Annotated in this window: 39 protein-coding genes, 1 tRNA gene and 2 pseudogenes (1 of these 42 cut by a window edge); 27 read left to right on the top strand and 15 right to left on the bottom strand. The window is 37.2% G+C overall.

Going from position 1 to position 43,260, the window contains the following annotated elements; translation table 11 throughout:
• The first annotated feature begins 152 nt into the window (after nucleotides 1-152).
• Nucleotides 153-638, top strand: coding sequence for a hypothetical protein (locus tag A3H37_08565; GenBank protein OGL48061.1), 486 nt, complete (start codon nucleotides 153-155; stop codon nucleotides 636-638).
• A 95-nt stretch (nucleotides 639-733) separates the two neighbouring features.
• The gene (locus A3H37_08560; GenBank protein ID OGL48060.1) at nucleotides 734-958 is read left to right on the top strand and encodes a hypothetical protein; all 225 of its coding nucleotides are present in this window, start codon (nucleotides 734-736) and stop codon (nucleotides 956-958) included.
• Nucleotides 959-1,036: 78 nt separating this feature from the next.
• On the opposite strand, the gene A3H37_08555 is transcribed toward A3H37_08560, so the two are convergent.
• The 4 genes from A3H37_08555 to A3H37_08540 form a co-directional block, all read right to left on the bottom strand.
• Entirely contained in the window at nucleotides 1,037-1,816 is a 780-nt protein-coding gene (locus A3H37_08555) for a cobalt ABC transporter permease (GenBank protein ID OGL48059.1), read from the bottom strand.
• The gene (locus A3H37_08550; GenBank protein ID OGL48058.1) at nucleotides 1,813-3,504 is read right to left on the bottom strand and encodes a cobalt ABC transporter ATP-binding protein; all 1,692 of its coding nucleotides are present in this window, start codon (nucleotides 3,502-3,504) and stop codon (nucleotides 1,813-1,815) included. The genes A3H37_08555 and A3H37_08550 overlap by 4 nt, the downstream gene beginning before the upstream one ends.
• On the bottom strand, nucleotides 3,504-4,295 hold the full coding sequence (locus A3H37_08545) for a hypothetical protein (GenBank protein OGL48057.1): 792 nt from the start codon (nucleotides 4,293-4,295) through the stop codon (nucleotides 3,504-3,506). Before A3H37_08545 ends, A3H37_08550 begins: the two co-directional genes overlap by 1 nt.
• Nucleotides 4,296-4,718: 423 nt before the next feature.
• Nucleotides 4,719-5,603: a 4-hydroxy-3-methylbut-2-enyl diphosphate reductase gene (locus A3H37_08540; protein OGL48056.1), complete on the bottom strand. Its 885-nt coding sequence runs from the start codon at nucleotides 5,601-5,603 to the stop codon at nucleotides 4,719-4,721.
• A gap of 168 nt (nucleotides 5,604-5,771) precedes the next feature.
• On the opposite strand from A3H37_08540, the gene A3H37_08535 reads away from it, so the two are divergent.
• Both A3H37_08535 and A3H37_08530 read left to right on the top strand, forming a co-directional pair.
• Nucleotides 5,772-6,872 (top strand): redox-regulated ATPase YchF, encoded by a 1,101-nt coding sequence (locus A3H37_08535; GenBank protein OGL48055.1) that lies wholly within the window; start codon nucleotides 5,772-5,774, stop codon nucleotides 6,870-6,872.
• Nucleotides 6,873-7,175: 303 nt separating this feature from the next.
• On the top strand, nucleotides 7,176-8,585 hold the full coding sequence (locus A3H37_08530; protein OGL48054.1) for a dihydrolipoyl dehydrogenase: 1,410 nt from the start codon (nucleotides 7,176-7,178) through the stop codon (nucleotides 8,583-8,585).
• Nucleotides 8,586-8,925: 340 nt separating this feature from the next.
• Here the strand turns inward: A3H37_08530 and A3H37_08525 are convergent, their stop codons facing one another.
• The 3 genes from A3H37_08525 to A3H37_08515 all read right to left on the bottom strand — a co-directional run bounded on the left by A3H37_08525 (nucleotide 8,926) and on the right by A3H37_08515 (nucleotide 13,305).
• Entirely contained in the window at nucleotides 8,926-10,548 is a 1,623-nt protein-coding gene (locus A3H37_08525; GenBank protein OGL48053.1) for a hypothetical protein, read from the bottom strand.
• On the bottom strand, nucleotides 10,545-11,948 hold the full coding sequence (locus tag A3H37_08520; GenBank protein OGL48073.1) for a magnesium chelatase: 1,404 nt from the start codon (nucleotides 11,946-11,948) through the stop codon (nucleotides 10,545-10,547). The genes A3H37_08525 and A3H37_08520 overlap by 4 nt, the downstream gene beginning before the upstream one ends.
• A 181-nt stretch (nucleotides 11,949-12,129) precedes the next feature.
• Nucleotides 12,130-13,305, bottom strand: coding sequence for a hypothetical protein (locus A3H37_08515; protein ID OGL48052.1), 1,176 nt, complete (start codon nucleotides 13,303-13,305; stop codon nucleotides 12,130-12,132).
• A gap of 300 nt (nucleotides 13,306-13,605) precedes the next feature.
• Between A3H37_08515 and A3H37_08510 the strand changes: the two genes are divergently transcribed.
• Nucleotides 13,606-14,598: a 3-oxoacyl-ACP synthase gene (locus A3H37_08510; protein OGL48051.1), complete on the top strand. Its 993-nt coding sequence runs from the start codon at nucleotides 13,606-13,608 to the stop codon at nucleotides 14,596-14,598.
• Between the two features lie 51 nt (nucleotides 14,599-14,649).
• On the opposite strand, the pseudogene A3H37_08505 reads toward A3H37_08510, so the two are convergent.
• Together A3H37_08505 and A3H37_08500 are read right to left on the bottom strand one after the other, a co-directional pair.
• Nucleotides 14,650-15,057: pseudogene (locus tag A3H37_08505) on the bottom strand (hypothetical protein).
• The gene (locus tag A3H37_08500; protein ID OGL48050.1) at nucleotides 15,048-15,419 is read right to left on the bottom strand and encodes a hypothetical protein; all 372 of its coding nucleotides are present in this window, start codon (nucleotides 15,417-15,419) and stop codon (nucleotides 15,048-15,050) included. Before A3H37_08500 ends, A3H37_08505 begins: the two are co-directional and overlap by 10 nt.
• 536 nt (nucleotides 15,420-15,955) lie before the next feature.
• On the opposite strand from A3H37_08500, the gene A3H37_08495 reads away from it, so the two are divergent.
• Entirely contained in the window at nucleotides 15,956-16,789 is an 834-nt protein-coding gene (locus A3H37_08495; protein OGL48049.1) for a TIGR00268 family protein, read from the top strand.
• Nucleotides 16,790-16,907: 118 nt separating this feature from the next.
• Here the strand turns inward: A3H37_08495 and A3H37_08490 are convergent, their stop codons facing one another.
• Genes A3H37_08490 through A3H37_08480 form a run of 3 tightly spaced genes read right to left on the bottom strand, consistent with a single transcriptional unit; the run spans nucleotide 16,908 to nucleotide 19,420 of the window.
• The gene (locus A3H37_08490) at nucleotides 16,908-17,714 is read right to left on the bottom strand and encodes a 3-methyl-2-oxobutanoate hydroxymethyltransferase (protein OGL48048.1); all 807 of its coding nucleotides are present in this window, start codon (nucleotides 17,712-17,714) and stop codon (nucleotides 16,908-16,910) included.
• Nucleotides 17,715-17,722: 8 nt separating this feature from the next.
• Nucleotides 17,723-18,241, bottom strand: a complete 519-nt coding sequence (locus A3H37_08485; protein ID OGL48047.1) for a 2-amino-4-hydroxy-6-hydroxymethyldihydropteridine diphosphokinase — start codon at nucleotides 18,239-18,241, stop codon at nucleotides 17,723-17,725.
• Nucleotides 18,242-19,420 carry an LL-diaminopimelate aminotransferase gene (locus tag A3H37_08480; GenBank protein ID OGL48046.1) on the bottom strand — a complete coding sequence of 393 codons (1,179 nt, stop codon included), beginning with the start codon at nucleotides 19,418-19,420 and terminating at the stop codon, nucleotides 18,242-18,244.
• 418 nt (nucleotides 19,421-19,838) lie between these two features.
• Between A3H37_08480 and A3H37_08475 the strand changes: the two genes are divergently transcribed.
• The 10 genes and pseudogenes from A3H37_08475 to A3H37_08430 all read left to right on the top strand — a co-directional run bounded on the left by A3H37_08475 (nucleotide 19,839) and on the right by A3H37_08430 (nucleotide 30,407).
• The gene (locus tag A3H37_08475) at nucleotides 19,839-21,260 is read left to right on the top strand and encodes a glutamate--tRNA ligase (GenBank protein ID OGL48045.1); all 1,422 of its coding nucleotides are present in this window, start codon (nucleotides 19,839-19,841) and stop codon (nucleotides 21,258-21,260) included.
• Between the two features lie 72 nt (nucleotides 21,261-21,332).
• Nucleotides 21,333-22,058, top strand: coding sequence for a hypothetical protein (locus A3H37_08470; protein ID OGL48044.1), 726 nt, complete (start codon nucleotides 21,333-21,335; stop codon nucleotides 22,056-22,058).
• 141 nt (nucleotides 22,059-22,199) lie between these two features.
• A complete protein-coding gene (locus A3H37_08465; GenBank protein OGL48043.1) occupies nucleotides 22,200-22,922 on the top strand; it encodes a hypothetical protein in 723 nt (240 codons plus the stop codon).
• Nucleotides 22,903-23,583 (top strand): outer membrane lipoprotein carrier protein LolA, encoded by a 681-nt coding sequence (locus A3H37_08460; GenBank protein OGL48042.1) that lies wholly within the window; start codon nucleotides 22,903-22,905, stop codon nucleotides 23,581-23,583. The genes A3H37_08465 and A3H37_08460 overlap by 20 nt, the downstream gene beginning before the upstream one ends.
• Nucleotides 23,584-23,639: 56 nt before the next feature.
• Nucleotides 23,640-25,307 (top strand): RIP metalloprotease RseP, encoded by a 1,668-nt coding sequence (locus A3H37_08455; protein OGL48041.1) that lies wholly within the window; start codon nucleotides 23,640-23,642, stop codon nucleotides 25,305-25,307.
• Between the two features lie 264 nt (nucleotides 25,308-25,571).
• On the top strand, nucleotides 25,572-26,669 hold the full coding sequence (locus A3H37_08450; protein ID OGL48040.1) for a 4-hydroxy-3-methylbut-2-en-1-yl diphosphate synthase: 1,098 nt from the start codon (nucleotides 25,572-25,574) through the stop codon (nucleotides 26,667-26,669).
• A 494-nt stretch (nucleotides 26,670-27,163) separates the two neighbouring features.
• Complete coding sequence (locus tag A3H37_08445; GenBank protein ID OGL48039.1) at nucleotides 27,164-27,937, top strand: hypothetical protein; 774 nt, start codon at nucleotides 27,164-27,166, stop codon at nucleotides 27,935-27,937.
• The gene (locus tag A3H37_08440; protein OGL48038.1) at nucleotides 27,938-28,702 is read left to right on the top strand and encodes a hypothetical protein; all 765 of its coding nucleotides are present in this window, start codon (nucleotides 27,938-27,940) and stop codon (nucleotides 28,700-28,702) included.
• A 696-nt stretch (nucleotides 28,703-29,398) separates the two neighbouring features.
• Nucleotides 29,399-30,013 (top strand): hypothetical protein, encoded by a 615-nt coding sequence (locus A3H37_08435; protein ID OGL48037.1) that lies wholly within the window; start codon nucleotides 29,399-29,401, stop codon nucleotides 30,011-30,013.
• Nucleotides 30,003-30,407, top strand: a pseudogene (locus A3H37_08430) (hypothetical protein). Before A3H37_08435 ends, A3H37_08430 begins: the two are co-directional and overlap by 11 nt.
• 208 nt (nucleotides 30,408-30,615) lie before the next feature.
• Here A3H37_08430 and A3H37_08425 read toward each other — a convergent pair.
• Nucleotides 30,616-30,689 (bottom strand) — tRNA-Met (locus tag A3H37_08425).
• A gap of 185 nt (nucleotides 30,690-30,874) precedes the next feature.
• Between A3H37_08425 and A3H37_08420 the strand changes: the two genes are divergently transcribed.
• The 10 genes from A3H37_08420 to A3H37_08375 all read left to right on the top strand — a co-directional run bounded on the left by A3H37_08420 (nucleotide 30,875) and on the right by A3H37_08375 (nucleotide 41,027).
• Nucleotides 30,875-31,882: a hypothetical protein gene (locus A3H37_08420; protein OGL48036.1), complete on the top strand. Its 1,008-nt coding sequence runs from the start codon at nucleotides 30,875-30,877 to the stop codon at nucleotides 31,880-31,882.
• 26 nt (nucleotides 31,883-31,908) lie between these two features.
• On the top strand, nucleotides 31,909-32,676 hold the full coding sequence (locus tag A3H37_08415; protein ID OGL48035.1) for a pantothenate kinase: 768 nt from the start codon (nucleotides 31,909-31,911) through the stop codon (nucleotides 32,674-32,676).
• An 80-nt stretch (nucleotides 32,677-32,756) separates the two neighbouring features.
• The gene (locus A3H37_08410) at nucleotides 32,757-35,081 is read left to right on the top strand and encodes an outer membrane protein assembly factor BamA (GenBank protein OGL48034.1); all 2,325 of its coding nucleotides are present in this window, start codon (nucleotides 32,757-32,759) and stop codon (nucleotides 35,079-35,081) included.
• Nucleotides 35,082-35,181: 100 nt separating this feature from the next.
• Nucleotides 35,182-35,697 (top strand): hypothetical protein, encoded by a 516-nt coding sequence (locus A3H37_08405; GenBank protein OGL48033.1) that lies wholly within the window; start codon nucleotides 35,182-35,184, stop codon nucleotides 35,695-35,697.
• 32 nt (nucleotides 35,698-35,729) lie between these two features.
• Nucleotides 35,730-36,776, top strand: coding sequence for a UDP-3-O-(3-hydroxymyristoyl)glucosamine N-acyltransferase (locus tag A3H37_08400; GenBank protein OGL48072.1), 1,047 nt, complete (start codon nucleotides 35,730-35,732; stop codon nucleotides 36,774-36,776).
• Nucleotides 36,777-36,795: 19 nt separating this feature from the next.
• Nucleotides 36,796-37,254 (top strand): 3-hydroxyacyl-[acyl-carrier-protein] dehydratase FabZ, encoded by a 459-nt coding sequence (locus A3H37_08395; GenBank protein OGL48032.1) that lies wholly within the window; start codon nucleotides 36,796-36,798, stop codon nucleotides 37,252-37,254.
• Nucleotides 37,251-38,021 carry an acyl-[acyl-carrier-protein]--UDP-N-acetylglucosamine O-acyltransferase gene (locus A3H37_08390; GenBank protein OGL48031.1) on the top strand — a complete coding sequence of 257 codons (771 nt, stop codon included), beginning with the start codon at nucleotides 37,251-37,253 and terminating at the stop codon, nucleotides 38,019-38,021. Before A3H37_08395 ends, A3H37_08390 begins: the two co-directional genes overlap by 4 nt.
• Nucleotides 38,022-38,112: 91 nt before the next feature.
• Complete coding sequence (locus tag A3H37_08385) at nucleotides 38,113-39,042, top strand: oxidoreductase (protein OGL48071.1); 930 nt, start codon at nucleotides 38,113-38,115, stop codon at nucleotides 39,040-39,042.
• Nucleotides 39,043-39,222: 180 nt separating this feature from the next.
• Entirely contained in the window at nucleotides 39,223-40,371 is a 1,149-nt protein-coding gene (locus A3H37_08380; protein ID OGL48030.1) for a lipid-A-disaccharide synthase, read from the top strand.
• Nucleotides 40,368-41,027 (top strand): hypothetical protein, encoded by a 660-nt coding sequence (locus A3H37_08375; protein OGL48029.1) that lies wholly within the window; start codon nucleotides 40,368-40,370, stop codon nucleotides 41,025-41,027. The genes A3H37_08380 and A3H37_08375 overlap by 4 nt, the downstream gene beginning before the upstream one ends.
• An 84-nt stretch (nucleotides 41,028-41,111) precedes the next feature.
• Here A3H37_08375 and A3H37_08370 read toward each other — a convergent pair whose 3' ends face one another.
• Nucleotides 41,112-41,843, bottom strand: a complete 732-nt coding sequence (locus tag A3H37_08370; GenBank protein ID OGL48028.1) for a hypothetical protein — start codon at nucleotides 41,841-41,843, stop codon at nucleotides 41,112-41,114.
• Between the two features lie 217 nt (nucleotides 41,844-42,060).
• Here A3H37_08370 and A3H37_08365 point away from each other — a divergent pair, with 217 nt between their 5' ends.
• On the top strand, nucleotides 42,061-42,864 hold the full coding sequence (locus A3H37_08365) for a hypothetical protein (GenBank protein ID OGL48070.1): 804 nt from the start codon (nucleotides 42,061-42,063) through the stop codon (nucleotides 42,862-42,864).
• Between the two features lie 49 nt (nucleotides 42,865-42,913).
• On the opposite strand, the gene A3H37_08360 is transcribed toward A3H37_08365, so the two are convergent.
• Nucleotides 42,914-43,260, bottom strand: partial view of a hypothetical protein gene (locus A3H37_08360; protein OGL48027.1) — the 3' portion only. It continues 16 nt past the right edge of the window; the window shows 347 of its 363 coding nt (coding positions 17-363); its start codon lies off the right edge, out of view — the gene reads right to left on this strand; it ends in the stop codon at nucleotides 42,914-42,916.

Here is a 43,260-nt window from a genome sequence, read left to right as displayed (position 1 = left end):
TCCTGTCTTGTTTTTGTTTATGAAAGGATACACCACCTCTATTTACTTTTTACACTCTTTTTGAGTATAGCTCAAATTTGAGTTGTTTATATATGTAAGATATATAAAATATGTTTTAAGGAATCTGATTTTTTCTAAACAGGTGTTTTGAAATGACTGTTTTGCAAAATAAAATGCTTCATATAATCCTGCTTACAGCTGTTACCTTTCTCATTTATGCAAATTCCTTACAGAATGATTTCACAAACTGGGATGACCAGGAATTAATAATAAATAATGCCAGAATAAAGAGCCTGAGCGCTAAGAATATTTTTGATATATTCACTTCACCAACCGGAGCGGATTATCTTCCTTTTAAAGAAATTTCCTATGCGATAGATTACAGAATATGGAAACTGAATCCATTTGGCTATCGTCTGGCAAATATGGTTCTTTATGCGGGAAACGTAATTCTTGTGTATCTGATAATTAATTTTCTCTTCAAGGATTCAGTTGCTGCCCTTATCGCCTCAATCTGTTTTTCTGCCCATCCTGTTCATATTGAGTCGGTTGCGTGGCTATCTGCAAGGAAGGATGTTTTATCAGGGGTTTTCTTCGTCGCTTTGCTCCTCGCAATGAGATTCTCAGTCAACCTGTAAAGACCTGTTCCTGCATTTTAATTGCTTTATTCCTATCAATCCTAACAATGGAAAGGAATCTTGTCTGGAGGGATAGTTATTCCCTATGGAGCGACGTGATTAGGAAAAATTCAAAAATAGCTTCTGCCCATAATAATCTCGGAAATATTTTCATGAAAGAGGGAAGGTATGAAGACGCATTAAAGATATATAAAAAAGCTATTTCCATGAATCCGAAGTCTTCGGATGCCTGGTATTTTGCAGGTGTTGCCTATGAGGCGCTGATGTTACAGGAAGAGATTGCTGTAAAAGGGGGAAGGGGGTATCAGAAAAAAGAATAGAGTATAGAGACAGGGCTTTGGAGTCATTTTTAATGGCGCATAAACTCAATCCAAATAATTTAAATGCAAAAGAAAAAGTCACAATTTCAAACCGTCAATCTTTCCGTATCCCTTGACCTTCAGATAAATAGCTGCAACCAGAACCAAAATTAAAAAAACAGATATAAGATAATCTGCAGTCCTGAACTCCGTCATCATATAAAAAGTTCTTTTTCCTTTGTATCCAAATCCCTTTGATTCAAGCGCCTGTGCAAGCAGGTTTGTGTTTCTGATTGTTGAAAGAAATATCGGAACAAGCAGGGGGATATATTTTTTAATTCTTTCAAAAATATTTCCTTCATCAAGATCCAGTCCTCTTGAACGCTGTGCCTGTATTACTGTAGCGCCTGTGCCTGCAAGCATAGGGACAAGACGGAGCGCAGTCGAGAAGGCAAAACTCATCCTATATGGGATTCCTATTTTAATTAGCCCAAGGGCTATATCTTCATTTTTAGTTGTTAAAAGAAAAATTATCCCCGCAATTATCATGAGCGATATTTCGATTGCTGATGAGATTCCGTAGAGAAGGGATTCAGAAGAAACTTTCCAGAAGAGATTGGTTTTCCCTTTTGCTGTAAATGACCAGATGGGGATAGTCAGGAGGCTGATAATTAAGATTAATTTCCAGACTGTTCTGAGATTAAGAAGTGTTTTTGAGATGATTCCGTGAAGAAGGACTAAAAGGAGAACTGAAAAGGAATATAATGGGTGCTGATAGAGCAATCCTATTACAAATGTTACAAGAAGTAGAAAAATCTTTGTTCTGGGGTCAAGGCTGTGAATTAAAGATTTTCTGTCCAGATAGAGATAGAGGTTCATTGCTTCACCATTATATCTTTAAATTCATCAATCGAGAGCAGTGTGTAGCCAAGACTGTTTCCAAGCGAAGTAAGGCTGGGAAGTTTTATGTGCGCTTTTGCAAGCTCATCTTCTTTTTGAAAAACCTCCCTTGTTGTTCCATCAAGAAGTATTTTTCCTCTGTCCATTACAATAACCCTGTGGGAATATGAGGCAACAATATGTATTGAATGGGTTATTATTATGATTGTGTGCCCTATTGAGTTCAGGCCTTTCAAAAGATTCATCATGCTTAATAGCTCTTTGTAGTCAAGGCCGGTAGTTGGTTCATCAAGGATAATTATTTCAGGTTTTGATGAAAGAACTGATGCTACTGCAAGCTTCTGTCTGTCTCCCTTTGTAAGAGAGAAGGGGTCTTCGCTGACAAACTTTGAGAGGCCTACGGATTCAAGAGAGTCTTTAACCCTTTTATCAATTTCACTCTCAGTTAAACCAAGAAGCTTTGGGGTAAAGGAAACTTCTTCATAAACAGTTTGAGCAAATATCTGGTGGTCAGGATTTTGAAAAACAAATCCGACAAGCTGGCTCAGTTCCTTTAAACTTGCACCTTTTGTGCTTTTGCCTTTTATACAGATGTCACCTTTTGATGGGAGAAGCAAGCCGTTAAAATGTTTTGCAAGGGTTGTTTTCCCCCCGCCGTTGTGGCCAATTATGCTTACAAACTCACCGGCTCTTATGGAAAGGTTTATTCCTCTGAGCACTTCCTCATCATTGAGATATTTATGGTGCAGTGAGTCGGTTTTTATAACTACATCACCGTAGGAAGCGGATTGTTTTTTATCCTTCTCAATAAGCTCTTTGTATTTTGTTTCAGAAAGTTTAAAATTCCTTTTCTTTATTGATTCGATGGCATGATTTTTATTTATTGGAAACTCGTCTATCCCAAGTTCCTGAAACAATTCCACAAGCTGAGGAGGCATGATACCTATGTTTTTCAAAAAGGGAATATTCTTGAAAATATTTTCAGGGGAATTATGAGCTAATATCTTTCCGTTATTCATCAGTATTATGAAATCAGCATAAAGCACTTCTTCTGTTTCGTGTTCAACAATTATCATTGTCCTGTTGCTGTCTTTTTTGAGGTCGCGGCAGATTTTAAAAACATTCTCTTTTCCTTCAGGGTCAAGGTCTGTTGTTGGTTCGTCAAGACATAGTACTTCAGGCTCAATCGAGAGCACTGAAGCAATTGCAAGGCGCTGTTTCTCACCTCCGGAAAGAGTGGAGGGCTGGCGGTGGTTAAAGGCTGAAAGTCCAACGAGGTTCAGGGAATTATCAATCCGTCTTCTTATATCTTCCCTGCTGAAACCTAAATTTTCAGGACCAAAAGCGACTTCAAGTTCTACATTTGTTGAAAAAAGCTGGGATTCAAAATCCTGAAATACCTGCCCAATTACAGGGGTAAGTTCATTGACCTGATGTTCACTGACATTTTTACCTGACAACAGAACATTGCCCTGAAATTCACCTTTTATCAATTTTGGGACAAGTCCGTTCAGAGCAAGGCACAGAGTTGATTTGCCGGCGCGGCTTGGACCCATGATGACATATAGTTTTCCTTTTTCTACATCAAGGCTGATGTTATCAAGAGCTTTTTTATCACTATTTTTATATTTGAAGGATATGTTCTGAAGAGAGATGATGTTCTGCATCAAGCCAGGAAACACCCAATCAAGAGGACCAGAAGACAGGGAGTGACTGCAAGCACTACCATGCTTCCAACAGTTCCTGCAGTTGTAGAAAAAAGAGAGGAGCCATAAACACCTGTAGAAATTGAAATACCTGCAACCAGCCCGCCAACGCCGCCAACCCATATCAAAAGCTTTCCAAGAAAAGGGATTGGAGATGATGGCAGGTCATTCTTTTCCATTATATCTGTCCAGAGGAGGTCCCATTTCATTACCCTTGGATAAAGAAGAACAAGAATAAAAGGACCTATAAGGACATTCATTACGAAATTGTTTACAAATATTATTGAGCCAAGCCAGGAAAAGGGAAGAAGCCCTACAACTTCAAGGCCCCATGCGATTATTTCAGCACAGACACAGCTTGCTAAAAAGCCTACAGATGCAAATTTAATGAACTCTTTTGGTTTGAGTCTTTTGTTTTTAGAGTTGTTTGTAATGTTGTCAATTGAGGGCTTATATACTTTGTAGGCAACAAGGCTGAAGAAAAAGTTCCCCACAAACCCAAAGATACTTCCAATGCCGAGTGTTCCGAAAAAATCACCAATCAGATTTCCAAATGCTGAACCCCAGGCGCCTGCAGGTCCAAAGAGAATCCCGAAGACAACAGGAATCACAGCAGCAGGCCTGAGCTCTGTTGAGCCGGGAATTATAGGGATTCCTTTCAGAGGAATCAAAATTGCCGCAAAGACTCCTGCGGTCAGAGCTGTCAAGACAACCATTTTTGTATATTTCCACATTGTTACAACTTCACGCATATGTAGTTCTCATAAATAGTCCTCAAAATAGTTTTTATCAGAATATTGAACTAAAAACAACTTGAAAAATATAATTAATACTGCAATATGTTTAAAAGGTATTTTCTTGTGTCTGGTTATACAAAATATTAGCGGGACAAGAATGTCCCGCCTATCTTATAGACGGGGTTTTCTAACCCCGTATTTCTGAGTTAATAGACCGAAATTTAAATTTTTAAAAATATCATTTTATGCCAGAAAAGCTTATCTTAGTACTCCATACAACATACCAGACAATGAAGGTCGAGAAAGTCTTGAAGGCTAATAAGATTCCCCACACCCTTATTTCCAAACCACCAAAAGTCAATCCGGGGTGCGGTATTGCTATACGGTTTTCCATGGAAGATGAAGAAAAAGTTATAAAAATTCTCCGTGACGAAAACATTAACTATGAGGGAATTTACTTTGAGAAGAATGAAACAGCAGGCGACGCGCCATAATCTCTTCAACCCTTTTCTGAACTTCCTCAATTATCCAGTCAGGAGTTGAGGCTCCTGCTGTGATTCCAATATTTTTCTTTCCTTTGAACCATGAATCTTTTAATTCTTCCTTTGTTTCTATGTGGTGGGTTTGGGTATTCTCTTTGCAGATTCCAGCAAGCCTTTTTGTGTTGGCGCTTTCCTTTCCGCCAATCACAATCATCAGCTCAACATTCTTGCTGAGTTCATAAGCGGCATTCTGGCGTAAAATGCTTGCCTTGCAGATGGTGTTGAAGACTCTCAGTTCTTCAACCTGCTTTAAAACCCTGTTTACGATTTTATAAAAATTATTTTCACTCTGAGTTGTCTGGACAACAATCCCTACTTTCCTTTTAAACTTTGTTTTATCAACTTCATCAGGTGATGAAATGACAACAACATTATCATTTATGCTTTCCTTTATTGCCTTAACCTCTGCGTGGTCATGGTCTCCGATTAATACGAGCTGATAGCCATCTTTGACAAGTTGCTTGGAAAGTTTGTGGAGGTTTTTTACTTTGTAACATGTAGAATCAATAATCTGTATTCCCATTTCAATTGCTTTTTTTATTTTTGGCTCAGGAAGACCATGGGAGCGGACAATCAGGATTCCGTCTTTGTCAATCTTGTTTATGTCCTCAACAGTTATCAAACCCTGCTTGCTGAGTTTTTCTATGACCTGAGGGTTGTGAATCAGGGGACCTATTACAAATATTTTCTTTTTGTTTCCGCGAAGGGCTTCATTGGTTTTCTCTATTGCCAGCTTAACCCCTTCGCAAAACCCATAATATTTCGCTTTTATGACAGGCATAAATATTTTAATTGTTAAAAGATTTGATTGTTTAGATTTTTATGTTAGCTATATGAAATTATAATAGTAGACTATTATTCTTATATCAAGAAAATTCTATTTTCTTTTAAGATTGACAAAAGTTGAAATATCTATACAAAGCAGAGCATTTTCAAAAAGGAGAATTTTGTGATAATTGGAATTGTGGGACTTCCAAATTGTGGGAAGACTGCTCTGTTTAATGCCATAACACGAGGGGATGCAGAGGTTGCCTCTTATGCCCAGACAATGGCTGAGCCCAATGTTGGTGTTGCCTTTGTGCCTGATAAGAGGATTGACAGGTTATGCGAGGTTTTCAAACCGCAGAAGACAACCTACGCCTCTGTGAAATATATTGATATGCCCGGACTTCAAAAGGGAAGCCTTTCAGAAGGGACAAAAATAACAGAATTCCTTGCAAGGGCAAGGGAGGTTGATGCGCTTGTTCATGTTGTCAGGGTATTTGAGGATGCTTCTGTGCAGAATCCTGCTGGTTCTATTGACCCGTTAAGAGACGCCAAGGACCTTGAACTGGAATTTATTTTAAGCGACCTCTCAATAATTGAAAAACGGCTTGAAAGGATAGAGGCTGACCTTAAAAAAGGAATAGAAAGGCAGAAAAGGGAGATTGAAAAACAATTGTTGAGCGGTTTTAAAGAGATTCTTGAAAAAGAAACCCCGATGAGAAATATTAATGTAAAGCCTGAGGATGAAAAGTTAATCCGCGGATACCAGTTCCTGACATTAAAGCCAATGGTGGTTGTTCTGAATATCCACGAAAATCATATTAATTCTGATGAGACTGAAAAATTGTCAGCTCATATAAGAAAGAATTTTTCAGGAGAAATGGACAGGACTGTTGCTGTATGCGCAAAGACAGAGATGGAGATTAGCCAGCTTCCGGTTGAGGAGTCACAAATGTTTATGGACGAGCTTGGAATCAAAGAATCTGCAATGAGCAAACTGATTAATGCCTGTTATGACATTCTTGGGCTTATTTCTTTTCTTACTGTTGGCGAGGATGAAGTTAGGGCGTGGACAATAAAGAAAGGGTCTAATGCCTGCAATGCAGGCGGTGTGATACACTCGGATATAGAGCGTGGATTTATAAAGGCTGAAGTAATTTCATATGAGGATTTTATGGAAGCCGGTTCAATATCAAATGCCAGAAGCAAAGGCACCTTCAGGCTTGAGAGCAGGAATTATGTTGTCAGTGATGGGGATATAATAAATTTTAAGTTTAATGTGTAGTATCTTCCACATATTCACCCAGTTGAAATTCACAAAGAGAGCTCTAAGATAGATTTGTGGCCACGATGAATATTGGATTGGATAGGTTTTTATATCATTGACCCGAAAGTAATTTTTCAAATTTCCCCCCTAACCCCCTTTTCCCTGCCTGACGGTAGGCAAGTAAAAAAGGGGGGGATGGGGGGATTATATTTTCATATTCCTTTGTGAGCTATTAGCTCATGAAGATTCCCGCAGATTGACAAAAGAATTTGAAAGGGATAAGAAGGAAAATAATTATTTAATTTATATAGGAGAGTCTGAATGGCTGATAAGAGTTGTGATATTGCTGTCATAGGCGGCGGACCCGGTGGATATGTTTCTGCAATCAGGGCGGCACAGCTTGGGGCAAAGGTTTGCCTGATTGAAGAGGATGAGATAGGCGGCACATGTCTTAACAGGGGTTGCATTCCAACCAAAGCTCTTTTAAAGGGAGTGGAATTTGCAGACCTTGCAAAGAAGGCAAAAAATTATGGTGTTGATTTTGAAGGGATGAAAATTGATTTTCCAAGATTGATGGCAAAAAAGGATACTGTGGTAAAAACCCTTGTAACAGGTGTTTCAGGGCTTCTTAAAAGCAACTCTGTTGAAGTCGTAAAGGGAAGAGGAAAGTTTTTGTCAAACACACAGATTGAAGTCTTAAAGCCTGAAGGCAAGATAGTTATTGAGGCAAAAAAAATAATTATTGCAACCGGTTCTTCGTCTTCAACCATTCCATTGCCGGGCATTGACAGCAATGGGGTTATTGACAGTGATGCGGCTTTGGAACTTACTGAAATTCCAAAAAGCCTTGTAATTGTTGGCGGTGGAGTAATAGGAGTAGAGTTTGCAACTATTTTTTCAAAGCTTGGGACATCAGTTACAGTAATAGAACTTATGCCTCAGATAATTCCGACAGAAGATGCTGATGTTGCAACGGCTCTTGAGAGTTCCCTGAAAAGAGGCGGAGTAAAGTTTTTTACTAATGCGGGGCTTTTGCGGATTGAAGAAACTCCTCAGGGGTGCGATTCGGTTTTTTCTGTTAAGGGCGGAGAGGAGCAGAAGATATCATCAGAAAAGGTGCTGGTTGCAGTCGGAAGGGTGCCATATACGTCGGGGCTTGATCTGGAGAAAATAGGTGTAAAGACAGAAAAAGGAAAGGTGATAGTCAACGCCAGAATGGAAACAAGTGTTGAAAATATCTATGCAATTGGCGATGTTCTCGGGAAAATAATGCTTGCACATGTTGCTATGGAGGAGGGGATTATAGCAAGCGAGAATGCGATGGGGAAATCTGCTGAGATGAATTACGGCTTTGTCCCAAGATGTATCTACACGAGCCCTGAAATAGCAGCAGTTGGAATTACAGAGAAAGAGGCAAGAGACAAGGGAGTACAGATAAAAACAGGAAAGTTCTCTTTTACCGCAAGCGGAAAGGCTGCGACAATTGGAGAAAGAGAAGGCTTTGTAAAGGTAATTTCAGATGACAGGAATGAGAAAATACTGGGAATTCAGATTGTCGGAGTTTGCGCCACTGATATGATTGCTGAAGGAGTGCTTGCAATAAAGAAAAAGATGACAGTAAAGGAACTTGCTTCAACTATCCACGCCCATCCAACACTGTCAGAGGCTGTTATGGAGGCTGCCCTTGATAATTTAGGAGGTGCGATTCATATCCCTAAGAAAGTTCGTTAGAACTTTACTGTTAAGGGTCTCTTGCCAAAAAGTGTCTGTAAAAATTATTTTTCAAAAACCCCTAAAATTTTATTTGACAAAATAAATCTGCTTCATAATATTCATAGTTAAAAATTAATAATATATTTAATATTTATTTTGAGGAGGTCTTATTATGAATTATTACTGCCTCGATTGCTCTAAAGAATTTTTTCTTGAGAATGCTGATGAGATAGTTGCATGTCCTTTTTGCAACAGCGAAGATGTAGAAGAACTTGAGGATGAGGAGTTTGATGAAGAGGATGTAGATGAGGATATTGATGAAGATGATTTTTTAACCTGAGCCGAGAATTGTCTCTGTTTATGAAACCCTTTTCCTCTTTTTCTCAACGTAATCAACGAGGATATATTTACCAAGGTCAAAGGGATGGACAAAGAAGGCGCGTCCTTTATTGATTTTGGTTATTTCATTAACAAATGAGCGCAGGGTAGGGTTTGAGTCCAACATGAAGGTGTTGATTGTTATACCCTGCCTTGTGCATCTGTAAACTTCCTTTAAAGTTTCCTTGGAGGCTCTCGGGCTTATGCCACCAAATCCCATTGGCCATTCAAACTGAAGGACTCCTTTATAGTAATATGCTGTGGGCTGTCCGTCAGTAATTGCTATTATCTGTTTGTTTTTGGTCCTGTGCCTTGAAATCAGCCTTTCAGCAAGCCGCAATCCATCCTGAAGGTTTGTGAAGGCATTTCCCATATCCCTTGTTCCGTCCATTGGAATTAACTGAGGAAGCTCTACTGTATTAATTCTTCTTGCCCTTGATGAAAAGCCTACGATGTAGAAATTATCTCTTGGGAATTTTGTCCTGATAAGATGGTCTAAGGCTATGGCAACTTTTTTTGCCCCTGTGAACCTGTTGCCCCAAGCCATTGAGAGGCTCATGTCTATGAGCATTACTGTTGTTGACTGGGACGAGAAATCAATATCAAATATTTCAAAGTCTTCTGACTTAATCCTTAAAGGAGTACCTTTGTATTCTCTCTTGATGGAATTCATTAAGGTTTGGGAGAGGTCAATGTTAAAAGGGTCTCCAAACTGGTATTTTTTTGACTGGTCTAATCTGATGTTTCCAGCACCCCCGAATCTGGTCTCGTGGGTTCCGAAGCAATCCTTTTTCATTGATGAGTAAATGCTCTGGAGTGCATTCTGACCGATTCTTTTAATCCCCTTTGGAGTGAGACTCATTTTGTTGCCGCTAACTTCTATGAAACCGGAATTCTTGAGCTTGTCAATTACTCCCTGCAGATGTTCAAAGAACTGGAAAATCTCTTCATTGAGAAAGAACTTGAGGTCCTCAAGGTTTATGGTAATGAAGTTACCCTCTTTGAAATCCTTAATAAGGTTATCTAACCTTTTAAACTCCTCCATCATTTCCACAGCATCCTGAAACTGGAGGGGTGTTTCTCCGTGGAATTTTTTGTTGTACTTGTCAAAAAATTCTTCAAGCTGTCTAACCTTTTCAAGGTCTCTTAAAAGTTTTTCAAACTCCTTTTTTGCATTTTTATCCTGAAAGTCGTAAAACCTGAGGGATTCAATTGCCTTGCTCAGTTTTTTGGGGAGGTTATCAAGGAGGAATTTCCTTTCTGCTATTTCTTTCTTGTTGTCACTGAACTTTTTATCAAGCGTTGAGACTTCTTTGTTAATAATTTCTTTAAGTTTTTTCTTTATATCATCAAAGGCGTAGTCAAGGTTAAATGTTTTAAAGTATTCCTCCTTGAGACTTTCAAGGTAATCAAGGTATTGGTCAAGGGTCATTAAATTCATATTCGGGTTTGAAGAGAGATACTGCATCATAAGCCACTGAAGGGCTGCATACATGTTTCCTTCCTGAAGAAGATATTCTGAGAACTCATCAAAGAGTTTTTCTTCCTCAAGTTTTAATTTAGACTCAGTACCGTCCCATTCCGAATAATGATATATTTTCATCTGTAAACTATCTTTCCGTTAACTTCTGCCTTGTTTAATTTATTATAGAGATGAAGCCCTTCAAAGATAAATTCGACTGCAGAGGCTATTGCCGGTGTGCTTTTTGAATTTCCAAGCTTTTCCACACCTTCTTTCAAGCCTTCTATTTTTGCCAGTCCTTCAAGATATTCTGTTGAGGGCATCTGGTCAGAAACCTCCACAACCCATCCACCCTTGAAGCTATCCACGACTTTCTGGAGCTGGTTTGGTGAAAAATACTGGTCAAAGACTTTTTTTACAGACTTCTGCATTATACCCTTTATCACATCATCTTCCTTTTTATCCTCACCAAGATACTCAATCTCAATTTTGCCTGATGTTGACGGAAGGATTGAATGCATATCGCTCATTCGCGGAACAATTTCATTTTCCTTAAGGATGATGGCTCTTTTTTCAGCATTGCTTATAATGCTTTCAAGATTAGCGATTGACATTCTCACGCTGACGCCTGATTTCTGATTTATGTCGTGGCTTTCCCTTGCAGCCAATGTAATTTCAGCGATGATTTCTTTGATAAAATGGGGAACATAAAGTTTAAAATCATCATTGCTGAAATTGATGCGTTCCTGTTCCATTATTGAAATCTCAGTTTTTCTGTCTTTAGGATAATGTGTTCTTATCTGAGACTCAAACCTGTCTTTAAGGGGTGTTATGATTCTTCCCCTGCTTGTATAATCCTCAGGGTTTGCGCTTGCAACAATACACATGTCAAGAGGAAGCTGTACCTTGTAGCCCTTAATCTGCACATCTCTCTCTTCCATTATATTAAAAAGCCCGACCTGAACCTTCTCAGGTAAATCCGGAAGTTCATTTATTGAAAAGATTCCCCTGTTTGTTCTTGGAATCAGTCCAAAATGGATTGTAAGCTCATCTGAGAGGTATCTTCCCTCTGCAACCCTTATAGGGTCAACTTCACCGATTAGGTCTGCAATTGACACGTCAGGTGTTGCCAGTTTCTCACCATACCGTATGTTTCTTGGAATCCAGGTAATTTCAACCTCATCTCCTGATTTCTTGATTTTTTCATTGCAGGATTTACAGATTGGATTGTAGGGATTATCGCTTATTTCACATCCTGAGATTGCAGGGACAAAAGGGTCAAGGAGGTTAAGAAGGTTCCTTATTATGCGGGTTTTTGCCTGCCCTCTCTCTCCGAGAAATATCATATTATGCCCTGAGAGAATGGCATTTTCTATCTGAGGGATAACAGAGGTTTCATAGCCTATTATTCCCTGAAATATCGGTTCTTTCTTTTTGAGCTTATCTATTATGTTCTTTCTCATCTCTGTATTTATTGGAAGAATCTGGTAATTAACCTTTTTGAGGTCTTTAATGGTTTTAATATTCTTAAAGTCTTTCATCATATTTATCCTTAAGAGATGGGGTTTAGGATCTGAGTGTTTGTATTTTGAAATTTAAATAAAAAAATCCCTTTCCTTTTCAACTTGTTTAAGAGCGAAGTTTGTTTGTAAAAATTTTAGTAATCTATTTCTGGTTTGTCAAACCAAAATCTGTTTTTATGTGTTCTCTTCCTGATGCTTTTCAGTAAAGAAGATATTTTTCCCTGGTTTTCATATACAGGGAAAGACTTTTACTCCATGAGGCTTCAATTTTTTTGATTGGAGTATTTTTTATAATCTGTTTTCTCAATTTATCTGTTCCTGCTATTACATCAAATGGGAGTTTTTCATATTCGTATTCATAGGGCGGTTTTTTCCATTTAAATAATTCAGGATAGAGTTTGTAAATCGCCTTTATTATTGAAATCCCTGTAATGACAGGTTTGAATTTATTCCTGTCAGTTACGTGGATATATATTCCTCCGCAGATTTCTCCCTTCCATTTGTTAAATGTTGGTTCAAAGCAGTAAGGCGTAAAAAGGACACCCGGCAGTTTTTCTTTTACCAGCGCCGAAATCAATTTATCAGGGTCAATGAAAGGCGCTCCAATTATTTCAAATGGCCTTGTTGTCCCCCTTCCTTCAGATATGTTCGTTCCTTCAAAAAAAACTGTACCCGGAAAAGCCGATGCAGTGTCAATAAAAGGCATATTTGGAGAGGGGAGAATCCATGGAAGGCTTGTATTATCAAACCACATATTCCTTTTCCATCCCCGCATTTTTATAACTTCAAGGTCAGCACCTATTTTAAATTCTTTGTTGAAAAATTTTGCAAGTTCTCCAACAGTCATACCGTGGCGTACAGGGATTGGATACATTCCGACAAAGGATGAAAATTTTTCCTCAAGAATATCTCCCTCAACTGAAACCCCGTTAATTGGATTTGGCCTGTCGAGAACAACAAATTTTTTCCCGTACTCCACGCAGGCTTTCATGGCATTAGCCATTGTATAGATGAAGGTGTAAATCCTTGTTCCAACATCCTGAAGGTCAAATATTAATACATCCAGATCTGAAAGCATTTCCTTGGTCGGGATTCTTGTCTCTCCATAAAGGCTGTAAACAGGTATTTTGAGTTTGGAATGGGTAAATCCCTGCCATGTAATCATATTGTCCTGTGTATTGCCGTGGATTCCATGTTGTGGACCAAAAACAGCTGCGAGTTTAACAACTTTACTGGAAGAAAAAAGTTCAACAGTGTTGGTGTAGTCGTGGATGATTGATGCCTGATTTACAATTAAACCGACTCTTTTCCCTTTGAACTTTTTAAAATCTTTTTCAAAAAAAAGTTCAAGTCCTGTTTTAACTCTTTTTGTCATATTAAATATGTTTTTTGAATAACCTTTTTGTCAGGCTAACATCCTAACTTAAAATTCTCTTGAGTCAGCTAAATCCCCCCAGCCCCCCTTTGACAAAGGGGGGTTAAGGGGGATTTTTACCACTTCAATTATATTTTCGTTCAGCCTGTTAGGCATTTGTCTAATAACTTTTTCTAAAAACCTATCAGAGTTTCTTTCATGTTTCAACATTAAACACAGAGAATAGGTTTTATTCTTGACAGAACCATTACCATATAATAAAAAAGCAGAATTATTAAACAAAACAATGAGGTGAGAAGAGTGAAGGATTCGCAGATAAGAACAAAAATCATAGGGACTGGTTCTTTTCTTCCTGAAAAAGTTTTAACCAATCATGATTTTGAAAAGATGGTTGATACAAATGACCAGTGGATTACTGAAAGAACTGGTATAAAATCCCGCCATATTGCAGAAAAAAATATGGCGTCATCAGACCTTGCAACGCAGGCAGGTAAAAAAGCGCTAAAGGATGCAGGAATTGAACCAAAGGAACTTGACCTGATAATTGTTGCGACCATTACCCCTGATATGTTTTTCCCTCCGACTGCATGCTTTGTACAGGCAAATCTCGGTGCAAAGAATGCAGCAGCCTTTGATATAGCGGCGGTTTGTTCAGGCTTTGTTTTCGGTCTTTCAGTTGCTGACGGATTTATTAGGAGTGAAAAATACAAGAAGATTCTCTTAATAGGTGTTGAGGTGATGAGCAAGATTTTAGACTATAAGGACAGGAATACCTGTGTGCTTTTTGGTGATGGGGCAGGGGCAGTTGTTGTTGCGCCTACAAAAAAGAATGAAGGGATACTTTCAACACATCTCTATACAGACGGAAATCTGGGAGAACTTATCAATATGCCCGGAGGAGGTTCAAGAAATCCTATATCAAAGGAAATGATAGATAAGAACCTGCACTATGTCCATATGAACGGAAGGGAAACCTATAAGGTTGCTGTAAAAGCGCTTGTAAAGGCTTCTGTTGATGCGATGGAGCACAACAAACTGAAGACTGAAGATATAGATGTTTTTATTCCTCATCAGGCAAATTTAAGAATAATAGAGGCTGTTGCTGAAAGGCTTAATTTTCCAAGAGAGAAAATTGTAATAACTATTGACAGGCACGGAAACACCTCTGCAGCTTCAATACCGCTTGCCCTTGACATTGCAGTAAAAGACGGCAGAATTAAAGCAGGCGATTATGTTCTAATGAGCGCTTTTGGTGGAGGACTCAACTGGGGCTCTGTGCTGGTTAAGTGGTGAGAAATAAAATTAAAAATAAAAAATCAAAATTAAGGTAAAAGTTTAATCTGACTAACCTGATAAAAGATTTCCCAAAATTTTCTTTAGCGCTTTGATTGTCTTCTTAGATATCTCGACAGAACCATTAGCTTCTTCTTTTGTTACTTCAGCAAAATCCTGATAATCTCCTTCATGCCGTAAATCCATAAGAGATTGAATAGCTTTGAAACTAATCTCTGATACAATACCTGTTTTTATAAAATGTTGGTTGAAAAGAGATATAACTCAGGAGTGTTTTGATGAGTCCTTGCTTACTGTTGCAAGAAATGCTCTCATTGCATAGAAAACTGAATAATATGCCCTGTTAACTGCTAATCTGAAATTATTGCGAGACAATTCATCAACTGCTTCATTGAGGGTTGTTTCTGCTCTTTCAAATCTATGTTTTGCAAGTGCTTTATTTTCAGGAATTAAAGCCATATTCCTTCATTTCTAACAGCGGTTCCAAAGGGTGAGGATTTTATTACTGGATTTTCCCACGCCTCGACATTATATCTAATTGTAGATATAAGTACATTGTGTTTCATATTTTCTTGCGCTGCTAACTCTGAGATAGTTTTCTTTATTTCCCATGATAAGGCATTAAGGACTATCAAAATATCTATATCTGAATCAGATTCACTGTTTTTTCTTACCTTTGAACCAAACAAAATAATTTCTTTAACTGTAGAACCTAATTTTTGTCTGATGAGTTTTACAAACCCAGAAATAGCTTTTCTCTCTTTAGGTGTCAGAGTTGAAAGACTTTCAAGATTTTTTATTTTTTGCTTTGACATTGGCATTTTCGATTCCTCTCTTATGAATCAGACAAACTATTAAGTTATAAGCCTTATTTTTCATAATCTAATACAATTAGTTGCATCTTGTCAAAACTAAATTAATTATGGTTTCTGACTAACTCTCAATCTGTTGTTAACAGCTACTTGTGGGAATTTTAAAGACACTCTTAATAAATTAATACTTCTTTTTATGAATAAATTTAAAATAAAGAGAACCGTCCCCTATAATTCTCTATCTTTCCTTGAGTTCTCTCAGATGTCTTGATTCATCATTTGCAAATGCTTCGAATAATTTTTTAAGCTCAGTATCTTTTGTTTTTTCAGCAAGCTCTTTATAAAGCTCGTAAGCCTCTTCTTCTCCTTCCATTGCGATTTTAAACGCTTCATAAAATTTTTCCATGTCCATAAATTCACCTCCATAATTTGATAAGCAATATATATTGAAAATATTTTATAATAAAAAGAGAAAAGAAATATTTGTTGATTCTCTTTCTTGACAAAAGACTGTCTTGAAATTATAAATCAATTAAGGTGGAAATATGGAAACAGCTTATGAGAAAAATGGAAAGTTAAAAGAAATATTAAGAAGCCTTGAGAGTGTTCTTGTTGCTTTTTCAGGAGGGGTGGACAGCACTTTTCTTTTAAAGGTCGCAGTTGATACACTTGGAAGGGAAAGGGTACTTGCAGTTACTGCGACATCAGAGAGTTACCCCAAGCGTGAGCTTGATGAGGCAATAGAGCTGGCAAAGATTATCGGAGCAAAGCATATTTCCATAGAATCAGGAGAGGTTGATATTCCTGAATTTCAGCATAATCCCCGAAACAGATGCTATTACTGCAAACGTGAACTTTTCTCAAAACTTAAAGAAACTGCAAGTCAGTACAAAATAAAATATGTGCTTGACGGAACAAATTTTAATGATGTTACAAGCGACCACAGGCCCGGAAAGCTTGCAGCAGACCAGCTTGGAATAAGAAGCCCTCTTTTTGAAGCAGGGATGACAAAGGATGAGATTCGGTTCCTTTCAAAAATATCAGGACTTCCAACATGGGAAAAACCGGAGTTTGCCTGCCTTTCATCAAGATTTCCATACGGGACAGCCATTACAAGAGAGAAACTTGTGATGGTTGACAGGGCTGAAGATTTTCTTAAAGAACTTGGATTCAGGCAATTGAGAGTCAGACATCACGATGACATTGCAAGAATCGAGGTTGAGGAAAAGGATTTGAAGAAATTCTTTGAAAACGGAATCAAAGATAAAGTGATTAATAAGTTTAAAGAGATTGGATATAAGTATGTGGCTGTAGATTTGCAGGGTTACAGGCGTGGAAGCATGAATGAGGCTGAAGAAGAGGTAAGATATAAGCTGTAAGTTGTATAGTGAGATTGCTTCGTCGCCTGCCTGCGGTAGGCAGGCTTCGCTTCTCGCAATGACAATCATAATAAAATTTTAGCAAATAAGCTTAAAGCTTATGGCTTATAGCTATTAATTACTTGAACCCGTGATTTTCTGTTGGGAACTTTCCTTTTTTAACTTCTTCCTTAAATTCTGTTACAGCATCAATAATTGTCTTTTTTATATTTGCATACTTCTTTACAAATTTTGGGTGGAACTGGTCATCAAATCCTAATATATCGTGAATCACAAGGACTTGGCCATCACAGTACGGACCTGAGCCTATCCCGATTGTTGGGATTTTAACTTCAGAAGATATTTTTTTTGCAAGCGGTATTGGAATTCCGTCAAGGACAATTGAAAAAGCCCCTGCCTTTTCAACAACCCTTGCATCTTTTAAAATGGCGTCAGCCTCTTTTTTGGTTTTTCCCTGAACTTTATAGCCTCCAATCTTATGGATTGATTGGGGCATAAGCCCTATGTGGCCCATAACAGGAATATTGCACTGCACAAGTTTTTCTATTGTTTCTTTGTGGGCAACCCCGCCTTCAAGTTTTACTCCTTCTGCGCCTGCTTCTTTTATGAACCTTGAGGCATTAAGAAGCGCCTGGTCAGGTCCAAGCTGATAGGACATGAACGGCATATCAGCGATAAGAAGGGCGTTGTTTCTTCCCCTTGCAACTGCTTTTGTGTGATGGAGCATTTCCTCCATTGTGACCGGCAAGGTATTTTCATATCCAAGGATTACATTGCCCAAAGAATCTCCAACAAGGATTATATCGATGCCTGCTTCATCAAGGAGTTTTGAAAAGGGAAAATCATAGGCAGTCAGCATTACAATTTTTTCTCTTTCTTCTTTCATCTTTTTTATTTTTGGTACTGTAACCTTGGATTTGTTCATAATATTTTTTAAAAGGGTTCAAGGGTCTGAGGGTTCAAGGGTTCGAGTAATTTTACTATACTTTTATCTCCAACTTCCATTAAAAGTTCTCCTGTATTCTTTTTTAATACAGGATGGATAAAATTACCAGCAATTTCATTCAAAGGCACCAGCACAAACCTCCTCAAATGCAACTGAGGATGGGGTATTGTCAACTCCGTTGTGTTAAGAATCAGGTTATTATAAAATAAAATATCAATATCCATTGCTCTTGGTCCCCACCTAACTGAGCTATTTTCCCGTCCGAGAAATTTTTCAAGTTCATTGCATTTTCTTAAAAGAGCAAAAGGGTCAAGCGTTGTAATGATGTTTGCAACAAAATTAACGAACCAGCCTTGTTCTTTATATCCAAAAGGTTCTGTGTGATAGAAAGAAGAATATTTTTCAATACTTATATCTTTCTGCTCTCTTAATAATTCAATTACTTTTTTGCATTTTCCAAGAGGCTCATCAATATTTGAGCCAATTGAGATAAAGATATTTTCCATTTAAATATTAATTTTTTTAAGCCTTTCCACTGCTTCCTTTAATTTTTCAGACGGGGTTGTGAGCGATACCCTTATATATCCTTCGCCATGTTTCCCAAATCCGTTTCCGGGAGTTGTGACTATCCCTAAGTTTTGAAGAATGTGCGTTGTAAGTTTTTCAGATGTAAAATTCTTGGGGCAGGGTATCCACATATAAAATGTTGCCTTAGGTTTTGTGATATCAAAACCTGCCTTCTGAAGCCCTTCTGCCATTATATCCCTGCGCGACTGGTATATGTTTCTCATTTCTTCAACTATTTTCTGGTCGCAACTTAGAGCTTCAATTGCAGCAAACTGGACAGCCTGAAAAACACCTGAATCAATATTTGTTTTTATTTTTCCAAGACCTCCAACAATTTCCTTATTGCCTATTGCAAAGCCGATTCTCCATCCTGTCATGTTGTAGGTTTTCGAAAGCGAATGGAATTCTATTCCAACTTCTTTTGCACCATTGACCTCGAAAAGGCTTGGGGTTTTACAGCCATCATAAAAAATTTCGCTGTAAGCAGCATCGTGACAGACAATAACATTATACTTGAATGCAAAATCTACAGCTTTTTTAAAAAAATCAAGCCCGCAGGATGCTGATGTTGGATTGTTTGGATAGTTGATAAACATTATTTTTGCTTTTTTTGCTATCTCTTCAGGAATGCAGTCAAGGTCAGGAAGAAAGTTATTTTCTTTTTTCAAAGGCATTATGTATGGTTTCCCTCCTGAAAAAATAGTGCTTGAGTTATAAACCGGGTAACCCGGATTTGGAATGAGAACAACATCGTCAAAATTCACAAAAGCGAATGGAATATTGGCGATACCTTCTTTTGAGCCTATGAGTGATAATATTTCTGTTTCAGGGTTAAATGAAGGACCGAAGCGTTTCTCATACCATTTGGCAGCAATTTCCCTGAATTTGTTCATTCCACTGTATGAAGGGTAGCGGTGATTCTGAGGGTCCTCAGATGCTTTTTTAAGAGCTTCAATAATATTTTTTGGTGTTGGAAGGTCAGGGTCTCCGATTCCCAAATCAATTATATCCATTCCCTTATCCTTTGCCTCTTTTTTTAGCTGGTCAATTCTTGCAAAAAGATAAGGTGGAAGTTCTTTTACTTTATTTGAAAGCTCAACATTAAATCTCTTAGTCATTAAATAGATACCTCCTGTATCTTTAGGTATAATTTTCTGTAATTGAAAGAATTATAAGTCGGGCAATCGTAAAAAAAAATTTTATCTTTGTCAAACTATTTTGAAAATGATATAATAACCAAATTATATTAAATTTATACAGGCTGTTTTAAAAGTGCCTATTTGGTGTCATTGCGAGGAGCGACAGCGACGTGGCAATCTCATTACAAAGCTGATAGCTAACAGCTAAAACTGAGATTGCGGAGTAATGTCATTGCGAGCGAAGCGAAGCAATCCAGACGAGATTACCACGAGCCGATAAATCGGCTCTCGTAATGACCCTTTGGGTCAGATTGCTTCAGGGCTAAAGCCCTTCGCAATGACAAGCGAGGGACCTGCTCGCATTGTATGAAATAGAAAGAGAGGTTTGAATTTTTTAATGGAAAAGGTTAGAGTTAGATTTGCTCCAAGTCCAACCGGATATCTCCACATTGGAGGAGCGCACACCGCACTTTTTAACTGGTTTTTTACAAGACGAAACAGTGGAGTTTTTGTTTTAAGGATAGAAGACACAGACATTGTGCGTTCAAATGAGGAGTCTGTAAAAGCCATTATAGATGCCCTTGAATGGCTTGGGATTAACTGGGATGAGGGCCCATATTTTCAGAGCAAACGCAGAGACCTTTATCTGGGTGCTGTAAAAAAACTTCTTGATACAGGGAAGGCGTACAAGTGCTACTGCACTCAAGAAGAACTTAAGGAAATGAGAGAAAAAGCCCTCAAGGAAAAAACGATTCCAAAATATGACGGAAGATGCAGGAAGCGAAAACAGGGCAATACTGACAAGTCTTTTGTTGTAAGGTTTGCAGCTCCGCATGAAGGAAAAACTGAAATTAATGATTTAATACGCGGGCAGGTAATTTTTGATAATTCCCAGCTCGATGACTTGGTTCTTCTCAGGGGTGATGGTTCTCCAATGTATAACCTCGTGGTAGTGGTTGATGATGCTGAGATGGAGATTAATTATGTCATTAGAGGGGATGACCATCTGGCAAATACTCCAAAACAGATTCTTTTATACGAAGCTCTTGGATATGAAATTCCAAAATTTGCTCACCTTCCAATGATTCTTGGAGAAGATAAGGCAAGACTGAGCAAGCGGCACTGCGCTACTTCTGTTATGGCTTACAAGGAGATGGGATATCTTCCTCAGGCAATGGTAAATTATTTATCAAGGCTTGGATGGTCGTATGGTGACCAGGAGATATTTTCAGTTGAAGAGCTGATTGGAAACTTTTCGCTTGATAAAGTCGGAAAATCAGCAGCAATTTTTAATCCTGAAAAGCTTCTATGGCTTAACAGTCACTATCTCAAGACAACTGATGAACAAAAAATGCTGGAAAACATTCTGCCTTTTCTTGAAAAAAAAGGATATGAAAGAAAAGAGTTTGATGACAGGGAGAGAATGTTTAAAATCATAAAAGGGCTGAAGGAACGTTGCAAAACAATTAAGGAGATGGCTGAATCAGCCTATTATTTCTTTACCGATGAGATAAAGTATGATGACAATGCAGTCAAAAAATGGATTACAGTTCAGTCCTGTTCTGTTATCAGGAAGTTGATAACAGAGTTGAAGAATCTGGAAGAGTTTAATGTGGCAGACATTGAAAAAATATTTTTGAGAACTATGGAAGAGAAGAAGTTGAAGCTTGTCCAGATTGCCCAGCCTGTAAGGGTTGGATTAACCGGAAATACAGTAAGCCCCGGGATTTTTGAGGTCATTGAGATACTCGGCAGGGAAAGGGTATTGAAAAGATTAAGCAGAGTGATAGATTTGCAAATGACAAATGATAAAGCTTAAAAGTCAGATTAGCTGTAAATTATAAGCGGTAGGCTTTAGGAAGAAATCCAGAACAATCCTAAGGAGGGGAAAGTGGTAAGGCAAATAAAAAAAACAAAAACGAGGAAAAGAGAAAAAACAAAAAAGATTGAACAAACAACTTTTCTGCAGAAGGTGTTTTATTTTTTTCAGGAAAATGCCAGAACTTTCATATATGCAATATCTATAATCCTTATAATAGGGGTTGCAGCAGGTATTTTCCTCTATACCAAGAAGCAATCTGAGAGAAATGCTGCTGAAAGGTTCTATCAGGTTCTGAAAATATACTGGCAGAGCGAAGAAGGAAAAGAAGAGGACATGGCTAAATATCTTAAAGCCTTCAGGGAATTTCAGGGAATAGTTAATGAATATCCGGGCACCAGATATGCTGGCTGGTCTTTAGTCTATATGGGGAACTGTAATCTGCATCTTAAAAACTATAAGAAAGCAATAGAATCCTATGACCAGTATATAAAAGAAAGCAAGGAAGCGGATATCTTTACTGCTGATGCTTATCATGGCAAGGGGATTGCTTATATTGAAGAGGGAAAATATCCTGAAGCTATAAAAGCGTATAAAGATATTTTAAAAGCAGGCAAAGGTCCGTTAGAAGAGAAATTACTTTGGGAAACAGGATGGTGTTATGAGAAAATAGGAGATAATAAAAATGCTTTGGACTTTTATAAAAGAATTGTGAAAGATCATCCAGCCTCTTCCTTCAAAAGTGATGCGGAAAAAAAGGTAAAAGTATTGGAACAGGTTAATCAGCAGAACTTATGAGAATAACCCGGCATTCCATATTCATTTATTTTGACAATGAAAAAGATGGAGGATATAGTTAACAGAAATATCAAATCCACAATTACAAATAGTTTTGAAATCTGAACGTTGGAATTTGTGATTTAAAAAGAGTTTAATGCTATGGATTCAATAGATTCATCCACATCATCTTATAAAATTGAGCTTCCTTTTTATGAAGGTCCAATGGATCTTTTGCTTCATTTAATCAAAAAAAATGAAATTGATATTTATGATATCCCGATTGCACTGGTAACAGAGCAGTATCTTGAATACATTGAAATGCTGAAGGTTCTAAATCTTGATACAATCGGAGACTTTCTTGTGATGGCTGCAACGCTGATGCATATAAAATCAAAAATGCTTCTTCCTCCCGACCCGGAAGAAGATGCGGAAGAGGCGGATCCCCGTGAAGAACTTGTGAAGCGCCTCATAGAGTACAGGAAGTTCAGAGATGCGGCTGAAAAGCTGAGCGGAAGAGAGCAGTATTATTCAGAGTTATATGACAGGGATGCGAGTATTGAGGGGCTTAAAAAAGAAGAGATTCTTCTTGAGGTTTCAGTATTTGACCTGATTTCCGCATTCAGAAGTATAATTGTGAGAGTAAAAGACAAAGAATTTCATGAAGTAACAATAGAGAAACTGAATATAAATGATAAAATATCAGATATTATGGAAAAATTAAATTCCAACAAGAGCTTGACTCTGCAGCAATTTTTTGAAAATATGGGCTCCAGATATGAGATGGTAATTACATTTTTAGCCCTTTTAGAACTTATAAAACTAAGGTTAGTGAAAGTTGTTCAAAAAAATCCTTTTTCCACGATTGAAATATATTCTAATTAAACCATCAGGATTATTTTTATATCTTTTAATTCTGAATTTCATACTCCCTGAACCTGTTTATCCTGAAACATCAGCGCTTGATGAGATTGTTTCAAAGATTCAGAAGAAATATGAGTATGTGAGGGAACTTGAGACAGATTGCATCCAGGAAACTTTTAACAGAACAGTTGAGAAAAAATTTATTTTCAAAGGAAGCTTATATGTAAAAAAACCTGATAAGCTGAGGATGGAAATAAAAGAACCAGAAAAACAGCTGATAATAGCAAATGGCCAGACTTTGTGGGTATATCTGCCTGAAAACAAGCAGGTTGTCAGGGAGAAGTTGGATTTGAACAATAAATCCAAAACAGCCCTTACAATTCTTACAGGAATGGCAAAGCTTAGCAGGGATTTTGAAATTTCAATGGAACAGGGTTCTGAGAAAAGCAGAAGCTATATGCTGGGATTAATACCAAAAGATTCAAAAAGCATGATTAAAAAGATGAGGCTTGAGGTTGACAAGAATAATTTGAATTTTCAAAAGGTGATTGTTGAAGACAGTTTCGGTAACTGGACTTCTTATGAATTAAAAAATATTAAAGTGAACAGAGGAATATCGGATTCCAAATTTGAGTTTAAAACACCTGATGGTGTTGAGGTGGTAGAATCTACAGGGGATTAAATTATTTAGTTTCAAATTTAAGGTTAAAGATGCCTTTAAAAGGAGTATTAGAGTAAATGAATTATATCTTAGGGACAGTAATCGCATTAGGGCTTTTGATTTTTGTTCACGAGTTAGGGCACTTCCTTCTGGCAAAAAGGGCAGGGGTGGGTGTTCAGAAATTCTCGCTTGGGTTTGGCCCAAAAATAGTCGGCAAAAAATGGGGAGAAACAGAATATCTTATTTCAGCATTTCCGTTTGGAGGATATGTGAAACTTGAAGGTGAATCTCCTGATGAAGAGGTGGTTGATAAGGGAAAATCATTTACTCATAAACCCCCTTTTGTAAAGCTTTCTGTTGTAGCAGCAGGACCTCTTTTTAACATTATTTTTGCAGTTTTGATAATCACTGTCATTTACACTATTGGTATCACAACTCTTTCTCCCTTTGTGGCTGAGGTGGAAAAGGGGATGCCTGCTGATAAAGCCGGGTTAAAATACGGAGACGAAATTGTAAAGATTAATGGAATAGATGTTAATAGCTGGGAAGAAATGACAGGCTTAATTCATACAAGCGGCGGGAAGAGTTTGGACCTTACAGTAAAAAGAGACGGGAAAACTTTCAAAAAGACAATAACTCCTGTTGAGAAAGAGGTTCCAAATCTTTTCGGAGAGAAGAACAAGATTTCTCTGGTAGGTATTCTTCCAATAGCCCTTGAGTCAAAAATTGGCGGTATTAAAAAGGGGATGCCGGCAGAAAAACTGGGATTCAATCCGGGTGATTTAATAAAAAGAGTCGGGAACAGAAAAATAGAAGTCTGGAAACAGCTTGAAGAAATAGATATTGGAAGTATTCCAAAGCCAGTTGAAATAATTTTGCAAAGGCAGAAAAAGGAAGACAAGGGAAATTCAAAGGATAAAACAACAGAAGATATAAAAATCATAATTCCTGATAATGAAATTGTTCAGGGTAAAAAATTTACTGAACTTCTGGGGATTGAGTCAACAGAGCTCTATATTGAGAAAACAGAAAAGGGGTCCCCTGCAGAATCAGGAGGACTTAAACCGTTTGATAAAATTGTAGGCGTGAATGGCAAGGAAATAAAAAACTGGATGGAAGTTGAAGAGATAATCAAGAAAAATCCTGAAAAGAAAATTGATATAATGGTTGAAAGAGATGGGAAGAAAGAAAACTTGGCGCTTACTCCGAGGAAGGAAAAGAGAAGAAATCTTCTGGATGAAAAAATTAATGTTGGAGTGATTGGTGTTTATTCGGCTAATTCATACACGGAACCAAAACTGAAAGAAGTAAAATATTCTCTGCCTGCGGCGTTTGTAAACAGCGTTGAGCGGACAGGGAATTTAACTGTGCTTATCTTTAAAGGGATTTATATGCTTGTGAGCGGTAAAATCTCAAGCAAAAATATAAGTGGACCAATTGCCATTGCAAAGATGGCAGGAGACCAGGCAAAAAAAGGAGTATATGATTTTGCCTTTTTTGTTGCTTTTATCAGCATAAATCTCGGGATAATAAATTTTGTTCCGCTTGGAACGATTACAGACGGGGGACTGATACTGCTGTTCATAATCGAAGGGATTATAGGAAAACCTGTTAATCTTAAGCTCCGCGAGTTTACACAGTATATCGGGATTGTGATGATTGTTGCGCTGATGGGATTTGCTCTTTATAATGATTTTAACAGGTATCTTGGAGATATAATAGATTTCTTTGCAAGGCTTATTTGAAGCTGAAGGTAGTGGTCAGTGAATAGTTAACAGTAGGACAGGCGTCCCGCCTGTCCGTTTGAAGGAAAACAGAAAGAGAGAAAAGAAAATCAGCGGGACAAGAATGTCCCGCCTATCGATAGACGGGGTTTTCTAACCCCGCTAAAAAGATGTTCAGAGAAAGATTATTGAGAAATTAAAATAAGTCAGGCGAGACCTGCCTGCCGGCAGGCAGGCGACTGACCTACTGATGAAAAGAAAAATTATTTTTGTGAAAGATAATCAATGGTATGCCGCAAGACCCGCCAGATATCTGTTGGCAATGTAAAAGTTGGAGGAGATGCTCCAGTCTCTGTTCAGTCAATGACAAAGACTGATACCTGTGATGTCAAAGCAACAGTCGCTCAGATTAAAAAGCTGGAAAAGGTGAGATGTGAGATTGTAAGGGTTGCAGTCAAGGATAAAGAGGCAGCAGGTTGTCTTAGGGATATTAAAAGCCAGATATCAATTCCGTTGATAGCAGATATCCATTTTGATTGTAATCTGGCTTTGGAATCTATTGAGCAGGGTGTTGACGGAATCAGGATAAATCCCGGAAACATAGGAGGAAAGGAAAAGGTAAGGGAGATAATCAGGGCATCCAGGGGAAAAGGAATTTCAATAAGGGTTGGTGTAAATTCAGGCTCAATTGAGAAAAAGATTCTTGAAAAATACGGCAAACCCTCTGCTGAGGCAATGGTTGAAAGCGCAATAAGAAATCTGGAGATTTTTGAGGAAGAAAACTTTTATGATATAAAGGTTTCGCTCAAGGCATCTGATGTTTTAAAAACAATAGATGCCTACAGGCTTTTTGTAAAGGAAGCAGACAAGTTATCATCAGGAAAAAAAGCAGGATATCCCCTTCATCTTGGAGTAACAGAGGCAGGCATTGTATTTACAGGAGTTATAAAATCATCAATAGGCATCGGGGTTCTTTTGAATGAGGGGATTGGCGATACGATAAGGGTTTCGCTCACAGGTGACCCTGTTGATGAGGTCAGGGCAGGGTATGCAATACTGCGCTCTCTGGAGCTCAGAGAAGGGGGCTTAGACCTAATCTCCTGTCCGACGTGCGGGAGATGCCAGATTGATGTTGAAAAAATTGCAGAAGAAGTTGAAAAAAAACTCTCCCATATAAAAGCTCCAATTCGTGTAGCTGTGATGGGATGTGTTGTGAATGGTCCTGGTGAGGCAAGAGACGCACATGTAGGAATTGCAGGAGGAACAGGTGAAGGACTGCTGTTTAAGGAAGGAAAGATTATAAAGAAGGTTAGCGAAAAAGACCTTGTAGATGCTATTGTAGATGAAGTGGAGAAATTAGCAGGAGAAAGAAAGCATGGTTGAATAATTTATGAAAAATCTGGTATGCGCATCTTGTAACATAAGAAACTGCAAAGACCCTTTCACAAAAAAGATTGCACTTGTGGCAGCCATTTACCTGTCACATTCTTATTATCAGGGACTTAAATAATAAGTAGATCACTTTGGGGTAGAGGTCTATATTTTTAAAACTTCATATTTAACAGGAAGAAGTCTATCTAAGGCTATATGTTTTGAAGCATCAAGAATTTCAATCCCAACAATTTTATCATTCTCGCCAATATCCAGGACAATATTAAATGTAATGAGCTCTGGCATATAAGGATTGCAGGCTAAAAGAAATGCGATAGTATTTAGATATTAATCTTTTAGTCTGTTGCTATCTGCCGCTACGGGCAGTCAATAAAGAGAACCGTTGTACTAGCTCAATAATCCCGCACCGCCGGATAAAAAAACCTTGCTTTCTTCTGCTCTTTGTATATATTGTGTGCAGATAATAATCGTAAATAGGTTATTTTATGGACACAAAAAGAACTATATTGTCTGAAAAAGAATTAAATCTCATCAAAGAGATTATTATCCGGCACAGCATAATTGTAACCTTCCCTCAGATTTTCAGTATCCTCAAAAAACAGATGAGTCGTCAGGCAGCAAGAAACTTGGTCAATAAACTCTCCAAAAATGGCTGGCTTGTAAGAATTAAAAAAGGCATCTATGCTATTGCCAATCTTGAATCCAGAGGAATGGTTACTACTCCTGTTTTTAAGGTTGCGCAACTTTTGGTTAGGGATTCGTATGTTTCTTTTGAGGCAGCTCTCCAAAATTACGGGATGTTTGATCAGATGCTTAAAACTATCATTTCTGTTTCCCTGAAAAGGCAGAGAACAAAAGAGATTCAGGGAATAGCCTATAAATATATTTACGGAAGAAAGGAACTTTTCTGTGGTTGGGAAGAAAAGAGAATTGAGAATTATCTCGTCAAGGTTGCTACTCCTGAAAAGGCAATTTTAGATATGCTTACATTCAAAAGAGGTATTTACACTGTAGACATGGTTTTAGAAAAACTTACAGAATTTAGACGTGATTTTGATTTTTACCATTTTAATACTCTAAGCAAAAAACATCCGAAAGCAGTTCAAAGAATATTGGGATTTCTGTTCGACAAACTCTCTATTGATTCTCAACATCTTTATAACTCTGTCAAGGAAGATAAAGGATGCAGTTATATGGCGCCTGGCAGCAAAAAGTTTAATGCAAAATGGCGGTTATACTATCACAAACATTTTGATTAAATGCTTTATCCATTAATTAAAAGAAGAGAATTAGAGGTATTAAATAATAAGTCTCTTAAGTATCCGTTAGCTGTTGCTGAAAAAGATTATTTTTTAGCAATTGTATCCAAGATTATTTATGACTCTTCCCTGCGTGATAAACTTGTATTCAAAGGTGGAACCGCAATCCATCATTGTTATTTACAGCAGTCACGCTTTTCAGAAGATTTAGATTTTTCCTCGTTGGATAAATCTATTACTTTGGAAGAAGTAAAGACGCTTTTACATTCTCAAGATTTTTTAGAGGTTAAAAAAGATTATGTCTCAAAAGCCACGATAAAGATTGAGCGGTTAAAATACTCTGGTCTTTTGGGTTTACCAAATTCCCTTAAAGTTGAAATTGATTTTATACAAAATGTTATATTGCCAGCAAAAGAAGTTGAATACAAAAATGTCTGGGGAGTTAAGACTAATGTAAAGGTGATGGATATTAAAGAGGTCTGCGCAGAAAAGATAAGAGCAGCCAATGACCGTGCAAGATATAGAGATTTTTATGATTTAGTTTTGCTTTTTAATAATTTTAATTTTGATTTAAAAGAGATAGTTGAACTTATGAGACAGAAGGAAATTAGGAATCCAATAACTCAAGAAGGAATTTTAAGAAATTGGGGAGTAGTTAAAAAAGAAAAAGAGACAGGATTAGAAAGGATTTACTACTCAAAAGAAGTTTCTGAATCTTCTGTTGAGGCACTAATTAAAAAGCTCAAAATTAACTTAAAAAAATAAAGCGAGATAATAATGCTCCGCCCTATTAAAGCACTTAATCAAATTGTTGAAGAGTATAGAGATTTTTTATTCACGGAGTTTCGTGCCAAAGACCCGCAGTTAAAGGAATAGCTTGAGCGAGAACATAGATCCGGCTTCCTATCACAAGAACCATTCTATCAAGCACACAGACCATTTAAAGAAGGAAAAAAATGGCAAAAGCTTCCAATTGATAAAAAGTTGGCTAGAACCCTTGAGAAAAGATCTAAGAACGAGAGCTGCTATCTGCATCAATCAGAAGCTATAAAACATTTATTACAGAATAATCCAACTTCACTTGTGGTTACGACTGGTACTGGTAGCGGGAAAACAGAATGTTTTTTGCTTCTATCAGTTTTAATGTAATATCCTTATATTCGCATTGTGTTTAGGGGGACGATTCTCTTTAATCCCTCACCGCCGGATAAAAACCTGAACTCTATGAGGTTTTGACTCTCAGAAAAATGATCCGGTTTTTTTTAATCCTCATATCATTTTAATTCCAAGAAATTTCGCTACCATTCTTTCATGCTTTTGTATTGACTTATTTTCTTGTAAGCTTATTTTAAAGCAATTGAAAAGGCTTTTCTCTTGGATTCATACCTCCGGTTAAGGAATGAATTGACAATGGATTGGAATATGTTACACTTGTAACATATTTGTTACAAAGGAATTAATATGAAATATCATATTTCAATATTAGATATTTTAAACTCAAAAGTAAAAGTAAAAATTATAAAATTTCTTTTGGGTCATGATGCTTCTATGAGCGAAAGAGAAATAGCCTCTGTTTTAAAAGTTTCCCATATGAGCATAAATAGAACCTTACGGGAGCTTTCAGAATTGAATTTTGTAAATTTTATTACTGTCGGCAAAGCTCATTTATGGAAAGTAAACCGGAGAAGCTATGCTTTTCAGGTTTTATCAAAATTAGTCAAAGGAGTTTCAGAAATAAAATTGCCGTTGGAAGATCTGAAAAAGACTATCTTGAAAACTTTGCCAAAAACTCTGATTAAAAAAGTAATATTATTTGGGTCTTTGGTAAACGGTTCAGAGAGACCAGATAGTGATATAGATATATTTATCTTAGTCAGAAATGAAAAGGATAAACAAAAACTCGAAGTATATTTAGAAAAATTATCAACTATGTGCCTTGAGCTTTATGGGAACAGACTTGCTCCTTATATCTTAACAGAAAAGGAAATAAAACAAAGGAAGAAGTTAAAAATTATTTCTGAAGTAGAAAATGGCATGCAAATATTTCCAGAAGAGAAGAGTTTTAATTATGCCTAAATTAAAAACCAGAGATGTTTCAAAATCATTATATGTCAATTACATTAAGAGAGCTGAAGAATGTCTGCATGCAGCAAAAAATTCTTTTAACAAACAGGAATGGAATGCGTCAACAATTAATGCTATCCATTGCTGTATAGCAGTGTGTGATGCAATGTGTGTATATTTCTTAGGGAAACGTCATATCGGGGAAAGTCATAGCGAGGCTGTAACTCTTTTTAAGACAATTTAAAGTGGTGAAGATATAGATATAAATTCCAATAGGATTATTAGAATACTCCGCATTAAAAATATAGCTGAGTATGAAGAAAGATTAGTTCTTAAATCAGAGTCTGAAAAAGTTCTAAAAGACTGTGAGAGATTTTTTGAATATGCTAAGAAAGTACTACCATAGCAGGAAATAAAGAGATGGGCTGTTTTAAACATATGCTTAATAAGGCTATTGAGTGGGGTTATATTAAAAAAGTCCAACCAAAGAAGTCAAACTCTTTAAACAACCACTAAAAATAATGAAAGGCGGACTGTTCCTGGGTTTTGGTATAAAGATTGCGAAGGAATTAAAAAAGGCTTAGAGAAAACTCCAAGCCTTTAATTACAAAGAGTAGCGGGGACAGGATTTGAACCTGTGGCCTTCGGGTTATGAGCCCGACGAGCTACCAGACTGCTCCACCCCGCAGTGAATAGTGATACTTGATAAAGGAATATACAGCATTTGTCAAGGATAAAACAGAAAAACAAGTTTGAAAGATGAAATGTTTTAGGGTTCAGGGATTTGAGGGGTCGAGGAGTCAAGAGAGAGTCAAATCCCCCCTTGCCCCCCTTTTCTAAAGTGGGGAGAACTATTCAGGAGAAAAATTAGTAATGAAGGCAATGATACTTGCAGCAGGTTTTGGAAAGAGGCTTCAGCCTTTGACTTTTAAAAGGGCAAAGCCTGCAATTCCTGTGATGAATGTTCCTCTGATATTACAAAATCTGAAGTTCATAAAGAAAAACGGAATAAATGAAGCTGTGATAAACCTGCATTATCTTCCTGATTCGATAAAAAATATTGTAGGGGATGGTTCCAGACTGGGAATGAACATTGCATATTCCTATGAAACAGAAATAATGGGCACTGCAGGAGGTTTAAAAAAAGCTGAAGAGTTCTTAAAAAATTCAACTTTTATTATGATTAATAGCGACACTCTGATTGATTTTGATTTGCAGGATGCAATCAGGTTTCACAGGCAGAACAATGCAATTGCTACAATGGTTCTTACAGATATCAATGAAGAGGAAGAATATGGTTCTGTCGAAGTGGATGAAGATTGCGGGGTAAGAAATATTCTCGGGAAAATTCAATACACTGGTAAACCGCTTCGGAGAAAAGTATTTGCAGGAGTTCATATTTTTGAATCAAGAATCTTTGATTTTGTTCCCTCAGGTATTTTCTATGAGATAAATGCGCAGGTTTATCCAATGCTTATTGAGAAAGGAGAAAAGGTGTGCAGTTATCAGCTTTCAGGGTACTTCAATGATATTGGAACGCTTAAGAGATACCTAAAAGTTCACAAGGAGATTTTACAGAACCGGATTCCTTTCATTAAAAGAAAATATGAGATTGAGAGTTATTTTACCGGAAAAAATTGCATGATTGCCAGCGGAAATGTTAATCTGGAACTTGTAGTTCTTGGAGAAAATTGCCAAGTTGGGAACAATACATCTATAGTGGAATCAGTGGTTTTGGAAAATGTGAGGGTAGGGAGTGGTGTCAGGATGAAAATGGCAATTATTGATAATGGCGTTTCCATAGATGATGGAATGGTAATTGAGGGTTCTGTGGTGTATGTTGATGATAATGGGGAGAGAAAGATTGTTACAATTCCTTGAACCATTTTATATAAAGGAGTTTTCAAATGTTGCTAGTTGTTGATGTGGGCAATACAAATACGGTAATTGGCGTTTATGATAAAGACAGACTTGTTGTGAACTGGAGAATAACCACAAAGAAAGACGGAACAGTTGATGAGTATGGAGTGGTTTTCAGAGACCTTTTTAATTTTTCAAGTGAAGTAAAGTTTGAAATGATAGATTCAATGATAATTTCATCTGTTGTTCCTCCAATAATTTCTCCACTAGTTGGGATGGCTGAGAAGTATTTCAATGTGGTTCCTATTATAGTTGATTCAGAAACAAAAACAGGGCTCAGGATTCTTTATGATAATCCAAAGGAGGTTGGGGCAGACAGGATTGTCAATGCAGTAGCAGCATTCAAAAAATACGGCGGACCTACAATTGTTGTTGATTTCGGGACAGCAACGACTTTCTGCTCAATATCCAAAAATGCTGAATACAGGGGAGGGATTATAGTCCCCGGCATAATGATTGCACTTGAGGCGCTTTTTCAGAGGGCTGCAAAACTGCCGAGGATAGAATTGAAAAAACCTGACAGGGTTTTGGGCAAAAACACTGCAAACAGCATGCAGTCAGGTATAATTTTTGGTTATGCAGGGCTAGTTGACGGGCTTATCAGTCGCCTTGAAAAAGAACTCGGAGAAAAAAGTTTTGTTGTTGCAACCGGTGGCTTGGCAGAGGTTATTGCTTCAGAATCAAAGAAAATCAAAAAAGTATATCCTTTCCTGACGCTTGAAGGACTAAAGATAATTTATAAAATGAATTCTTAATTTTTATTTACAAAATCTTATTTAGTTGATATTTAAAAAAACTTGGATTTGAGGCTCATTGCTGCAAACCCAAGGTGAGGATGCGCTATGTATTTTATTATAAAGAGGTGGTTTTCAAGGGGATTTATTTATTGAAGAACTTTTTCATGCTTCTGATAGTCCTGTTAACTTTTTCAGTCTTTTTTGCTGATAGCAACGCTGCTGATGAAGATGATGGCAGGGAAAAGATTTTTGAAATTAAGGTTCAGGGAAATAAAAAGATTGAGACCTCAACAATCCTTTCTAAAATAGAATCCAAGGCAGGGACATTTTTATCTTCTGAACAGATAAGCAAGGATATAAGCGCTGTTTTTGACCTTGGTTTTTTTAAAGATGTTCAGGTCGAGAAAGAGAAAGTGCAGCGAGGAGTTATTCTGACCTATATTGTTTCTGAAAAACCAACTGTAAAGATTATAACTGTTAGCGGAAACAAGCTTATTGATACAGAAAAGATAAAGAAAGAAATTACCCTTATAGTTGATACAATTTTGTCAAGAAAAGAGATTGATGCTTCAATTAAAAAAATCAGAACCCTCTATCAGAACGAGGGATATTATCTTGTTGAAATTTCCTATACACAAAAACCCATGCCAAAAAACAGTGTTGAGGTTGTGTTTAATATTACTGAAGGGAATCAGGTAACCCTGAAAAAAATAATAATAGAAGGGAACAATGCCTTTACAGATAAACAGATAAAAGCTGTTATGGATACAAAAGAGGATTGGCTGTTTGCATGGGCGACTTCAGCAGGTGATTTTAAAGAGGATGTTTTTAAAAAGGATCTGGAAAAAATAGATTCTTTCTATCAGGACAATGGTTTCATAGAAGTTGAGATAGATGAGCCAAGGATAGAGCTTTCAAGCGACAGAAAGAATATGTTTCTTATTATCCCCATAAAGGAGGGAAGGCAGTTTAAGGTAGGAAGAATTGACATACGGGGAAATACTTTGTTTTCAGACAAGGAAGTTGCGGGTATTCTTGGATTTAAAAAGGGCTCCATTTTCAACCGTGGCAAACTTGAAAACGGGATTATTGCACTAAGTGATATGCATGCTCAGAAGGGATATCTTTTTGCTGATATTATTCCTGTAAGGAAATTCCCAAAAGACCTTCCTGTTATCAACATGAATATCACCATTGACAAGGGTGAAAGATATTATCTTGGAAGAATTGAAATCACAGGTAATTATAAGACAAAGGATAAAGTGATAAGGCGGGAACTTAATATTGCTGAAGGAGACCCAGTCAACAGCCTGAAGCTGAGGCAAAGCCGAGATGATATTTATGCCCTTGGGTTTTTTGGAGACATTAAGGCTAAAACAAAGAGAGGGAAAGGGAAAAATCGCCTTGACCTTGAAATGAATGTTGAGGAAAAACCAACAGGCACTCTTACATTTGGCGGCGGATTCAGTTCTGCTGAGAGCTTAGTCGGAGTAATAAGTGTTTCTGAAGATAACCTTTTCGGGAGAGGGTACAGAATTTCTCTCAGCGGCCAGTTCAGCACCAGGACAACACAGTTTGACCTGAGCTTCACCAATCCTTGGTTTATGGATAAGCCTATAAGCGCAGGCTTTGACCTTTTTAACAGGAGGTCAGAGGATTTCAATGATGATTACACAAGAAAGGAAACAGGCGGAAGGGTGAGGTTTGGATTTAGGGTCTTTGAAAGAGTATGGGCATTTTTCTCTCCAAAATATGTTAATGAGAGCCTTTCAAACATTGACATAAAATCATCAGACATAATTAAACAGTTCGAGGGAAGCAACACTACAATAAGTAACCTTTACAGTTTTACAAGAGATACAAGAAACCATCCATTATTTCCAACAAGCGGAACAAGGCACGAAATATCCTATGAGCATGCAGGTGCTTTTCTTGGGGGAGACATAAACTTTTACAGGATAATAGTTGACAGCAGCAAGTATTATCCAATGTGGGGTGATACTGCGCTTCTTCTCCACGGCACTTTTGGTTACGTTGATGATTACAATGGAAAAAGTGTTCCTGTCTATGAAAGGTTCAAACTCGGAGGTGCAAGGACTATCAGGGGATACCAGAATGAAGATATAGGACCTGCGGACAAGTTTGAAAATAAAATCGGAGGAAACAAAGAGATTGTATTTAATGCAGAATACATTATTCCAATCCTGCCAAATCAGGTGCAGCTTATATTGTTTTTTGATGCAGGCAATGCAGTCCTGAACAGTGAAAATTTGCTCAGTAATGTGAAAAAAAGCGTGGGAGTAGGTACAAGGCTTTTTCTGCCAATAGGTCCTGTCCGTATAGACATTGGATATAAACTTGACAAAGAGAAGGGGGAATCAGCGACACAATTCCACTTTGGAGTAGGAGGGACATTCTATTAAAAAGCAAAATTAAGCAGCAAAATATTTAAAAGAGAAATTTAGAAAATGGAATTTAAAACTAAAAACTTAAAACTAAGAACCAAGACACAGGAGATTTTTTATGAAATATTTATTTAAGGTTTTTACTCTTATATTAATTATTGCAATTCCGCAAATGGCAAATGCTGAGACGTCAAAGATTGGAGTTGTAGATTTGCAAAAAGTTCTTAATGAGTCGTTAAAAGGGAAAGAGGCAGTAAAACTTCTTGAGGTTGAGTTTGAAAAAAAGAAAAAAGAGCTTAATGCAAAGGAAGATGATATTAAGAAACTTGAAGAGGAAATAACAAAGAGAGGTTCTCTCTGGAGCGAGAAGGTTAAACAGGAGAAGGAGGAGGAATATGACAAGAAAGTGAAAGAATACAGAAGGCATCAGACTGACCTTAAAGATGAATTTCAGAGAAAGAATAAAAATTTTACTGATAAGATACTCTCAGACATTATTGAGCTCGTAAGGACGGTGGGTGAAGAGGAGAAGTTTTCTTTGATAATGGAAAGACAGAATGCTATATTCACATCTTCTGCAATTGATATTACTGACAAAGTGATAAAACTCTACAATGGCAAAGGAAAGGGTTAAAAGTAGAATAAAAAATGAAAGGGGTTGATTTAATGATTAAGAGTCTTGGAGAGATAGGTGAAATTGTTGGAGGGAAAGTAGTCGGCAGGAGTGATATTTCAATTTCAGGCGTTTCAGGGATTGAGGAAGCCAAGGAAGGAGATATTACTTTTTTTGTTAACCCAAAATTTTTTCCTCTGTTATATAAGACTCACGCATCAGCAATACTTGTTGCAAAGGAGATACCTGATTGCAACAGAGCAATGATAATTGTTCCAAACCCGTATATGGCATTTGCAAAGCTTATTAACCTCTTTTATGTTGAAAAAAGAAAGCCCGTTGGTGTTGATAGAAACACTGTTATTGGAGAAAATGTAAGGTTTGGGAAGGACCTGTCAGTTTACCCCTTTGTTGTTATTGAAGATAATGTGGAAATAGGCGACAGGGTAACTGTTATGCCTGGAAGTTTCATAGGCAGAAATTCAAAAATTGATGAGGACACGATCATATATCCAAATGTTTCAGTCAGGGAAGGCACAGAGATAGGAAAAAGAGTGATAATCCACAGCGGGACTTCGGTTGGAAGCGATGGCTTTGGATTTGTACAAGAGAATGGAAAACATATCAAGATTCCACAGGTTGGTTCAGTGGTTATTGAGGATGATGTTGAAATAGGCTCGAATGTGTCTATTGACAGGGCTACTCTTGGAAAAACTATTATCAAGAAAGGGACCAAGATAGACAATCTGGTTCAGATTGGACACAATGTAACAATAGGCGAGAATAACATACTGGTATCTCAGGTTGGAATATCTGGAAGCTGCGTTATAGGGGATAATGTTCTTTTGGCAGGACAGGTTGGTATTGCTGACCATGTCAGGATTGGTGATTATGTGGTAGTTGGTGCAAAATCAGGTGTAGGAAAGGATATAAAAGCTAATTCAGTTGTAAGCGGGGCTCCGGCTTATCCTCACCATAAATGGAGAAGGACTCAGGTGTGCCTTCCGAAACTTCCGGAATTTTTCAAGAAGTTAAAAAAACTTGAAAAGAAAATCTTAAAATTAGAACAGAAATTGGCAATAAAAGAAAAACAAAAATAGAAAGATTAGAGGTTTATATATGCTGAATATAAATGAAATAGAAAAACTTCTTCCTCACAGATATCCTTTTTTGCTTGTTGACAGAGTGGTTGAAATAGAAAATAACAAAAGGATAGTCGGAATAAAAAATGTAACTGCCAATGAACCTTTTTTCCCTGGACATTTTCCGGGGCACAAGGTTATGCCCGGAGTTTTGATTATTGAAGCACTGGCACAACTGGGATGTTTGCTTTTGCTTGTTTCAACCGGTGATGCAGAAAAGGTCATCTATTTCATGAGCATGGATAAGGTCAAATTCAGAAAAAATGTTGTACCCGGCGACCAGCTAAAAATGGAGATTGTTGTTACAAAGAGAAGGGACAGAATCTGGAGAGTTGACGGGAAGGCTTTTGTAGAGGATGTTCTTGTTACTGAAGGGAAACTTCAGGCTTATGTTTCTGATCTCAGAATAAGCGATTTAATGAGGAAAGATAAATGAAAATTCATCCCACTGCAGTAGTTCATCCCAAAGCTGAGATTGGGAGGGATGTGATAATAGGTCCCTATACGGTTGTTGAAGAAGAAGTTTTCATAGGTGATAATACAGAGGTTGCATCAAATGTGCTTTTAGAAAAGTGGACTACCATTGGAAAAGAATGTGAGGTGTCATCAGGAGCAAAAATTGGAGGGAAACCTCAGGACCAGAAATTCAGAGATAAAAAGTCTTTTGTTAAAATAGGTGATAATTCTCAGATAAGAGAATTTGTAACTATTCACAGGTCATCTCAGGAAGAAAGGGCAACTGTTATAGGAAGCAATGTTATGGTTATGGCATATTCCCATGTTGCCCATGACTGCGAAATAGGAGACAATGTTGTAATTACAAACTATGTAGGTCTGTCAGGGCATGTAAAGGTTGAAGAGAGAGCAATAATTTCAGGGTTTGTTGGAATACACCAGTTCTGCAAAATCGGAAAGCTTGCATTGATAAGCGGGTTTTCAGGAGTATCAAAAGATGTTCCTCCTTTTGTTATTGTCAGGGGTGTTACAACCAAACCTTATGGGCTCAACATAATCGGACTGAAAAGGAATAATATTCCAGAAGAAGCGATTGACTGCCTGAAAGAGGCATATTGTTTTCTTTTTCAGTCAGGACTGAATGTGTCTCAGGCGCTTGAAAGAATTAAGAGCGAAATTCCAAAATGCAATGAGATTGATCACCTTGTAGGATTCATAGAAAATTCTGAAAGAGGGATTTGTAAATAAGGCAGCTTCAACAGATAAAGATTCAGGTTGTTTTCCAAAGGAGATTAGGAAGTTGAAAAAAATAAAAACAGGAGTTATAGGTACAGGCCATATGGGGCATTATCATGTAAATGTATACGCAGAGCAGTTAATTAATGCTGAGTTAATAGGAATAGCTGATGTTGATAAAGAAAAAGTTGAAGCACTTGCCGAGAGATACGGAATCAGAGCCTATATTGATTATAAGGAGTTATTGAATGAAGTTGAGGCTGTAAGCATAGCTGTTCCAACAGCCTTACACTACAAAGCAGCTAAGGATTGCCTTGAAGCAGGGGTTCACGTGCTCGTTGAAAAACCGTTTACTACAACCCTTGGGGAGGCTGAAGAACTCTTTGATATTGCCAAAAGGAAGAACCTTGTTATCCGTGTTGGACATGTTGAGAGATTCAATGGTGCTGTGCAGGAATTAAAGAAGATAATCAAAGATCCTCTTCTGATTGAGAGCCGCAGAATAGGTCCTTTTATATCAAGAGTTAAAGATGACAGCGTTATAATGGACTTGATGATACATGATATAGATATAATTTTAAATCTTGTTGATTCAGATATTTTGAATTATAGCGCTCTTGGAAGGTCTGTCTATTCAGAAAAGGAAGATATTGCAACAGTTCAGATGCTTTTTGAGAACGGATGCATAGCTACAATTACAGCAAGCAGGGCTTCGGAGCACAAGCTAAGGACACTGGCAATTACACAGCGTGATGCATATATTTTTCTTGATTATACTGATCAGGATATTCATATCCACAGGCGTGCTGATTCAGGTTACTTTGTAAGCAGGGAGGAGATACGGTACAAGCAGGAATCATTTATAGAAAGATTATTTGTTTATAAGGATAATCCGCTTAAACTTCAGATAAAACATTTCCTTGACTGCATCGAAAATGAAGACAAGAGAAATTTAAAAGAGAAAGATGAAACGAGATCTCTTGATATTGCTTTAAAAATAATCAACTCGCTGAAGGGAAATAAAAAGGTATAATATACCCCTTTCAGAAAAATGAATAGATATATGTGCTGACATTTGAAACAGGGCTTGAATATAAAGCATGCCATAAAATTAAAAATCATAAATTTAAACCTAAGGTAAAAATATCTTTTCTTAATACATCTTTTGATTGTGATTTATCATTATTGCATTTTATTTTTTTAATTTAACAGAATGAATCCATCATCAAAAAACAAAACTTTGCTAATAATAGTTGGTGACAAATCGGCAGACCTTTATGGGGCAAAATTGGTTCATGAGTTAAAGAAAATCGATTCATCAATAAATATTGTTGGTACAGGCGGAGAGAAGATGCGGGAAGAGGGGGTTAAGATATTATATGATGTAAAAGATATGTCGGTCATAGGGTTATGGGAAGCTGTCTCCAAGGTATCACTTATAAGAAAGATTAAAAGAGACATATTGAAACTGCTTGATACGAATACAATCAATGCTGCAGTCCTTTTGGACTTTCCGGGATTTAATCTGCACATTGCTGCAGAAATAAGGGGCAGGAACATTCCTGTAATCTATTACATAAGTCCACAGATATGGGCATGGGGAAGCGGGAGAATAAAAAAGATAAAAAAAAGAGTTAATAAAATGCTGGTCATCCTTCCATTTGAGGTTGATATATACAGAAATGCGGGTGTTGATGTAAGATTTATTGGCCATCCGTTGTTTGATGTAATCAATGCGGATAGCGATAAAGAGCTCATATGTTCGCAGTTAGGATTAAATCCTTCTTCTCCAATAATCGGAATACTGCCAGGAAGCAGAAACAAGGAGGTAAGGTTTCTCCTTCCATCAATGATGGATGGTGCTTTGCTGATTAGAGAAAAGATATCTGATGCTCAGTTTATTCTTCCAAGAGCAAAAGAGGTTGATGAATCTTATGTAAAAAAAATTATAAGCGGCAAGGGTGTTGAGGTGAAAGTTGTGGATGGGAATTCCCACGAAGTTATGAGAGTTTCTGATATTTCCATCATCTGTTCCGGCACTGCAACCCTTGAAGCAGCAATTCTTGGTTCTCCGATGTTAATTGTATACAGATTATCCAAAATAACAGAGATTATTGGAAGGAGAATGCTCAAGATTAAACAATGGGGTTTGGTAAATATAATGGCAGGAAAAGAGATTGTTCCTGAACTTGAACAGGAAGAAGTAAACGGTGAGAATCTTTCTGCTTATGTTATTTCAGTTTTAAAGTCAGAAAAGAAGAGAAAATCTATAGAGCGAAAGCTTTCTGAAATTGCCTCCAGTCTTGGAGGAAGCGGTGCAAGCATGATAGCTGCAAAGGAGATTGCGGAGTTTTTAAATTGAAAAGGTTTCGTCAGAGAATTATTTTATTTTTGATTAAGAAGATTGGAACCAGAATATTTAATCTTTTAGCAAAAAGTTACAGAGTAGAAATCATAGGCAGAGAGTCTGAAGAGAGACTTAAAAAAGATTATCCTTCAATTTTGTATGCATTCTGGCATCAGAGATTTTTATATCTCATTTACCACTTTAAAAAGAGCAACGGGAGAGTTTTGATAAGTTACAGCAAGGATGGGGAGATGATTGCAAGGGTTGTTGAGAGCTTTGGTATAGTTCCTGTAAGAGGCTCCAGTTCAAGGGGAAGAATAAGTTCAACCCGCGAAATAATAGAGGTTTTAGAGAAGGGGCATATAGTAGGAATTGCTACTGATGGGCCAAGAGGACCAATATATAATGTTAAACTGGGTATAATCCAGATTGCAAAGAGTACTGGTATGCCAATACTGCCTGTTACGGTTGGAGCAGAAAAAAAATGGAGTTTCAACAGCTGGGACAGGTTCATTGTCCCAAAGCCATTTTCAAGAATATGTATGAAATACGGAGAGCCTATGTTTGTTGAGCAGGATTCTTCAGATGATGTCTTGGAAGAAAAAAGAAAAGAGCTTGAATCAAGACTTCTGAAAATAACTAATGAGGCGGATGCTATGTACACTGTGTAAAGCCAGAGGTTAAAATTCAGAATAAAGAGAGAGAAAATATTTTTTCTTAAACCAGTGTAATGGCATCTTACACGTGTCCAGACTTTATGGCAGAATCATTACAGGGGTTCCGATTTCCACAATATTGTAAACCTTTTCCATGGCATCATCACTGATGGCAATGCAGCCGTCTGTCCAGTTTATTTTCCACTTTGATTCAAATTCTTTATCTTTCCCTGTCCCGTGAATTCCTATGTAGCCTCCAAGTTTTGTATTCCAAGGAGGTTTCTTTCTCTCTTTTATTGCCTTATCAATTGAAATAAATTCTTTGACAGAAATAAGGTCTTTCTTCAGCGCATAAAGCGCATCAAGGTCATTGGGATAACTGATTCCAATAAAATAGTTGTATTTGCTTTTATTTTTTTTACAGCAGACATAGTATTTTCCCTCAGGGGTTTTTTTATCGCCACGCATCTCTTTTTTCTCGCGCCAGAAAGGACTTAAAAGAATATTTTGAGAGAAATTCAAATTGCCGTTTTTATAAACCTCAATTAATTTATTTGATTTATAAACTACGATTTTTATGTCTTCTTTGCTTTCTTCTATTGAGATTTTTCTCAAAAATTGTTTTACTATTAAGGCAGATGAAATATTGCTTTTAACGGAGATATCAGATTCTATTCTTTGTCTTTCCTTATCTTTTATGTTATTCTGAAATTTTAATGCTTCATCTGCCTGGGCAATCTTAAGGTGGTTTGAAGAAAATGAAAAAAGAGACATGATAAACAAAACAGAAAAAGTCGTTTTAAAATATTTCATGATGTAAACAGTTTTCATAAATCTTTCTTGAAATTTATTTTGAAGAATATTCATGCATAATATAAAAAATATTTAGAGAGGACAAGAGAAAATGACTGAGTGCTTTAAAAAAATATCTGTTTTTTTGGTATTTTTAATCCTACTTTTTGCTGAACCAGGATTTTCAGCAGATTCAAAAGGGTTATATTATTATAACCAGAAGATTAAAAATAATTTAACAAAGTTTCCAACGCCTATGATTGGAGAAATTAAGGTATATAAAATTAGGAAGACAGACACGTTGCTTGATATTGCCAGAAGTTTTAGTCTGGGGTTTGCTGAGCTTAAGATTTGTAACAGCGGAGTAGACCCTTGGATACCGCCAGAAGATGAAATCTTGGTAATTCCAAGTGAATGGATTTTGCCTGAGTGCAGTTTCAAGGGGATAGTGATAAACATACCTGAAATGAGGCTTTATTATTTCATTCCAAAGACAAATTCTTTATATACATTTCCAATTGGTTTGGGAATGGAGGACTGGCAGACTCCCAAAGGAAAATTTAAAGTAACAGGAAAAAAAGAAAACCCGACATGGTATGTTCCGAAATCAATCAGAAGTACAATGGAGGAACCTAAAACAGTTGTTCCTCCGGGACCTGATAATCCTCTAGGAAAATACTTTCTTTCACTTTCAAGGGGGTACGGAATTCACGGAACAAACTCCCCCTGGTCAATTGGAAGGCTTACTACGCATGGTTGTATAAGATTGTATCCTGAGGATATGGAGTTTTTTTACAGAATAGCTAATGTCGGAACAACAGTTGAAATATTATACCAGCCCGTAAAAATTGGAATTAAAAATAATAAACTCTATATTGAAGTATATAATGATATTTATGGTGTGGTGAAGAATCCTGTGAAAGAAACAATCAGCTTATTAGGGAAATTAGGTTACATTGATAAGGTTGATATTGAAAAAATTAAATCAGCTTTGGAAGAAAAAAGCGGTTTGCCTGTTTGCATATCTGTTGTTCCTGCCACAACAAGTGAAAAAAAATAAGCGCAAAGCCAGAACATTGTAAAGGCTTTGCGCTTTTAAATTCAGGTAATTATTTTTTAATTATCTTGTTGAAGATAGCCTCAGCTTTTTCTGCAGCGGCTGTTGCCTTATTAGAAGCTTCTTCAGCTCTGGCAGCAGCAGCGTCTGCTTTGCTTGCAGCAGCGTCTACTCCATCGCATTTGGCAGCAGCAGCGTCTGTTTTGCTTGCAGCAGCTTCAGCTTTTCCAGTTGCTCCCTCTACTTTTGCTGCGGTACTTTTTGCTTCCTGAAGCGCAGCCTGTGAATCCTGAGATGCTTTTACAGCTTCATCTCTTGCCTTTAAACACTCAGCACGCCAAGCGCACCCAGTGAAAAGTAGAGAAGAAGCTATGAGGACGACCATTACTTTTAATAAAC

The sequence above is a fragment of the Candidatus Schekmanbacteria bacterium RIFCSPLOWO2_02_FULL_38_14 genome, from assembly GCA_001790855.1.
In the GTDB taxonomy this organism is placed as follows: Bacteria; Schekmanbacteria; GWA2-38-11; order GWA2-38-11; family GWA2-38-11; genus 2-02-FULL-38-14-A.
This window is presented reverse-complemented; position numbering and strand designations above follow the sequence as displayed.

What these genes read in the sequence shown, in the direction of transcription:
- A3H37_08565 (OGL48061.1), top strand. Translation starts at nt 153, where the DNA reads ATGACTGTTTTGCAAAATAAAATGCTTCATATAATCCTGCTTACAGCT.
- A3H37_08555 (OGL48059.1), bottom strand. Translation starts at nt 1,816, where the DNA reads ATGAACCTCTATCTCTATCTGGACAGAAAATCTTTAATTCACAGCCTT.
- A3H37_08550 (OGL48058.1), bottom strand. Translation starts at nt 3,504, where the DNA reads ATGCAGAACATCATCTCTCTTCAGAACATATCCTTCAAATATAAAAAT.
- A3H37_08545 (OGL48057.1), bottom strand. Translation starts at nt 4,295, where the DNA reads ATGCGTGAAGTTGTAACAATGTGGAAATATACAAAAATGGTTGTCTTG.
- A3H37_08540 (OGL48056.1), bottom strand. Translation starts at nt 5,603, where the DNA reads ATGCCTGTCATAAAAGCGAAATATTATGGGTTTTGCGAAGGGGTTAAG.
- A3H37_08530 (OGL48054.1), top strand. Translation starts at nt 7,176, where the DNA reads ATGGCTGATAAGAGTTGTGATATTGCTGTCATAGGCGGCGGACCCGGT.
- A3H37_08525 (OGL48053.1), bottom strand. Translation starts at nt 10,548, where the DNA reads ATGAAAATATATCATTATTCGGAATGGGACGGTACTGAGTCTAAATTA.
- A3H37_08520 (OGL48073.1), bottom strand. Translation starts at nt 11,948, where the DNA reads ATGAAAGACTTTAAGAATATTAAAACCATTAAAGACCTCAAAAAGGTT.
- A3H37_08515 (OGL48052.1), bottom strand. Translation starts at nt 13,305, where the DNA reads ATGACAAAAAGAGTTAAAACAGGACTTGAACTTTTTTTTGAAAAAGAT.
- A3H37_08500 (OGL48050.1), bottom strand. Translation starts at nt 15,419, where the DNA reads ATGCCAATGTCAAAGCAAAAAATAAAAAATCTTGAAAGTCTTTCAACT.
- A3H37_08495 (OGL48049.1), top strand. Translation starts at nt 15,956, where the DNA reads ATGGAAACAGCTTATGAGAAAAATGGAAAGTTAAAAGAAATATTAAGA.
- A3H37_08490 (OGL48048.1), bottom strand. Translation starts at nt 17,714, where the DNA reads ATGAACAAATCCAAGGTTACAGTACCAAAAATAAAAAAGATGAAAGAA.
- A3H37_08485 (OGL48047.1), bottom strand. Translation starts at nt 18,241, where the DNA reads ATGGAAAATATCTTTATCTCAATTGGCTCAAATATTGATGAGCCTCTT.
- A3H37_08480 (OGL48046.1), bottom strand. Translation starts at nt 19,420, where the DNA reads ATGACTAAGAGATTTAATGTTGAGCTTTCAAATAAAGTAAAAGAACTT.
- A3H37_08475 (OGL48045.1), top strand. Translation starts at nt 19,839, where the DNA reads ATGGAAAAGGTTAGAGTTAGATTTGCTCCAAGTCCAACCGGATATCTC.
- A3H37_08465 (OGL48043.1), top strand. Translation starts at nt 22,200, where the DNA reads ATGGATTCAATAGATTCATCCACATCATCTTATAAAATTGAGCTTCCT.
- A3H37_08455 (OGL48041.1), top strand. Translation starts at nt 23,640, where the DNA reads ATGAATTATATCTTAGGGACAGTAATCGCATTAGGGCTTTTGATTTTT.
- A3H37_08450 (OGL48040.1), top strand. Translation starts at nt 25,572, where the DNA reads ATGGTATGCCGCAAGACCCGCCAGATATCTGTTGGCAATGTAAAAGTT.
- A3H37_08445 (OGL48039.1), top strand. Translation starts at nt 27,164, where the DNA reads ATGGACACAAAAAGAACTATATTGTCTGAAAAAGAATTAAATCTCATC.
- A3H37_08440 (OGL48038.1), top strand. Translation starts at nt 27,938, where the DNA reads ATGCTTTATCCATTAATTAAAAGAAGAGAATTAGAGGTATTAAATAAT.
- A3H37_08435 (OGL48037.1), top strand. Translation starts at nt 29,399, where the DNA reads ATGAAATATCATATTTCAATATTAGATATTTTAAACTCAAAAGTAAAA.
- A3H37_08420 (OGL48036.1), top strand. Translation starts at nt 30,875, where the DNA reads ATGAAGGCAATGATACTTGCAGCAGGTTTTGGAAAGAGGCTTCAGCCT.
- A3H37_08415 (OGL48035.1), top strand. Translation starts at nt 31,909, where the DNA reads ATGTTGCTAGTTGTTGATGTGGGCAATACAAATACGGTAATTGGCGTT.
- A3H37_08410 (OGL48034.1), top strand. Translation starts at nt 32,757, where the DNA reads ATGCGCTATGTATTTTATTATAAAGAGGTGGTTTTCAAGGGGATTTAT.
- A3H37_08405 (OGL48033.1), top strand. Translation starts at nt 35,182, where the DNA reads ATGAAATATTTATTTAAGGTTTTTACTCTTATATTAATTATTGCAATT.
- A3H37_08400 (OGL48072.1), top strand. Translation starts at nt 35,730, where the DNA reads ATGATTAAGAGTCTTGGAGAGATAGGTGAAATTGTTGGAGGGAAAGTA.
- A3H37_08395 (OGL48032.1), top strand. Translation starts at nt 36,796, where the DNA reads ATGCTGAATATAAATGAAATAGAAAAACTTCTTCCTCACAGATATCCT.
- A3H37_08390 (OGL48031.1), top strand. Translation starts at nt 37,251, where the DNA reads ATGAAAATTCATCCCACTGCAGTAGTTCATCCCAAAGCTGAGATTGGG.
- A3H37_08385 (OGL48071.1), top strand. Translation starts at nt 38,113, where the DNA reads ATGGGGCATTATCATGTAAATGTATACGCAGAGCAGTTAATTAATGCT.
- A3H37_08380 (OGL48030.1), top strand. Translation starts at nt 39,223, where the DNA reads ATGAATCCATCATCAAAAAACAAAACTTTGCTAATAATAGTTGGTGAC.
- A3H37_08370 (OGL48028.1), bottom strand. Translation starts at nt 41,843, where the DNA reads ATGAAAACTGTTTACATCATGAAATATTTTAAAACGACTTTTTCTGTT.
- A3H37_08365 (OGL48070.1), top strand. Translation starts at nt 42,061, where the DNA reads ATGATTGGAGAAATTAAGGTATATAAAATTAGGAAGACAGACACGTTG.